Below are 56657 nucleotides of genomic sequence, written 5' to 3'. Positions count from 1 at the left end.
GATGCGGGACAAGAAGCCCGCCCCGGTTTCGACCGACGAGAACGTCCCTGTCACGGCCTGACGCGCGCTATGAAAGGTCCTTTCCTTGCAAATTTTGCAAGGAAAGGACCTTTCATAGCATTGACTAGTTGCTGAGCAGGGCCTCGACGAACGCGCCCGGCTCGAACGGCGCCAGGTCGTCCGGCCCTTCGCCGAGGCCGACCAGCTTGACCGGCACGCCGAGTTCGCGCTGCACCTGGAAGACGATGCCGCCCTTCGCCGTGCCGTCCAGCTTGGTGAGCACGATGCCGGTGACGTCGATGACCTCCGAGAACACACGGGCCTGCATCAGCCCGTTCTGCCCGGTGGTGGCGTCGAGCACCAGCAGCACCTCGTCGACCTTCGCCTGCTTCTCGACGACTCGCTTGACCTTGCCCAGCTCGTCCATCAGGCCGGTCTTGGTGTGCAGACGGCCGGCGGTGTCGACCAGGACCGCGTCCACACCCGCTTCGATGCCGCGTTTGACGGCGTCGAACGCGACCGCCGCCGGGTCCGCGCCTTCCTTACCGCGGACGACCTCCGCGCCGACGCGCTCGGCCCACGTCTGCAACTGGTCCGCCGCGGCGGCACGGAAGGTGTCGGCCGCGCCGAGCACCACGGTGCTCCCCTGCGCGACGAGCACGCGGGCGAGCTTGCCGGTGGTGGTGGTCTTGCCGGTGCCGTTGACGCCGGCGACCAGCACGACGGCGGGCTGCTTCACGCCGTCGACGGTGTGCGGCAGCGCGCGGACGGCCCGGACCGCGTCGGTCGACAGGGCTGCGGTCAGCACCTCCTGCAACACCGTGCGCGCTTCCTCGGAGGTCCGCACGGCGCGGCGCTTCAGCTCCTCACGGAGACGCTCGACGATCTCGGTGGTCGTCGCGGCACCCAGGTCCGCCATGAGCAGTGTGTCTTCGACGTCCTGCCAGGAGTCCTCGTCGAGGTCACCGGCGCCCAGCAGGCCGAGCAGGCTCTGCCCGAACATCGAACGGGACTTGCCGAGCCTGCCGCGCAGCCGCTCCAGCCGTCCGGTGGCCGGGGCGATCTCGTCGGCGGGGGCGGGAGCGGGCGCCGCTTCCTCGGCCGGTTCGGGAAGTTCGATGTCGCGCACCGTGCGCTGCGCGGAATCCCTCGGCACCGACGCGTCGTCCCCGACAGCGGGCTGGCCGTCGGTCTCCGGGCGATCCTCGACGGGGTGCTCGGGTTCCTCGGCTTCTTCGGTCTTCTCGCCGCCGGGGGCGAGCGCGATCCCGCCTGTCGCGGTATAGCCGCCGCCCTTCGGCTTCTCGACGACATCGGCAGCCTTGGACTCGTCCAGGCTGATCCGGCGGCGGCGCGCGATGAACAGCCCGGCCACCAGAACGGCGACCAGGACCACGACGGCAACGACAACGATCCAGAACCAGGGGGTACTCGACACGGCGCCATCCTCGCATCCGCATACCGTCACGTTCAGACGCCCCACGGGAAGCGAGCCGATCTTGTCAAGCACCCACTGGATAGGACTCATTTCGGACAAGAAGAAACGGTGTCGCTTGCGCGGCCTCCGGATCGAGGGCTAGACCACTCCGAATGACGGTTTTCTCCGGCTCTGGGGTCCGGGTGATCGGACTCATCTCCGGCACGTCGATCGACGGGATCGACGTGGCGGCCGCCGAACTGCGCGCCGACGGGGACACTGTGGTGCTCTCCCCGCTCGGCAGGCTCGAAGTCCCGTATCCCGAAACGCTCCGCGACGCCTTGCTCGACGCTCTGCCGCCGAATCCCTGCAGCGCCGAACAGCTCACGAAACTCGACACCCTGGTGGGCCAGGCCTTCGGTGAGGCGGCCGCCCGCGGCGTCGAGGAACTGGCAGGTGGCACCGCGGACGTCGTCGCCGCGCTGGGCCAGACGGTGTTCCACTGGGTCGAGGACGGCACTGCCCGCGGCACGCTGCAACTGGGGAATCCGGCGTGGATCGCCGAGCGCACCGGACTGCCGGTGGTGGCCGACCTGCGCGTCCGCGACGTCGCCGCCGGCGGGCACGGCGCGCCGCTCGCCAGCACGCTGGACGCGCTGTGGTTACGGGAAATGGCCGCCTCCGGCCCGGTCGCGGCGCTGAACATCGGCGGGATCGCGAATATCACCGTGGTGCCTGCGGACGGTGCCGTGCTGGCCTACGACACCGGACCCGGCAACGCGCTGATGGACATCGCCGCGCACCGCGTCACGGGGCTGCGTGCCGACATCGACGGAGCGCTCGCCCTGCGCGGGAACGTCCGGCCCGACCTGCTGGCGAAGCTCCTGCTCGACCCGTACTACGCGGCCGCGCCGCCGAAGTCCACCGGCAAGGAGCTGTTCCACGGCGCGTATCTCGACGCGGCGCTCGACGGGCTTCCGCCGGTCGACGCGGAAGACCTCCTGGCGACGCTGACCGAACTGACCGCGGTGACGATCGCCGCGGAATGCCGTCGCCACTCCATCGCCACGGTGATCGTCTCCGGCGGCGGCGCCGACAACCCGGCGCTGATGGCCTCGCTCACCAGGAACCTGCCGGGTGCGGCGCTGAAGACCAGCGACGACCACGGGCTGCCACGCGCGGGCAAAGAGGCATACCTGACCATTCTGCTGGGCTGGCTGACCTGGTCCGGTGTGCCAGGGAACCTCCCGTCGGCGACCGGTGCCCGCGGCGACCGGCTGCTCGGCAGCATCACCCCGGGCGCGGGGCCCCTGCGACTCCCCGCCCCGCACAGCTCAACCGTGACCCGGCTACGGGTAGCGGCGACGACCGGCGAGCGATAGGAGATACGGATGCGCGCACTTGACCTCGCGATCATCGGGCTTTTTCTGGTCGGCATGCCCTTGCTGGGCGTCTGGATCGGCGGCAAACAGAAATCCGGCTCCGACTACTTCGTCGGCGAAGGCAAGATCTCCTGGTGGGTGGCCTGCCTCTCGGTGGTCTCCGCGGAGACGTCCACCCTCACCGTGCTCTCCGTGCCGACGGTGGCCTACATCGCCACCCCCGGTGACGGCGGGATGACCTACCTGGCACTGGCGATCGGGTACATCGCCGGCCGGATCGTGGTGTCGATGGTGCTGTTGCCGCGCTACGTGGCGGGCAACCTGGTCACCGCCTACGCCTTCCTCGGCAAACGCTTCGGCGGCGGGTTGCAGGGCACCGCGTCGGTGACGTTCCTGCTCACCCGCACGCTGGCCGACGGCATCCGGTTGTTCGCCACCGCGATCCCGATCAAGGTGGTGATGGCGGCCTACGGCCTGAACGTCTCGTACTGGACCATCGTGATCGGCCTCGGCATCGCGATGGTGCTCTACAGCTTCTTCGGCGGGGTCCGCGCGGTCGTCTGGGTCGACGCGATCCAGATGCTCTGGTACGTCCTCGGCGCGGTCGTGGTGATCTGGGCGATCTCCAGCAGGCTGCCGGACGGCTGGTTCGACAAGGCCGTCGACGCCAACAAGTTCCAGATCTTCGACTTCTCCTCGAACATGCTCACCGGGCAGTACGCGTTCTTCACCGCGTTGATCGGTGGCGCCGTGCTCTCGATGGCTTCGCACGGCTCGGACCAGTTGATCGTGCAGCGCCTCCAGTCCACCAACGATCTGCGTGCGGCGCGGAAGGCCTTGGTCGCCAGCGGTTTCGTCGTGTTCATCCAGTTCGCGCTGTTCCTGTTCATCGGCGTGCTGCTGTGGGCGCTCTACAACGGCCTGGCCCCGACGAAGCCGAAGCCGGAAGGCCTCGGGCTGGCCAACAAGGACGAACTGTTCGCGAACTTCATCGTGAACGACCTGCCGAGCGGCCTTTCCGGCTTCGTGATCGCCGGAATCCTCGCCGCCGCACTGAGTTCCTCACTCGGCGCGCTGGCCTCCTCGACAGTGACCGATGTCTACGAACGGGTGATCGGCAGGCAGCTGCCGGAAGCCGACCGGCTGAAGCACGGCCGGATCTGGACGATCGTCTGGGCGGGCGCGCTGATCCTGTGCGCGGGCTTCTTCGCCTCCTCCAACAAGACCTCGGCCGACCCGATCGTGGTGCAGGCGCTCGGCATCACCGGCTACACCTACGGAGCGCTCCTCGGCGCTTTCCTGCTGGGCCTGCTGTTCAAGCGGGCGAGGCAGGCGGACGCGATCGTGGCGTTCGTGTCGACGGTGATCGTGATGGCGTTCCTCATCCTCGGGGTCAAATTCAACAAACCGGACGGCAGCCTGATCGGCGTCGACTTCAGCAAGTCTTCGGGGAACACGGTGGCGCTGGCTTGGCCCTGGTACACGCTGTGCGGTGTGGTGATCACGCTCGTGGTGGGCGGGTTGCTGTCGCTGCGGCACGGGAGTGTCGACCCGCTGGCAGAGCCGGACGTGAAGGAGTCGACGCCGGTTTAGCCCCTCCCCCGAACGCTATGAAAGGTCCTTTCCTTGCAAAATTTGCAAGGAAAGGACCTTTCATAGCGCGCGCTAAGCGGAAACCGGCTCGTCTTCGGCGGTACGCAGCCGCTGCGAGATCACCTTCGTGATGCCGTCGCCCTGCATCGAAACGCCGTACAGCGCGTCGGCGATCTCCATGGTCGGCTTCTGGTGGGTGATGATGATCAGCTGCGAAGAGTCCCGCAGCTGCTCCAGCAGCCCGATCAGCCGTCGCATGTTGGTGTCGTCGAGCGCGGCCTCGACCTCGTCCATGACGTAGAAGGGCGAAGGCCGGGCGCGGAAGATCGCCACCAGCATGCCGACGGCGACGAGCGACTTCTCGCCACCGGAGAGCAGTGAGAGCCGCTTGACCTTCTTGCCCGGCGGCCGCGCTTCGACGTCGACGCCGGTGGAAAGCAGGTCGTTGGGCTGCGTGAGCACCATGCGCCCCTCTCCGCCCGGGAACAGCACGCTGAACACGGTCTCGAACTCGCGCGCGACGTCCTCGTACGCCGACGCGAAGACCTCGAGGATCTTCTCGTCGACCTGCTTGATGACGGCTTCAAGGTCCTTGCGGGTGTCCTTGAGGTCTTCGAGCTGGGTCGAGAGGAACTTGTACCGCTCCTCCAGCGCCGCGAACTCCTCCAGCGCCAGCGGGTTGACCTTGCCCAGAAGGCTCAGGTCCTTCTCCGCGCGCTTCGCCCGGCGGGCCTGGGTGTCGCGGTCGAACGGTATGGGCGGCGGCGGGGTGACGTCCTCGCCGCGTTCCTTGGCGGCCTCGTACTCGGCCATCTCGCCCGCGCTCGGCGGCACGGGGACGTCCGGGCCGTACTCGGTGACGAGGTCCTCGAGGCCGATGCCGAAGTCCTCGGCGATCTTGGTTTCGAGCTGTTCCAGCCGCAACCGCTGCTCGGCGCGCAGCACCTCGTCGCGGTGGACGGCGTCGGTGAGCTTCTCCAGTTCGCCGGTCAGCTCGCGGACCTTGCTGCGGACCTGGGTCAGCGCGGTCTCCCGCGACTGCCGCTGCGCCTGCGCCTCGTCCCGTTCGTGGGCGGCGCGCTGCACGGAGACCTCGATGCGCTCCAACGCGATCTCGCCGCCGTTGACCACCGCGTTGGCGATCTCGGCGCCGCGTTTCCTTGCGGCCCTGGACTTTTCGGCGCGTTCGCGTGCCTGACGCTCGGCATGCGCGGCCCGGCGGAGCGATTCGGCCTTGCCCTGGATGCTCCGCGCGCGTTCCTCGGCGGTGCGCAGCGCGAGCCGGGATTCCATCTCCTCCTGGCGGACCGTGCCGAGGTCTTCGGCGGCCTGGTCGCGCTCGGCGGTGTCCGGATCCTCGTCGACTTCCTGGTCGGCGACGGCGGCCAGCCGCTCTTCGAGTTCGGCGAGTTGCCGCAGCGCCTCTTCGCGGCTCTGCTCGACCTTGGCGCGCTGGTTGCTCAGCCGGTCCATTTCGGCCTGGGCGGCACGCGCGGCCTGCTCCATCCGGTTCAAGCGCTCGGACGAGCGGGCCTTGCGGACCTTCGCGTCCCCGAGCGCTTCCTTTGCCCTGCCGACCTCTTCGCGCCGGGCGGCCTGCCCCGCGCGGGCGCCTTCGAGTTCCGCGGCGGTGCGTTCCAGCGCGCGCTCGGCGGCGTTCAGCCGATCGCCTGCCTCGTCGACCGCGGCCTGCACCTCGATGACGCTCTCGCTGCGCGCCGAACCGCCGACCGCCCAGCGGGCCCCGAAAACGTCGCCCTCCGGCGTGACCGTGCTGACCTCGGGATGGACCTCGACGAGACGGCGCGCGGATTCCAGACCGTCCACAATGGCCACCCGGTCGAGCGCGTGCTCGACGGCCGAGCGCAACGCGGGCGGCGCCGTGACGACTTCACGGGCCCAGCGCGCGCCCTCGGGCAGCGACGGCCACGAACTGGTGTCCACAGTGGACTCCAGGGCACCGAGCAGGATACCCGCGCGGCCGGAGTCGTTGTCCTTCAAGAACTTCAGCGCGGCGAGCGCGTCTTCGCCGCCGTTGACCGCGACCGCGTCGGCGACCGGGCCGAGCGCGGCGGCCAGCGCGACCTCGTGGCCCGCTTCGACGGTGAGCAGCGCGGCCACCGAACCGAGCAGGCCCGGCAGTTCGTGTTGCGCGCCGAGCAGCGCGCCGGCGCCGTCTTTGCGCCGCAAGCCCATCGAGAGCGCCTCGACGCGAGCCTTCTCCGACGCGATCTCGCGTTCGGCGGTCCGCTCGGCCTTGACCAGCTCCTCGACCCGCGCCTTGGCGGCGTTGTTGGCCTCCACCGCGCGGTCGTGATGGGCCTGGAGGTCGGAGTCGTCGGATTCCTCGACCCCGCCCGCGGCCTTGGCCTCTTCGAGTTCCTCGACGGCGATCTCCGCCCGCTCGGCGGCCTCTTCGAGTGACACGGTGAGCCGGTCGATCTCGTCGGAGGTCGCGCCGTTCTTGCTGCGCAACGCCTCGACCTGGCCGGAGAGCTTCGCGAGCCCCTCCCGGCGGTCGGCGATCGCGCGGACCGCAGCCATATGCGCCCGCTCGGCGGCCTGGACGAGATGTTCGAGCTGCTCACGCCGCTGGACGGTCTCCGAAAGCAGCATGCGAGCCTCGGCGACGGCCTCGTTGAGCTCCTGCTCCCGCTCGGCGACCTGCTCCGCCTCGGCGAGCAGCTCGTCGGGGTCGCGGCCGGTGCTCGCCTGCTGCACGTCGGACGACAGATGCCGCTGACGCTCCAGCGCGAGCCGCACGGTGCCGCGCAACCGCTCCGTCAACGCCGACAGTTTGTACCAAGTCTCCTGTGCGGCTGCCAGCTTCGGCGCGTCCTCGGCGAGCGACGCTTCGAGCTCGGCCTCCTCCGCGGCGACGATCTCCAGCGCCTGCTCGACCTCGGCGCGCCGCTGGCGGGCGACGCGCTCGTCGGCCTCTTCCTTGGCGATGCCTTCGCGCTGGGAGACCAGGTCGTGGGCGAACAACCGCAGCCGCGCGTCGCGCAGTTCGGACTGCACCCACTGTGCCTTGCGGGCGATCTCGGCCTGCTTGCCCAGCGGTTTGAGCTGGCGGCGGAGTTCGGTGGTGAGGTCGCCGAGGCGGTCGAGGTTGCCCTGCATGTTCGCGAGCTTGCGCAGGGTCTGTTCCTTGCGCTTGCGGTGCTTGAGGACGCCGGCGGCCTCTTCGATGAAGGCGCGGCGCTCCTCGGGTTTGGATTCGAGGATCGCCGAAAGCTGACCCTGCCCGACGATGACGTGCATCTCGCGGCCGATACCGGAGTCCGACAGCAGTTCCTGCACGTCCATCAGGCGGCAGCGGTCGCCGTTGATCTCGTATTCGCTCGCGCCGTCACGGAACATCCGCCGGGTGATCGACACCTCGGAGTATTCGATGGGCAGCGCGCCGTCGGCGTTGTCGATGGTCAGGGTGACCTCGGCGCGCCCGAGCGGGGCACGGCCGGCGGTCCCGGCGAAGATGACGTCCTCCATCTTGCCGCCGCGCAGATCCTTCGCGCCCTGGGTGCCCATGACCCAGCGGAGCGCGTCGAGGACGTTCGACTTGCCGGAGCCGTTCGGTCCGACCACACAGGTGATGCCCGGCTCGAAACGCAACGTCGTCGCCGAGGCGAAGGACTTGAAGCCCTTGAGCGTCAGGCTCTTCAGGTGCACGTCGTGCTGACCCCTCTGGCTGCGGGAACCGGTCTTTCAATCGACCCAGGCTACCTGTGTGCTCACGGTGATCGTGGGACGCGGGGCCTCAGCGCTCCACGAACCCGCGAAGCCCGCCCTTCGCGGGTGACCACCGCTCGACGACCTGATCCACACTTCCGGGTGATTCCCCGGAGCGCAAAGCCGTCAAAAGCCGCTCACAGTGTTCGCGAACACCCTCCGCTATCACCTCGACACGCCCGTCGGCCAGATTGGCCGCACTGCCTGCCAACCCCAGCTCAAGCGCTCTGCTGCGGGTCCACCAGCGGAAACCGACACCCTGCACGCGACCGTGCACCCACGCCGTCAGCCTGATGTGCGTTACTTCTTCACTCACGTTCCCCATCGTGCACCATGCGGATGAACGCGGAGGGTGAACACGACGTTCGCTGTGGTTCGCAGACGGTTGAGCAGCGGTGATAATCTCCGCGCCGGGTCCCCACTTGGGCTACCTCGCCCGGGTAGCCGCACTCCCCGAAGTCCCCCATCCGAGGAGCCAGCACATGCCCCGTCCCGACGGGTCTGATTCGAGCGCACGCGTGTCCGTGGCACCCCCGCGCGGCGCCACCGGCAAGCTCAACCGAGCCGGCTACGCCGTACTCGGCGTCAGCGGCCTCGTGGTGGCGACGGCCTTCGCCGCGATCGCCGAACTCGCGGGTCCCGGCGTCTCCACCACCGCGGGCGGCACCGGCGTCCCCGGCGGCGGACAGGGCATCGCCCCCGCCGGCGTGCAGGTGGTTCCTGGCAACGCCGTCCCCGGCGGCCCGATGACCGTCAGCGGCTCGCCGATCCCCGGCGCGCCCTCCAGCTCGACGGCGCCGCCGACCACGGTGACCTCGGTCGGCCCGGACGGCAAGGAGACGACGAGCGTCGTCACGCCGCCTCCGCCGGTCGTGCCGCCGAATCCGGGTGGTGGTGAGCCGACGCGTACGGTCCTGCCGCCGTCGTCGACCCCGAAGCCCACTCCGCCGACCACGACCACGCCGACGAAGACGACCCCTCCGACCACGACACCCCCGTCGGAGACCACGTCCACCACCACGGGTGGCGGCTCCAGCTCCAGCGGCGCCCCCAGCGAGTCGACTCCGGGCCGGTCCAGCACCTCCGGCACCGACACCTCCACGAGCAGCGCCCAGTAAGCCTTTGGTCCGTGAAGGCCTCCTTGCCTACCTTGATGGTAGGGAAGGAGGCCTTCACTACTTTGCGGTGTGTGCTGGGCGGCAGGCCTCAGCGAGGGTTGCGAAAGCCACTTTCGCAACACGCTTCCCTCCCCACGTGCCATGAAAGGTCCTTTCCTTGCAAATTTCGCAAGGAAAGGACCTTTCATGGCGTCCCGCGGGTTCGTGGCGGCCGAGTGCACCGGATGTCACACTTCGAAGCGGTATCCCATCCCCGGTTCCGTCAGCAGGTGCCGCGGCCGCGAGGGTTCCGGTTCCAGCTTCCGCCGCAGCTGCGCCAGGTACACCCGCAGGTAGTGCGACTCGGTCTCATACGTCGGTCCCCACACCTCGTGCAGCAGCTGTTTCTGCGCCACCAGACGGCCGCGGTTGCGCACCAGCAGTTCCAGCACGCCCCATTCGGTCTTGGTGAGGTGCACTTCCTTGCCGTCCCGGCGCACCTTCTTCGCCGCCAGGTCGATGCGGAAGGATCCCGTGTCCACCACCGCGTCCGCACCGTCCACACCGGACGACGCCGATCGGCGCACGGCGGCCCGGAGCCGCGCCAGCAGTTCGTCCATGCCGAAGGGTTTGGTGACGTAGTCGTCGGCGCCGGCGTCGAGGGCCTCGACCTTGTCGGCCGAGTCGCCGCGCGCGGACAGCACGATGATCGGCACGGTCGTCCAGCCGCGCAGGCCCGCGATCACCTCGGTGCCGTCGAGGTCGGGCAGGCCGAGGTCGAGGACGACGACGTCGGGTTTGGTCTCGGCGACGGCCTTCAGCGCGGCCGTCCCGTCGTGCGCGGTGATCACCTTGTAGCCGCGGGCGGACAGGTTGATCCGCAGGGCTCGCACGATCTGCGGTTCGTCGTCGACGACCAGGACGGTCGCCGACGCGGTGTCTGCGCTCATCGCACTCGCTCCTCCTCTTCGTTCTCCAGGCCCTCGTCGTCGAACGCGAGGAGGCTCTTTTCCGGATCCTGACCAACATAGGCGGGCAGCGAGATGACGACGGTGAGTCCGCCGCCGGGCGTGTCCTCCGCCCGGATCCGCCCGCCCATCGCCTCGGTGAACCCCTTGGCGACCGACAGTCCCAGTCCCACGCCGGGCACGGTGTCCCGGTCTCCCCCGAGCCGCTGGAACGGCGCGAACGCCGAGTCCGCGGTGCCTTTCTTCAGCCCGCGCCCGTGGTCGACGATGCGCAGTTCGACGTGTTCCGAATGCGTGCTGGCGCGGGCCGACACCGGCTCGCCCGAAGCACCGTGCCGCAGGGCGTTGTCGATCACGTTCGCCACGACCCGTTCCAGCAGGCCGGGATCGGCGCAGACCGACGGCAGCCGCGAGTCGATCGCGACGACGACCGAGGCCGAGTTGTCCACATTGGACAGGGCGTGCGAAACGACCTCGTCGTAGCCGACCGGGCGCAGGTGCGGGCGCACCGCGCCGGTCGCCAGCCGGGATGAGTCGAGCAGGTTGTCGATCAGCCCGGCCAGCCGGTCCGCCGATTCCTCGATCGCTTCGAGCAGTTCGTCGGTGTCCTCTTCGGACAGTGAGATGTCGGTCGCGCGCAGGCTTCCGCTGGCCGCTTTGATGGACGTCAGCGGGGTCCGGAGGTCGTGTCCCACGGCCGACAGGAGGGCCGTGCGCAGTTCGGTCGCCTCGGCCTTGCGTTCGGCCCGGATGGCCGCCTTCGCCGTCCGCTGCTGCCGCAGGGCGAGCAGTGCCTGCCCGGCGACTGCTTCCAGCACTCCCCGGTCCGACGCGGGCAGTGCGCGGCCCCGCAGCGTCAGGTGGACGTCGGCGGTCACCGCGATGTCGGCGTCGGCCTGATCAGGATCGGCACAGGGATCCGAACCCGCGCTCGCCACGCGCTTCCACTTCTTGTCCCGCTTCTCCAGCAGGGTCACCGAAGTCAGACCGAAGTTCTCTCGGACCTTCTCCAGCAGCCGCTCGATCGGGTTGGTGTGGGTGAGCACTGTCCGCGCGTACGAGGCGAGCAGCGCGGCCTCGGTCCGCGCTCGGGCGGCCTGTGTCGCGCGCCGGGCCGCCGTGTCGACGACCGCCGCGACGAGGACCGCCACCAGCACCATCGCGACCAGCGTGATCACGTTCCGCGGTTCGTGGACGGTCAGGGTGTACAGCGGCCGGGTGAAGAAGAAGTTCAGCAGACCGGCCGAGAACACCGCCGCGAGCAGCGCGGGCCCGAGCCCGCCCGCGAGCGCGACCAGTACCGTCGCCAGCATGTAGACGACCACGTCGGTCGAAAAATCGAGTTGCTCCTCCAGCACGACGCCGAGCAACGTCGCCAAGACGGGCAGGATGCCGGCGAGCACCCAGCCCGCCAGCCGCCGCGAGGAAGGAAGCGGGCTCCGGTTGAACCGGGCACGCAGCCGTCCGCCCGCTTCGTCGTGCGTGACCATGTGGACGTCGATCGGGCCGGACCGCTGGACCACGGCCGCACCGATGCCCTCGTCGAACAACCGCGCCACGCGTGACCGCCGCGAGGTCCCGACCACCAGCTGGGTCGCGTTCACCCCGCGCGCGAAGTCGAGCAGCGCCGTCGGCACGTCATCGCCGACGACGGTGTGGAAGGTCGCGCCGACCTCTTCGGCCAGCTTCCGGTACTTGCCGACCGCCGTCGGCCCCATCCCGGCGAGCCCGTCGCCGCGCAGGATGTGCAGCACCTGCAGTTCGGCGCCCGCCCGGTTCGCGATCCGGCTCGCGCGGCGGATCAGCGTCTCGCTCTCCGGTCCCCCGGTGATGGACACGACCACCCGTTCGCGTGCTTCCCACGTGTCGGTGATCTTCTGCTCGGCCCGGTACCGCTGCAGCGCCACGTCGACCTGGTCGGCGACCCACAGCAGCGCGAGCTCCCGCAGCGCGGTGAGGTTGCCGGGCCGGAAATAGTTGCCCAGCGCCGCGTCGATCCGCTCGGCCGGGTAGACGTTGCCGTGCGCCAGGCGCCGCCGCAACGCCTCGGGCGTGATGTCGACCAGCTCCAGCTGCTCGGCCCGCCGCACGACCTCGTCGGGCACCGTCTCCTGCTGGGTGACGCCGGTAATCCGCTCGACGACGTCGTTGAGGCTCTGCAGATGCTGCACGTTGACCGTGGAGAGCACGTCGATCCCGGCGGCGAGCAGTTCGTCGATGTCCTGCCAGCGCTTTTCGTTGCGCGATCCCGGCACGTTGGTGTGCGCGAGTTCGTCGACCACGGCGACCTCGGGGGCGCGGGCGAGCAGCGCGTCGAGGTCCATCTCCTCGAACTCGTGGTCCCGGTGCGCGGACCGGCGGCGCGGCACCGTCTCGAGCCCGTCGACGAGCTCCGCGGTCTTCTTCCGCCCGTGCGTCTCGACCAGGCCGATGACCACGTCGGTGCCCCGGTCGAGGCGGCGTCGCGCCTCGCCGAGCATCGCGAAGGTCTTCCCGACGCCAGGGGCCGCGCCGAGGTAGATCCTCAGCTCTCCCCGGCGCGGCTTGGTCGTGTTCTCGTCCACGTCTGTCAGTGTGCTCCTCCGGCCGCGTCGCGCACGGCCAAGTTGACCTTCAGCACATTGACGCCCGGCACACCGATCCCCGCACCGCTCGTGTTGTCGGCCACGAGCTGCCGGACCTTCTCCTCGGACAGGCCCGTGTTCCTGGCCACTCGCGGGATCTGGAGGTCGGCGTAGGCGACGCTGATCGCCGGATCCATCCCGGAGCTCGACGCCGTCACCGCGTCGGCGGGCACCCGCGACTCCTGGACACCCTCACGGGCGGCGATGAGCTTCTTGCGTTCGCCGATCACGGCGACCAGGTCCTCGTTGTGCGGGCCTTTGTTCGACGCGCCGGACGACGACGGGTCGCCGGGGCCGAGGGCGTCCTTCGAGCCCGCGGACGGGCGGTTGTGGAACCACGGATCCTTGGCCGGGTCGGCCGCGACCGGGTCGATGCCGATCAGCGAGGACCCGACGGCCTGCCCGTCCTGGGCGACGATCGAGCCTTCCGCGTTGCCTTCGAGGCCGGGGATCCTGGAGACCGCCCAGACACCGAGCGGGTAGACCACACCCAGCAGGACCGTGAAGACGAGCAGGACACGCAGCCCGGCGAGGGTCTGCTTCAGCAGTGCGTTCATGAGTTACCCGATTCCAGGGATGAGACGGACGAGCAGGTCGATCAGCCAGATCCCGAGGAACGGGCTGACGATGCCGCCGAGGCCGTAGACCAGCAGGTTCCGCCGCAGCAACGCCGAAGCCGACGACGGTTTGAACCGGACACCGCGCAGGGCGAGCGGGATCAGCCCGACGATGATCAGGGCGTTGAAGATGACCGCCGAGAGGATCGCCGACTTCGGTGTCGCCAGCTGCATGACGTTGAGCGCGCCGAGCTGGGCGAAGATGCCGGTGAACATCGCGGGCAGGATGGCGAAGTACTTCGCGAGGTCGTTGGCGACGCTGAAGGTGGTCAGCGCGCCGCGGGTGATCAGCAGCTGCTTGCCGATCTCGACGATCTCGATCAGCTTCGTCGGGTCGGAGTCGAGGTCCACCATGTTCCCCGCCTCCTTGGCGGCGGAGGTCCCGGTGTTCATCGCGACGCCGACGTCGGACTGCGCCAGCGCCGGGGCGTCGTTGGTGCCGTCGCCGGTCATCGCGACCAGCCGCCCGCCCTCCTGCTCCTTCTTGATCAGCGCCATCTTGTCTTCGGGTTTGGCTTCGGCGAGGTAGTCGTCGACGCCCGCGTCCTTGGCGATGGCCTTGGCGGTGAGCGGGTTGTCGCCGGTGATCATGACGGTCTTGATCCCCATCGCGCGGAGCTGGACGAACCGCTCCTTCATCCCCGGTTTGACCACATCGGACAGCCGGATCACGCCGCGTACGAACGCTTTCGCGCCGTCGTACTCCGCGACCACCAGCGGGGTCCCGCCCTGCTGGCTGATCTCGTCGACGACGCGTTCGGTCTCGTCCGGCATGTCGCCGCCGCGTTCGCGGACCCACTCCCGCACGGCGGCGGTGGCGCCCTTGCGGACCTGCCGTTCACCGACGTCGATGCCGCTCATCCGGGTCTGCGCGGTGAATTCGACGAAGTCCGCGAGTTTCTCGTCGTCGGACGCGGTCTCCGCGAGCCCGTGTTCCCGCGCGACGAGCTCGACGATGCTGCGACCTTCGGGCGTGCCGTCGGCGAGGCTCGACAACCGGGCGGCCTTGGCGATGTCGTCCATAGTGGACTGTCCGACCGGGATCAGCTCGGTGGCCTTGCGGTTGCCGAAGGTGATCGTGCCCGTCTTGTCCAGCAGCAGCGTCGAGACGTCGCCGGCGGCTTCCACCGCGCGACCGCTCGTCGCGAGGACGTTGCGCTGCACCAGCCGGTCCATCCCGGCGATGCCGATCGCGGACAGCAGCGCGCCGATCGTCGTCGGGATCAGGCAGACCAGCAGCGCGGTCAGCACGATCACGGACTGCTGGCTGCCGGAGTAGCCCGCCATCGGCTGCAGCGCCACGACGGCGAGCAGGAAGATGATCGTCAGCGTCGAGAGCAGGATCGTCAGCGCGATCTCGTTCGGCGTCTTCTGCCGGGAAGCGCCCTCCACCAAGGCGATCATGCGGTCCACAAAGGACTCGCCGGGTTTGGTGGTGATCTTCACGACGACGCGGTCCGAGAGCACCGTGGTGCCGCCGGTGACCGCGCACCGGTCGCCGCCCGATTCGCGGATGACCGGGGCCGACTCGCCGGTGATGGCCGATTCGTCGACGGTCGCGATGCCCTCGACGACGTCGCCGTCGCCCGGGATGACCTGTCCGGCCTCGACGACCACGAGGTCACCGACGCGCAGGTCGGCACCCGGCACGGCTTCCTCGTCACCGTCCTCGGTGAGGCGGCGGGCGACGGTCTCCTTCTTGCTGCGCCGCAGGGTTTCCGCCTGCGCCTTGCCCCGGCCCTCCGCGACGGCCTCGGCGAGGTTCGCGAACAGGACGGTGAACCACAGCCAGATCGCGATGAGGATGGTGAACACGCTCGGGTCGGTGATCGCGAAGACCGTGGTCAGCGCCGAGCCGATCCACACCACGAACATGACCGGGTTGGCGAGCTGGTGCTTGGGATTCAGCTTGCGCAGCGCCTCCGGCAGCGACGTCAGCAACTGACGGGGGCTGAAGATCCCGGCACCGACGCGGCCCGTGTTCTCCACGTGGTGCTGCGTTATCTCCTCGGGAGTGCGTTCTTGAGTCATGGTCATGCGAGTGCCTCTGCGATGGGCCCGAGCGCGAGCGCCGGGATGAAGGTGAGGGCCGCGACGAGCACGATCGTGCCCGCGAGCATCGTGCCGAAGAGCGGTCCGGTGGTGGGCAGCGTGCCGGCGGTCTCCGGGACCTTCCGTTGCGAGGCAAGGGATCCGGCCAGGCACAGGACAGCGAGGATCGGGATGAACCGGCCGAGCAGCATCGCCACGCCGAGGGAGGACTGGAACCAGTCGTTGGTGACGGTGATCCCGGCGAACGCGCTGCCGTTGTTGTTGCCCGCCGACGCGTAGGCGTAAAGCACCTCGGAAAGCCCATGGGCGCCCGGGTTGTTCAAGGCGGCCAGGTTGCCGGGGTTCATCAGCGCGATCCCGGAACCGAGCAAGACCACCGTCGGCATGGCGAGCATCGAGACCGCCGCGCAGGTGACCTCGCGTTTGCCGAGCTTCTTCCCCAGGTACTCCGGTGTCCGGCCGACCATCAGCCCGGCGAGGAACATCGCGATCACGGCCATCACGAGGATGCCGTAGAGACCGGTGCCCACCCCGCCCGGCGAGATCTCGCCCAGCAGCATGTTCAGCAGCACTCCGCCGCCGCCGAGGCCGCTGTAGCTGTCGTGCATGCTGTTGACCGCACCGGTGGACGTGCCGGTGGTGGCGTTGGCGAACAGCGAGCTCAGGCCGATGCCGAACCGCTGTTCCTTGCCCTCCATGTTCGCCCCGGCGGCCAGCGACGCCGGCCCGCTCGCGTGGGCTTCGGACAGCCAGGTCACCGTGAGCATCGCGGTGAAGAGCCCGGCCATCACCGAAAGCAGGACATAACCCTGCCGCGTGTTGCCGACGAGCTTGCCGAACGTCCTGGTGAGCGAGACCGGGATGACCAGGATCAGGAAGATCTCGATCAGGTTGGTCCAGGCGTTCGGGTTCTCGAACGGGTGGGAGGAGTTGGCGTTGAAGATGCCGCCTCCGTTGGTGCCGAGTTCCTTGATGGCTTCCTGGCTCGCGGCCGGCGCGAGCGCGATCTTGCTCGTGCTGCCGTCCGGGTTGAGGACGTCGACGCCGCTCTTGAGGCTCTGGACGACGCCGAGCGCGATCAGCGCGATCGCCGCCACGAACGCGATCGGCAGCAGGATCCGGATCGTGCCGCGCGTCAGGTCCACCCAGAAGTTGCCGAGACGGTCGGTCTTCGAGCGGACGAAGCCGCGGACCACCGCGACGGCGACCGCGATCCCGACGGCCGCGGACAGGAAGTTCTGCACGGTCAGGCCGGCCATCTGCACGAAGTGACCCATGGTCGCTTCGGGGCTGTAGGACTGCCAGTTCGTGTTGGTCACGAAGCTGACGGCGGTGTTGAAGGCGACCGCCGGCGAGACCGGTTCCTTGCCGAGGCTCCACGGCAGGATCGCCTGAAGCCGCTGAAGCAGGTACAGGAAAACGACGGAGACGAACGAGAAGCCGATCACTGCGGACGCGTAGGTCTTCCAGTGCTGTTCCGATCCGGGGTTCACCCGGAAGAGGCGGTACAGGCCGCGTTCGGCCTTGGTGTGCTTCTCGGTCGAGAAGACGCGCGCCATGTAGTCGCCCAGTGGCCGGTAGACCACGGCGAGCGCGACGAGTAAGAGGCCGGCCTGCAGGAGGCCGGCCGCGGTGTCTGACATCAGAATTTCTCCGGCCTGACCAGTGCGATGAACAAATAGACGATCAGCCCCAGCGCCAGCAGTCCGCCGACGACGTTGGCCACGGCTCCCGTGCCGGTCACAGCTTTTCCAGACCGCGCAGGGTCAGGGCGAGAACCACGAATACGCCGATCAGGAGCACGGCGTAGAGCAAGTCGGCCACTAGGCACCTCTCAGGACAGGTCACCCCATCGGTGACCAGGACCCCGCAACACTGCGCCCGGTACAGACCGACGCGACCCGTGCCTGACGGCCTCTTGATGCCCCGATCGGGTGCCTTTACGACTTCTTGATGCCTGGTGACGTGGCCCACAGACCGTGACGTGCTGCGGACGGAGCGTGCAATTCGGGCAGACAAGTCCGCCGAAGCGTGTTACACCGGTGTTACGGGTAGTTGTATGTGCTAACTAATCACCAGGAGGTAGCGATGTGCGGAATCGCCGGGTGGGTCTCCTTCGATACGGACCTCACCCAACGCCGCGAGGTCGTCGACGCGATGACCGCGACCATGGCGTGCCGCGGGCCGGACGACTCGGGCACCTGGGTCCGGCCGAACGTGGCGCTGGGTCACCGACGGCTCGCGATCATCGACCTGCCAGGCGGCAGGCAGCCGATGGCCGAAGCCGGGCTCGCCGCGATGGTCTACAGCGGTGAGGCGTACAACTTCACCGAACTGCGCGAGGAGCTTTCCAAGCGGGGCCACAAATTCGAGACCGACAGCGACACCGAGGTCGTGCTCCACGGCTACCTGGAGTGGGGCGACGAGGTCGTCGATCACCTCAACGGCATGTACGCCTTCGCGATCTGGGACGAACGCGACGAGAAGCTCGTGATGATCCGCGACCGCATGGGCATCAAGCCGTTCTACTACTACCCGACCCCGGACGGCGTCCTCTTCGGCTCCGAACCGAAAGCCATCCTCGCGAACCCGTTGGCACGCAAGGTGGTCGACACCGACGGCCTGCGCGAGCTGATGACCATGACCAAGACCCCCGGCTGGTCGCTGTGGAAGGGCATGCACGAGGTCGGACCGGGCACGATCGTCACCGTCGACCGCTCCGGGATCCGCACGCGGACGTACTGGAAGCTCGACGCGAAGCAGCACACGGACGACCAGGAGACCACGGTCGAGCGGGTGCGCGAGCTGATGACCGACATCGTGCACCGCCAGCTGATCGCCGACGTCCCCCGCTGCGTCCTGCTGTCCGGCGGCCTCGATTCCAGCGCCGTCACCGGTCTCGCCGCCGCGCGGCTGGCCGAACAGGGCGAGCGGTTGCGCACGTTCTCCGTCGACTTCCAGGGCCAGGAAGAGAACTTCCAGCCGGACGAGGTCCGGGACACCCCGGACTCGCCGTACATCCGCGATGTCGCGCGGCTGGTCGGCTCCGACCACAAGGACGTCGTCCTGAACCCGGCCGAGCTCAGCGACCCCGAGGTCCGCCGCAAGGTGCTGGCCGCACGGGACATCCCGGCCGGGCTCGGGGATATGGACACCTCGCTGTACCTGCTGTTCAAGGCGATCCGCGCCGAGTCGACGGTGGCGCTGTCCGGCGAGTCCGCCGACGAGGTCTTCGGCGGGTACCGCTGGTTCCACGACGAAGCCGCGGTGAACTCGGGGACGTTCCCCTGGCTCGCCTTCCGGATGGGGCTCACCAGCGAGCGGGGCGCGCTCCTGCGCGGCGAGGTCCAGGAGAAACTGGACCTGCCCGGCTACATCGCCGACCAGTACAGCACCGCCGTCGCCCAGGTCGAGCACCTCGACGGCGAGAGCGAGCAGGACCGCAGGATGCGCACGATCTGCAACCTGCACCTGACCCGGTTCGTGCGGATGCTGCTGGACCGCAAGGACCGGGCGTCGATGGCCGTCGGTCTCGAGGTGCGCGTGCCGTTCTGCGATCACCGCCTCGTCGAGTACGTCTACAACACGCCGTGGTCGCTGAAGACGTTCGACGGCAGGGAAAAGAGCCTACTGCGGCACGCGACCGAACACGTGCTGCCGACGTCGGTGCGGGACAGGGTCAAGAGCCCCTATCCGTCCACTCAGGACCCCGGCTACGCGGCGGCGTTGCAGCAGCAGGCCAAGGAGGCGCTGACCGAACGGGACAACCCGGTGTTCGAACTGGTCGACCGTGACTGGCTGCACCGGGTGTCCGAAGTGGACCCGGCCACGATGTCCTCGGCCCAGCGCTCCGGGATCGACCGGGCGCTGGACCTCTACCACTGGTTCGACCTGTACTCCCCCGAGCTCCAGCTCGACTGAAGTACCCGGTCCGCCGTCGTCTCAGCGACGGCGGCGGACCGTGCCCCCTACCGCGACTCCCCCGAGCACCGCGGTCGCGGCGAGCAGGATGCCCGCCTCGGTCCATTGGAACCGCCAGAACCGGTCGACGGGCTGGTAGACGGTGAAATCCTGATACCCCGCCGCCAAAGCGCACGCGCTCTTCCCTATCCCCACCGGGCAACCGGGCACGTTGTCCAGCGAACTCATCTCACGGCCGTCCGGCGTCACCCTGCCCAGCTTGACGATCAGCGCCCCTTTCGTGGCCGCATCCGGGCCGAGCGTGCGCACCGGCTCGGCGTAATGCGGCCTCAGCAGCAAGGCGATCGCTGCCGCGAGGAACACCGCGACCGTGATCGCGATGGCGGGCAAGGTCTTGCGCACCAGCACCCCGGCCGCCGTACCGAGGGTGAAGGCGAACAGCCACCAGGCTGCGGGCGCGACCCCGAGCGCGCCGAAGTAGGACGTCTCGGCGAAGCTCTCCGCCTTGCCAGGAAACATATCCAGCCACGCGCCGAACATCTGCCCCGAAGCGAGCCCGGCCAGCATCGCGCACCCGGCGAGGACACCGAACTTCACGGCCAGCCAGTGCCCGCGGCCGACCGACTGCGTCCACGCGAGCTGGTGGGTGTTGCGCTCGTACTCCCTGGCGAGCAGCGGCGCGCCCCAGAAGACGCCTGCCAGCAAGGGAATGAACGGCACCATCGCGACCAGCGGGTAGACCTTCTGATAGAGATCCTCAGTCCCGCGTCGTACTCACGGCACGGGACGCCGCCGCCGTGACAGTACAAGGAGGTCTCGCCGTTCGCGGCGCCGACGGCGACCTGCACGGAGAGGAGCAGGACGCCGCCGAGCACGACCAGGAATCCCAGGGTGACCAGCAGCTGGATACGGTGCTGCCGCCAGGTGAGCCAAAGCAAGAAGATGTGCCTTTCTAGGAACGACGCCGGATGGCGAAGGTCGCGGCGACGGCGAGCACGAGCGAGACACCCGCGAGGATCGCGGCTTCGGTCCATTGGAAACGCCAGTAGAAGTCCGCGGGCAGGACCTTGAGGGCGGTGACCTCGCCGGCCGCGTCCGTGACCATTTCGAGGACCCGGCCTCCGGGGCCTTGGTCGCCGAAGCCCATGGGAACGAGTTTCGGCTCCGCGTAGAGGTCACGGACATTGGCGATGCCGATCATCAGGCCGACGGTCACCGCGATGGTGACGGCGATGGCGGGCAGCATCTTGCGGATGAACGCTCCAGCGACGGTGCCGAGAACGAACCCGAAGAGCCACCACGCGCCGGGCGCGACGCCGGTCATCGCGAACAGGACCGGATTGTCGAAGCGGCTGGTGAAGGCGGTGTCGCCGCGATCGGTGGGGAAGACCTCCACCCAGCGCTGCATCATCGTGCCGAACGCGAGACCGCCGAGGGTGGCGAGCACGGCGAGGAAGCCCAGTTTCACGCCGAGCCAGCGGAATCGGGAGATCGACTGGGTCCAGGCGAGTTTCGTGGTGCCGCGTTCGTACTCCACCGCGACCAGCGGGGCACCCCAGAAGACCCCGATCGCCACCGGGACGACCTGCAACCAGGCGAGGTAGGTGTACAGATCCGCGAACAGCTTCGCCGGGTCCGCGCTGTCCGCCGCGGCGTTTCCGTTGACCAGCAACAGGATCCCGACGGCGACGAGCAGACCGGCGGTGATCAGCAACTGCATCCGGTGCTGACGGTAAGTGAGCCAGAGCATCGTTCCCCCTTACGCCGAAGCCAGTGTCGGACGAGGCAGGCTCGCGGATTCGGGTCGTCGCAGGTAGGCGAGCACCAGTTCCTCCAGTGTCGACGGCCGCTCGGTCCACTGTGGACCCAGCGGGACCGGTTCCGTGCGGGCGAACACGGTCGCCTGCCTGCCCGCCCTCGCCTCGTCCACGATCGCGACACGTTTGGCCAGCGCGTCGGCCTCGTCCACCGGCCCGGAAAGGATCCGGTGCCCGGCGACGAGTTCGTCGATGTCGCCGCTGACCTGCACCCGGCCGCCGTTGAGGACGATCAGCCAGTCGCAGGTGTTCTCCAGATCGGAGACGACGTGGGACGAGAGCAGGACGGTCATCCCGGTCTCGGCGACGGCCTCCATCAGGCCGCGCATGACCTCGTGACGGGCCAGCGGGTCGAGGTTCGCGAGCGGCTCGTCGAGCACCAGGAGGTCCGGGCGTTTGGCGAGCGCGAGAGTGAGCGCGACCTGCGCCCGCTGGCCGCCGGAGAGCTTGCCGACCTTGTGCTTCAAGGGAAGTCCGAGCGAATCGATGCGCTTGAGCGCGAACTCGTCGTCCCAGCCGGGGTTGAGGCGTCTGCCGAACTTGAGCATCTCGGCGATACTGAAACCCGGGTACAACGGCTTGTCCTGGGCGAGGAAGGCCGTGGTCCCCTGGATCGAGACCGAGCCCAGGGTGGCGTCCAGCAGCCCGACGGCCAGGTGCAGGAAGGTCGTCTTGCCCGCGCCGTTGGGCCCGACAAGGGCGACGACGCGCCCTTTCGGGACGGAGAGGGAGCAGTCGCGCAGCGCCCACTTGCGGCGGTAGCGCTTGCCGAGCCCGGTCGCCTCGATGACGGGTTTATCGGTCATGCCGTCCGCTCCCCTCGAAAGCCATCGACCACCACCGAGGTGAACAACGCCTCGACGTCTTCCTGATCCAGCCCCGATTCCCGCGCGTCGCGGACCCAGGTGCCGAGGCTCTTCCGCAAGCGCGTGCGCTCGGCGAACGAAGCGCCTCCGAGCGTCTTCTGGACGAAGGTGCCGAGGCCCGGCTTCCCCTCGACGAGGCCTTCGCGCTCCAGCTCGCGGTACGCCTTGAGGACGGTGTTGGGATTGATCGCCAGCTCGGCGACCACTTCCTTCGCCGTCGGCAGCCGGTCCCCCGGCTCCAGCAATCCCAGGCGCAGGGCGTTCTTGACCTGCTGGACGAGCTGGACGTACGTCGCGACGCCCGAGCCCTTGTCCAAGTGGAAGGTGACCACTGGCAACACCCTTTCACTAATTAAGTAGTGAAAGGGTGCAGGCAGAAGCCCGCCGCTGTCAAGTGATCAAGTGGTGGTCATGCCGAAAGCCGTGAAGGCCACCTTGAGGGACTCTGAGTCCCTCAAGGTGGCCTTCACGGAAAAACCCCAGCCCCAGTCAAGAAGAAGCGCCAGTCCGACGACACGGGGGGAAGACGTCGAGCTGGCACTACCCCCAACCCCCACCGCCACTGGAGAAGGCGGTGCCTGTGCAAGGTGTAGGTGCCCACCGTCGTACCGGAACCGAATGGGGGGTCCTGCCCGTCTTGTTGGTTGGGCACGGTTCCGGCGACGGGTCCTCGGTGGACACCCGGCAAGGATCACGCGGGCCGGATGCAGCGCGCTTGCACTACGCTTGCAGGCTCTGACGAGGGTGAGCGGAGGTGGCCGGGTGGAGTTCCGCGTCCTCGGCGCCGTCGAGGCGTGGGCCGGTGGCGATCCGGTCGATCTCGGCTCGCCCAAACAACGGCTCGTGCTGGCGGTTCTGCTGCTGGAGGCGGGCAAACCGGTACCGCGCGACCGGATCATCGACCTGCTCTGGCCCGAAGAACCGCCCGCCAGTGCACGAAACACCGTTCAAGCGCTGGTGTCCAGGCTGCGTGCGGTGTTCCGCGGCGCCGGCGGGCCGGAGATCGTCTCCGAGGGGACCCGGTACCTGCTCAAACTCGATCCGCGCCAGGTCGACCTGCACCGCTTCACCGAGCTGACCGCGCAGGCCCGCGACGCCGACGACGAAACCGCCGTGGAGCTCCTGGACGAGGCGCTCGGTCTGTGGCGCGGCGAGGCGTTGTCCGACGTGGTGAGCGGCGAGGTCGCCCAGCGGCTTCGCGGCGGCATCAACGAGGAACGCTGGACGGCGTTGGAGGATCGGGCCGAGGCGCAGCTGCGGCTCGGCCGCGGCAGGCAGGTCCTCGCGGAACTGACCGAACTGGTCGCCGCGCATCCCCTGCGGCAGCGGTTCGTCGGGCAGCTCATGCTCGCGCTGCACCGCGAAGGCCGCACCGACGACGCCCTCGAGGCTTTCCGCTCCTTGAGGGCCCGGCTCGGTACCGAACTGGGTCTCGATCCGTCCCCCGAACTGCGACGGCTGGAATCCGCGATCCTCGGCGCCGATCCCGCCCTCGAACCCGCGACCAGACCCGAACCGGTCCGCCCGGCGCAGCTGCCGCACGACGTCCGGGGGTTCGCCGGACGGGCGGGCGAGATGGAGCGCCTCGACGAGGCGACCCGCCACACGGCCGAGGGCACCGACATCTGGGTCATCAGCGGCACCGCCGGTGTCGGCAAGACCGCGCTCGCGGTCCGCTGGGCCCACCGCGTCCGCGACGCTTTCCCCGACGGCCAGCTGTACCTCGACCTGCGTGGTTTCGATCCGGACCACGAACCGCTCACCCCGGCCGTCGCGCTCACCCAGCTCCTGCAGGCACTCGGCACCGCGCCCAAGGCCATCCCGCCGGACACCGACACGCGGGCCGCGCTGCTCCGGTCGCTCCTCGCCGACAAGCGGGTCCTCCTCGTCCTCGACAACGTGCGCGACACCGGCCAGGTACTGCCGCTGCTGCCGCCGTCCGGCACCGTCCTGGTCACCAGCCGCCAGCGGCTCGGCGACCTCATCGCCCGCACCGGCGCCCGCGCGCTCCCGCTGTCCGTGCTGCCCGCCGAAGACGCGCGACATCTCCTGGAAGCCGTGCTCGGCAGCGAAACCGTCGCCGCCGAAGCCGTCGCGGCCGCGGAACTGGCGCGGCTGTGCGGGCATCTCCCGCTCGCGCTCCGGATCGCGGCGGCCAACCTCGGCGCGAGCGGCGAACCCGAGATCGCCGAACTCGCCCGCGAGCTCGCCGGTGGCGATCCGCTGGCGGAGCTGACCGTCGACGGTGCCGAGGAAAGTGCCGTGACCACGGCGTTCGGCGTCTCCTACCGGACGCTTCCCGAGGAGCATCGGGAACTGTTCCGCCGGCTCGCGCTCGTACCCGGCCAGACGTTCACCGCCCCCGCCGCGCAGGCGCTGACCGGCGTCCCGCATTCGAAGGCGAACCAGCAGCTCAAGGCGCTCGCGGCGGCGCATCTCGTCGAGCGCTACACCCCGGGGCGCTACCGATTCCACGACCTCCTCCGCAGTTTCGCGGCGGGCCGCACGCTGGCGGAGGACACGAAACCCGAACGCGACGCCGCGGCGAGGCGGCTCTTCGAGAGCTACCTGACCACCGCCGACACCGCGGGCCGCACCCTCATTCCGCACTTCCTGCGCCTGCCACGCGAGGAACCGGCGGACAAACCCTTCGCCGACACCGAAGAGGCACTGGCGTGGCTGGACGCCGAGTGGCCGAACCTCGCCGCCGCCGTCGAGCACAGCGCCGAACACGGCCCACCCGAGTTCTCCTGGCACCTCGCCGACGCGCTCCGCGCCTTCTTCCACCAGCGCGGTCATCACGCGGAATGGATCGACACCGCCTCGACCGCGCTCAAAGCCGCCCGCCGCAGCGGGGCCGGGCAGGCACAGGCGGCGATGCACCTGAGCATCGCGCTCGCCTGCGTCAACAGCGGCCGCTACGACGAAGCACGCGAGCACCTCACCAGCGCCCTGCGCGGAGACCTCCTCGACGGCTGGGACGCCGGCCGCGCGGCCGTGCTCAACAACCTGAGCGCGGTGCACCAGCGCCTCGGCGATCCGCAGGAGGCGATCCGCTGCGGGCTGGAATCCCTGCGGCTGTGCGAAGAACTGAACATGCCGGCCGTCTCGATGGCACTGGCGAACCTCGGTTTCCCGTACTGGCAGACAGGTCAGCTCGACGAGGCGCTCACCAACTTCACCCGCGCGCTGAAGGTCTCCGAACGGGACGGCGCCCGGTTCAGCGTCGCGGTACTGCTGGTCGACCTCGGCAACGTGCACCGCGACCTCGGCCTCCCCGACGACGCCTACGACTTCTACACCCGCGCGCTCGCGGCCAACCGCGAACTGGGCTACACCTACGGCGAGGCGACCGCGCTGTCCGGCAGGGCCGTACTCGAAAGCAGGCGGGACCCGAGCGAGCAGAACCGCACGGACGCGCTCGAAGCCGTCGAACTGACGCGCAAGATCGGCGACCGGGGCACCGAGGCCTGGACCCTCGTCGGACTCGGCGAGGTCTGCCTGCGGCTCGACTTGCCCGACGAGGCCGCCGAGCACTATCGGCTCGCGTTGTCGATCGCGCGGACGACCAGCTTCTTCTGGTGCGAGGCCGCCGCCCGGACCGGACTCGCGGAAACCCTGCTGCGACTGGGAAAACACCCGGAAGCCCGAACACAAGGCGAGCTGGCACAAGAGCTAGCGGCACGCTCCGGCTACCGGCTCGTCGAGGAACGCGCGAAACTGATCCTGGACGAGCTTTAGTTCTTGGTGTCGTACGACTTCACACTGGCGGCGATCGCCGCCGTGATCGCGGTCAGGACGGCGAGGATGATCGTCAGCGCCATTGCGGTGCTGTCACTGTCGTCGAAGCTGAAGAGCCACTTGACCTGCGCGCCGAAGGGCGTGCCCCACACCAGCGGCGTCCCCACGAAGACCGCCACCACGTAGAACACGCAAAGCCCGAACAGAGTCCACGCGCCGGGAATCCTGCGGGCGAACGTGAATCCCGCCGCGACCACCAGCACTACGGCCGAGATGACGCCGCTGGCCATGTTCTGCACCGTGATGCCCGACAAGCGGCCGTCCGCCTCTACGGCGACGACGACGTTGTAGAGCGCGAACCAGACGAGCATGCCGGCGGCGAGCAGCGCCAGGACGCCGGCGATCACCGCGGCCACGGTGTTCGCCCTCGGCTTGGGCGGCGCTGCGTCCCACTGCGCGGGTCCGCCGGATTGAGGGGAACCAGGCTGCGGTGGGTTCGGCTGCGGTGGGTTGGGCTGCATCCGCACTCCTCGCGCGTCCGGCGACACGAATCTGGCGCCTGTCGTGGTTCGCGGTCACCGTAGCGAACGGTGGCTCATGGTGTGCGGTCTTTGGCAGCAAGCTGCCTTCACCTCAGCCTGGTGGACTCTGGCCGCGGTCGGTCGCCGCCGGTCCGTGAAGGCCTCCTTACCTACCCTGAAGGTAGGGAAGGAGGCCCTCACTACCTCGGGTGGCGACACGTACGGCCAGACGCACCATCAGCCACGCCGGAAGCGCGTAAAGGGCTCCTTCCCCAAGTACATGAAGGACCCCTTCCTGTACCTAGGCGCAAGGATGGGGGCCTTCATGTACTCCCAAGGCCACCGGCGGCAAGCCACGTGAGTGGCGATTCGGGTTCTAACCCGAATCGCCACTCACAACCCCCTGGCCTCAGCCCGAGCCGAGGCAGACCCGTTCACCTGCCCCTTAGACCCAAAACACTCGCGCCCCGTCGCGGGAATGCCACTTCAGACGCGGACCTCGTCCACGCGGACCGGGCGGCGTTCGCGGCGGGAGAGCTCGCACGCCTCGGCGATGTAAAAAGCCTCCAGCGCGTCCGCCGCTCCACACGGGCTCGGCGCGCGACCGGCGGCGACGTCGAGGAATGCCTTCAACTCACTGGTGTACGCGGGCCGGAAGCGTTCCATGAACCCGGGGTAGGCCGGGCCGGGCAACGGCTGGACGCCGGGTTCGACCGAGGTCAGCGGCGCACGGTCGTCCAGGCCCACCACTGCGTTGCCCGCCGAGCCGAGTACTTCGAGCCGGACGTCGTAGCCCGCGCCGTTGTAGCGCGTCAACGAGACCACCGCCAGCGTTCCGTCGTCCAGCGTCAGGGTCGCGGCCGCGGTGTCGACGTCACCGGCGTCGGCGAAGAACCGCTCGCCCTTGTTCGTCCCGACGGCGTAGACCTCGACGACCTCGCGGCCGCTGACGAACCGGACGACGTCGAAGTCGTGCACTCCGCAGTCGCGGAACAGACCGCCGGAATGCGCGACGTACTCGGCGGGCGGCGGTGCCGGGTCGAGCGTGGTCGCGCGCAAGGTGTGCAGCCAGCCGAGCTCGCCCGAAGCCACCGCGGCCCGGGCGGCCGCGTAGCCCGCGTCGAACCTGCGTTGGAAGCCGATCTGCACCGGCACGTCCGAACCGGAGATCTTGTCGATCACCGCGAGCGTGCCGGGGATGTCGGCGGCGACCGGTTTCTCGCAGAACACGGGGATCCCCGCGTCGACGGCCCTGAGGATCAGTTCCGGATGGGCGTCCGTGGCCGCGGCGATCACGAGACCGTCCAAAGAGGACGCGAACAGCGAGGGGATGTCCGTCGCCGCTTCGACGCCGAGTTTGGCCGCGGCAGCCTGGGCGCGTGCGGCGTCCACGTCGGCGACGACCAGAGACGAGACCTCGTCGAAGCTCTTCAAGGTCTCGGCGTGCGAAGTGCCGATCCGGCCGGCGCCGGCGAGTCCCAACCTCATGTGGTTACCTTTCTGGAGCGGCGGTGGTCGAACGGACCACCAGCGACGGGTGCAGCAGATGCCGGACCGGTTCGGCACGTTCGCCCCGGACCCGTTCGAGCAGTGCCTCGACGGCCAGCCGCCCCATTTCGGTCCGCGGCTGGTCCACAGTGGTCAGTGAGAGATGGCGCAGCGCGGCGAGCGAGGTGTTGTCGTAGCCGACCACGGAAACGTCTTCGGGGACTCGCAGACCCGCATCCTCCAGCGCGGAGATCGCGCCGACGGCGTTGAAGTCGTTGCCCGCCACCAACGCTGTCGGCAGTCCACCCTGCGGCGGGTCGCCGAGCAGTTCGAGCACGGCCTTCTCCCCGGCGGTGTCGGTGTGCTCGCTGCGCACGATGATCGGATGCAGCCGGTGCCGCCGCATGGCCTGCTGGTAACCCCGGCGCCGGGCCGCCGCACCGGCGGCCAGGCCACCGTCCAGATGGGCGATCCTCCGGTGCCCCAAGGAAACCAGATGGTCGACGGCGAGCGCGGAACCCGCCTCGCCGTCATCGTTCACCGTATCCACGCCCGGCGCGCGCGAAGTGCGCGACACCAGGACGACGGGTCCTTGGGCGGCCGCTTCCTCGATCGCCGACGCGGGCACCACCGGCGACAGCAGGATCACCCCGGCCGGACGGAAGGACAACAGACTCTTCAACGCGGCCCGCTCGCGCGCGGGACTGCGGCCGCCGGTGTTGAGGATCAAATGGAATCCGGCCGCTTCGGCCGCCGCGTCGAGCCCCTCGACGACGTCGGCGAAGAACGCGTTGCGAAGGTCCGAGACCATCACGCCGAGGACGGTCGACGTCCGGCTCGCCAGCGACCTGGCCATCGCGTGCGGTTCGTACCCCAGTTCGTGCGCAGCGCACAGCACGCGCGTCCGCCGTTCGTCGGACACGTTCGGCGCGTTGCGCATCACCAGTGACACGAGCGCGCGGGACACCCCCGCTTTCGCGGCGACGTCCTCCATCGTCGGTCGCGCCATTTCCATCCTCCCCCTGCCCTTGACTTTACTGTGACGGACGCTACATGATTAGAGCGCTCTAATCAATAGAGCGCTCTAACCCGATCTCCCCGAAACCCCCGAACCTTCAGGAGGCCGCCGATGCCAGTGACGACATCCCGGATCCGCGTCGCCGCCGCCCCGATCTCCTGGGGCGTGTGCGAAGTCCCCGGCTGGGGCCGTGTGCTCGACGCGGGGACCGTACTGGGCGAAATGGCGGAGCTGGGAGTGCGCGCCACCGAGCTCGGCCCGCCCGGTTATCTGCCGCGCGACCCGGCCGAGCTGCGCGCGTTGCTCGCCGGATACGAGCTCGACCTGGTCGGCGGGTTCCTCGCCGTCGTACTGCACGAGTACCCCGAAGCCGCGTTGGCGGCGGCCGAGGAGTCGGCGGCGCTGTTCGCCGCCTGCGGTGGCGACGTGCTCGTGCTCGCCGCCGCCAGCGGTCTCGACGGCTACGACGACCGGCCGAAGCTGAGCGACACCGAATGGGCGACCCTCGTCGAAACCTCCGGCGCGATCGGGGAAATCGCCGCACGCCACGGACTTCGCACCGTGCTGCATCCGCACGTCGGGACGCACGCGGAAACCGAGGAAGAGGTCGAGCGCTTCCTCGCCGATTCCACTCTGCCGCTGTGCCTGGACACCGGGCATCTCCTCATCGGCGGGACCGATCCGGTGGCGCTGGCCGAGCGGTACCCCGAACGGGTCGGGCACCTGCACCTCAAGGACGTGCGCGGCGAACTCGCCGAAGATGTCCGCGCCGGGAGGCTTCCCTATACCGAAGCGGTGGGCAAAGGTCTGTATGTCCCGCTCGGTGACGGGGACGTCGACATCGAAACGATGGTCAGGTCCGTCCACGAGGCGGGCTACGACGGGTGGTACGTGCTCGAACAGGACACCGCGCTGAGCGAGGGGAGCCCGGAGGATCTGCCGAAGCGGGATGTGGCCAGGAGCCTGGTGCATCTCGACGGAATCGTCAGCCGGCTCCCGGCTGCCAGGTAACGGAAGAAGCGAGGAGAGACGACGATGTCCCATCGCTTGGGGAAATGGCGGAGCAACGGGGTGTACGGCGAGGAACCCGAACCGGAACCCGCTCCGCCGACGCGATTCCGGTCGCGGGTTCCCGGGAAGAGCCTGAGGAAGGCCCTGGTGGTCGTGGCGGGGCTGGTGCTCCTGTCCGCGTGCACCGGGCCGAAGGCCGAGGAGAAACCCGCCGAGGGCGCGGGCCCGGCCACGACGGCACAGCCCACCGGGCCCCTGCGGGTCGCGGTCATCTCGCATGGCACGGCGGGTGACGCGTTCTGGAACGTGGTCAAGAACGGCGCCGAGGAGGCGGGCAGGCAGCTCGACGTCCAGGTCGAGTACAACTCCGACGGGGACCCCGGCAACCAGGCCAAGCTGATCGACAACGCGGTCGCCCAGCGGGTCGGCGGGCTGGTGGTGTCGATGGCGAATCCGGAGGCGCTCAAGACCTCGATCGAGAACGCGGTCCGCGCGGGGATCCCGGTCATCACCATCAACTCCGGCGAGGACAAGAGCGCGGGCTACGGCGCGCTCACCCATGTCGGGCAGAACGAGACCATCGCCGGCGAGGAAGCCGGGAAGAAGTTCCGGGAGCTCGGCAAGAAGAAACTGCTCTGCGTGGTCCACGAGGCGGGCAACGTGGGGCAGGCGCAGCGGTGCGACGGCGCCAAGTCCGGTTTCGCGGGCGATGTGCAGACCCTGCAGGTCGACATCAGCAACCCCACCGACGCCGAATCCCGGATCAGGGGCGCGGTGCAGACCGACTCTTCGCTCGACGCCGTTCTGACGTTGAACTCGCAGGTCGCGGCCCGGGCGGTGAGCGCGATCAAGGCGGTGGGCTCGACGGCCCAGGTCGGCACCTTCGACCTGAACACCGACGTGGTCGGCGCGATCAAGGCGGGCGACGTGGTGTTCGCGGTCGATCAGCAGCAGTACGAGCAGGGCTATCTCCCGGTGCAGTTCCTCAAGCTCTACCGCGACAACGCGAACGTCGTCGGCGGCGGGAAGCCGGTGCTCACCGGACCCGACCTGGTCGACAAATCCACTGTGGACACGGTCGGCCAGTACGTGCAAAGGGGCACGCGATGACAACCACCATGCTCGACGAACGGATCGCGAAGCCCCGGCTGCTCGACCGGCTGGTCGTCCGCCCCGAGATCGGCGCGCTGCTCGGCGCCGTCGTCGTCTTCCTGTTCTTCACGCTCGTCACCGACCAGTTCTTCAGCGGCAGCGGCGTGGCGACCTGGCTGGACGACGCCTCGACGCTCGGCATCATGGCGGTCGCCGTTTCCCTGCTGATGATCGGCGGCGAGTTCGACCTCTCGGCCGGCGTGATGACCGCGTCCACCGCGCTCGTCACCGCGACACTGGCGACGGAGGCGGGCTGGAACGTCTGGCTCGCGCTGTTCGCGTCGCTGGTCTTCGCTCTCGCTGTCGGAGCGTTCAACGGCTGGTTGGTGATGCGCACGGGCCTGCCCAGTTTCATCGTCACCCTGGGCACGTTCCTGGCACTGCAAGGGCTCAACCTCGGCGTGACACGGCTGGTCACCGGCACCGTCCAGGTGTCGGGGATGCGGTCGACCGACGGCTACGAGTCCGCCGGTTTCGTCTTCGCGTCCACAGTGGACATCGGCGGGACGGCGTTTCAGATCTCCATCGTGTGGTGGATCGGGTTCGCCGTGCTGGCGGCCTGGCTGCTGGTCCGGACCCGGTTCGGCAACTGGATCTTCGCCGTCGGCGGTTCCGCGCAGAGCTCGCGCGCGGTCGGGGTCCCGGTGGTGCGCACCAAGATCATGCTGTTCATGACCACCGCGCTCGCCGCGTGGCTGGTCGGCTCGATCAACATCCTGCGGTTCGCGAGCGTCCAGGCGAACCAGGGCATCGGGCTGGAGTTCCAGTACATCATCGCGGCCGTGATCGGCGGCTGCCTGCTGACCGGCGGATTCGGTTCGGCGATCGGCGCCGCGATCGGCGCGCTGATCTTCGGGATGGCGAGGCAGGGCATCGTGTTCGCCCGCTGGGACAGCGACTGGTTCATGCTGTTCCTCGGGGTCATGCTGCTGTCCGCGGTCCTGGTCAACAACGCCTTCCGGCGGCGCGCGGAAAGGGTGCGGCGATGAGCCATCTTCTCGAGGTCAAGGAAGTCGGCAAGACCTACGGCAGCGTGATCGCGTTGCGCGACGTGTCCACGGTGGTCAACGCGGGCGAGGTGACCTGTGTGCTCGGCGACAACGGCGCCGGCAAGTCCACCCTGATCAAGATCCTGGCCGGGGTCCACCAGCACGACAGGGGCGAGTTCCTGGTCGAGGGCGAGCCGGTCAAGTTCGCTTCGCCGCGTGAGGCGCTCGATCGCGGCATCGCCACGGTGTACCAGGATCTGGCGGTCGTCCCGCTGATGAGCGTGTGGCGGAACTTCTTCCTCGGCTCCGAACCGACGGTCGGCTTCGGTCCGTTCCGCGCGCTCGACCGGAAGAAGGGCCGGGAGACGACCAAGAAGGCGTTGTCCGACATGGGCATCGACCTGCGCGACGTCGAACAGCCGGTCGGCACGCTGTCCGGCGGCGAGCGGCAGTGCGTGGCCATCGCGCGGGCCGTGTACTTCGGGGCGAAAGTGCTGATCCTCGACGAGCCGACGGCCGCGTTGGGTGTCAAGCAGGCCGGTGTCGTGCTCAAGTACGTCGCGCAGGCCCGTGACCGCGGGCTCGGCGTCGTGCTGATCACGCACAACCCGCACCACGCTTTCCCGGTGGCCGATCGCTTCCTGCTCCTCAAACGGGGCGTGTCCCTCGGCGCCTACGAGAAATCCGAGATCGACCTGGCCGAACTGACCCGGCAGATGGCGGGCGGCGCGGAACTGGAAGCCCTCGAACACGAATTGCGAGCTGTGGAGTCCCCTTCATGACCGCTCTCGAAGCATTGACCGTCGGCCGGGTCGGGGTGGACCTCTATCCCGAGCAGAGCGGCGTGCCGCTGGCCGGGGTCAGCACCTTCGCCAAATCGCTCGGCGGCACCGCGACCAACGTCGCGGTCGCCGCCGCGCGGCTCGGCCGCTCGACGTCGGTGCTGACGAAGGTCGGCCCGGACGGCTTCGGTGACTACGTGCGGCAGGCGTTGCGGGAGTTCGGCGTGTCCCCGGATCACGTGGGGACGTCGGCGGGGTTGCAGACGCCGGTGGTGTTCTGCGCGCTGGACCCGCCCGCGGATCCGCCGCTGCTGTTCTACCGGTCCCCCATCGCGCCGGATCTGACCCTCACCGAGACCGACGTGCCCTGGGACGTCGTGGAAACGGTGCCGCTGCTGTGGGTCACCGGAACCGGCGTCTCCGTCGAACCGGCGCGCGGCACCCAGCGCAAGATGCTCGAGCGGCGCGGACGCCGGTCGCACACCGTGCTGGACCTCGACTTCCGTCCGATGTTCTGGCCCGACACCGGGACAGCGCGCGAAGAGATCGGCTGGATGCTCGACCACGTCACGGTCGCCGTCGGCAACCGCACCGAGGCGGAGGTCGCCGTCGGCACGGCGGATCCCGACGAGGCCGCGTCCCGCATGCTGGCCAGGGGCGTCAAACTGGCGGTGATCAAGAAAGGCGCGGAGGGCGTGCTGGTGGCCACCGCCGAGGGCCGCTGGACCGTGCCACCCCAGCGGGTCGAGGTCGTGTGCGGGCTCGGCGCGGGTGACGGGTTCGGCGGCGCGCTGATCCACGGTCTGCTTTCCGGCTGGGATCCGGTGCGCATCGCCACGTACGCCAACGCGGCGGGCGCGCTCGTCGCCTCCCGGCTCGCCTGCGCCGACGCCATGCCCACCGCCGACGAGATCGAGGAGTTGCTGTGAGCAAGCTGCACCGTCCACTCGGGACGCTTTCGGACGAGCGGGATCCCGTCCGGCTCAGCCCGGATTCGGCGGGCTGGACGTACAGCGGCCTGCGGGTGCTCTCACTGGCCGCCGGTGAGACGAGGCTGGTGCGCACCGGCGAGTACGAAGCGTTCGTCCTGCCGCTGTCCGGCGGGTGCACCGTCCGGGTCGACGGACTGGTCTTCGAACTCGCGGGGCGGGATTCGGTGTTCACCCGCGTCACGGATTTCGCGTACGTACCACGCGATGCCGAAGTCGAGTTGTCGACACAGGAAGGGATCGAGGTCGCGCTGCCGATGACGCGCTGCACCCGTCGTCTCGAACCGCGCTACGGACCCGCCGAGAACGTGCCGGTGGAGGTGCGCGGCGCGGGGCAGGCGACGAGACAGGTCACCAATTTCGGAGTGCCCGGCGTCTGGGACCACGCGGACAAGCTGAACGCGTGCGAGCTGATCACCCCCGGCGGCAACTGGTCCTCGTACCCTCCGCACAAACACGACGAGGCGTCCGAATGCGAGGTCGTCAACGAGGAGATCTACTACTTCCGCATCGCGGGCCGCGACGGAGTGACACCTTCGCGCGAAGGGTTCGGTCTCCATCGGACGTACACAGCCGACGGTGAACTGGACGAGGACGTCGCGGTCCGGGACGGCGACGTCTTCTTGATCCCGCGCGGCTACCACGGTCCTTGCGTCGCCGCGCCGGGCTACCCGATGTATTACCTGAACGTCCTGGCCGGGCCGGCCGATGAGCGGTCGATGGCGTTCTGCGACGACCCCGCGCACGGTTGGATCCGCGAGACGTGGAACGACCAGGAACTCGACCCACGCTGCCCGGTCACGAGCCACGAAGGACGGGTGTCATGAAGCTGACCACGGCACAGGCCCTGGTGCGCTGGCTGCTCGCGCAGCGGTCGGAAACCCTGGACGGCCGGGAAGTCCCCTTGTTCCCGGGTGTTTTCGCGATCTTCGGGCACGGGAACGTCCTCGGTCTCGGCACCGCGCTGGAGGAGCACCGCGATGAGCTCCCTCTGTGGCGCGGGCAGACCGAGCAGGGCATGGCGCTCGCGGCGGTCGGCTACGCCAAGGCGACGCATCGGCGCCAGGTCGGCGTGGTGACGTCGTCGATCGGGCCCGGCGCGCTGAACATGGTCACCGCGGCCGGGGTCGCGCACGCGAACCGGCTGCCGATCCTGCTGCTCCCCGGTGACACCTTCACCAGCCGCGCGCCGGATCCAGTGCTGCAGCAGGTGGAGCATTTCGGCGACCCGACGGCCACGGTCAACGACGCGTTCCGCCCGGTGAGCCGGTATTTCGACCGGATCGTCCGGCCGGAGCAACTGCTCTCGACGCTACCCCAGGTCGCCAGGGTGCTGACCGATCCGGCGGACGCGGGGCCGGTGACACTGGCGCTCCCTCAGGACGTCCAGGCGGAGACGTACGACTTCCCGGACGCGCTCTTCGCGCCGGTGACCCACCGCCCGCCGCGTCCGCGGCCCGATCGCCGGGTGCTCACCGAAGCGGCCGGCGCGCTGCGGGCGTCCCGGAAACCGTTGCTGGTGCTGGGCGGCGGTGTCCGCTACTCCGGCGCCGGTGAACGTGCGCTGGCCTTCGCCGAGCGGCACGGCATCCCCATCACCGAAACCACGGCCGGGCGCACCCTGGTGCCGCACGGCCATCCGCTGCACGCCGGTCCGCTGGGCGTCACCGGTTCGACGTCGGCGAACGTCCTGGCCACCGAGGCCGATGTCGTACTCGCCGTCGGCACCCGCTTGCAGGACTTCACCACGGCGTCCTGGACGGTGTTCTCCCCCGACGTCCGGCTGATCACCCTGAACGCCGCCCGGTTCGACGGGGTCAAGCACGGTGCGCTGGCCGTCGTGAGCGACGCCGACGCGGGTCTCACGGATCTGGCCGCCCAGCTGGAAAGCTGGCAGGTCGATCCTTTGTGGACAGAGCGGGCGGCGGCGGAACGCGGCCGATGGGACGCGCGTATCGACACGCTGCGCGGTGCCGTCGGCGAAGTGCCGACCTACGCCCAGGTCGTCGGCGCGGTCAACGACCTCTCCGAGCCGCACGACTACGTGATGACCGCGTCCGGCGGGATGCCGGGAGAACTGATCGGCGGCTGGCGCGGATCGGGATCGATCAGCATGGACGTCGAGTACGGCTTCTCGTGCATGGGGTACGAGCTCGCGGGCGCGTGGGGCGCGGCGATGGCGCACACCGGTGGCCTCGTCACCACGATGCTCGGCGACGGTTCGTACCTGATGCTGAACTCGGAACTGTTCTCGGCGGCCTTCGCCGGACATCCTTTCGTGGTGGTGGTCTGCGACAACGACGGCTTCGCGGTCATCGCCCGGCTACAGGAGGGGCAGGGCGGCAAACCGTTCAACAACTTCCTCGCCGACTGCCGGAGCGCGCACGGCACTCCCCCGCGGGTCGACTTCGCGCGGCATGCGGAGTCACTGGGCTGCGCGGTGTTCACCGCGTCCTCTTTGGATGATGTGCGCGCTGCCTACGCGAAGGCGCGGGAAGCCGCGGTGGCCGAGAACCGTCCGGCGGTGGTCGTGGTGCGGACCCAGCCGAACTCCTGGACCGAGGCCGGTGCCTGGTGGGAGGTCGGCGTCCCGGAGCACCTCGCCGGAAGGGAGGGATTCGAAGCTGGAAAAGCGACGCAGGTGCGCTACGTGAACCGCAAGTAGGTGACTACTTGCGGTCGAAGGAGGCGAAGTAGCCGGCGGCCATGTCCTCGTCTCCGTGTCCGGCTTCGGACGCGCGGGCGAAGCGGGCTCGTCCGGCTTCGACGGCGTCCATCCGCACACCGGCGCGAGCCGCGGCTTCCAGCACCAGCCGAGCGTCCTTCTCGGCGTTGTCGACCGAGAACGCGGTGGTGTAGTCGTTCTTGAGGATCGCGGACGATTTCGCCTGGAAGTAGCCATTGTCCATCGGGCCGCCGGTGACGACGTCGACGAAGTGCCGCGGGTCGACACCGAGTCCTTCGGCCAGCGCCAGCGCCTCGCCGACGCCGTGGGTCAGCGCGATCACCCAGGTGTTCAGCACCAGTTTGAGCCTGCTCGCCGCGCCCGAGCGGCCGTCTTCGCCGACCCACAGCGTGCGCTTGCCGATCGCGTCGAACAGCGGCTGGACGGTCTCGCGCGCCTCGGCCGTGCCCGCCGCGAGCACGATCAGCTGGCCTTGTTCGGCGGGCTGGCGGGTGCCCTGCACCGGAGCGTCGACGAAGACGAGACCCTGCTCGTCGGCGTACGCGGCCAGTTCGTCGACCGCGTCGCCGACGGTGCCGAGCTGCACCCAGATCGTGCCGGCGGCGGGGCCGGCCGCGCGGATCGCCTCCAGCACCGCCGGGCCGTCGGTGAGGACCGTGATCACGACCGACGCGCCCTCGGCGGCGTCCGCGGCACTCGCGGCGACCTGGACTCCGTCCCCGGAGAGTGCTTCGGCCTTGGCCGCGGTGCGGTTCCAGGCCCGGACCGCGAACCCGGCCTTGCTCAGGTTCCGGGCGACCGGGGCGCCGATGATTCCGGTGCCGAGCACCGCGACGGTCTCCGTCATGACTGGTTTTCACTCCTCGAGGTAGTGGAATGGTCGTTAAATAACGAGAACGGCGGAAAACCGCGCGAGCGCGGGGTTCTGTCACGAAACCTGGAACATCACAACGCCTGGATGGTGGTTTCGACTACTTGGGTGAGCGCCTGCCGGTCCGCGGTCTTTCCCAGCACTCGCAGGCCGTACATCGCGGCGAGGGTGAACTGCGCCAGCGCCCGCGGATCCCGGCCCATGCCGATCTCGCCCTCCTGCCGCGCGGCGGCGAACTCGGCGTGGAACGCGTTCTCCACCCGCTCGAAGTTGTGACGGACGCGGGCGGTGACCTCGTCGTCGATCCCGCCGAGTTCGAGGGCGGCGTTGGCGGCGAGACAGCCGCGATGTCCGGCCGAGGAGTCCAGCTCGTCGTCGACAACGTCCATCAGGACGCGTCTGATCCGCGCGCGGATGGTCCCCGGCGCGGCCAGCATCTCCTCGACCCGGGTGGCGGACGTCTCCTCGTAGCGGCGCAGCGCCTCGCTGAACAGCTGCTGCTTGCCGGAAAACGTGTTGTACAGGCTTCCCCGCCCCAGGCCGGTGCCGTCGACGAGGTCCTGCGCCGACGTGGCCGCGTACCCCTTGCGCCAGAACGTACCGACCGCGGCGTCGAGCACCTCGGTGGTATCGAATCCCTTGGGACGGGGCATGGCGCCAGCATCCCACGTTCTGTAACGACCAGTCAAATACCGGTCGGTCAGTGCTCCGACAGCAGGGAGCCGAAGCCGCGCACACGGTCGGCGATGCCGTTCTGGCACAGGGCATGCCAGTACAGGGCGACGTTGTTCGAAAGGACCGGTTTGCCGAGCCAGAATCCGGCGGCCCGCCGGGCCGGCTCGGATCCTCGACGACGTCAGCGGCCGAGCAAGCGACGGATCTCGGTGACGGCCGCTCGCCCCGCCCGGTTCGCGCCGACGGTGCTGGCGGACGGGCCGTAGCCGACCAGATGCAGCCGCGGCTCGGCGACGACCCTGGTGCCGTCCATCCGGATCCCGCCGCCCGGCGCGCGCAGGCGCAACGGCGCGAGATGGTCGATCGCGGCACGGAATCCAGTGGCCCACAGGATGATGTCGGCGGGTTCGAAGGTGCCGTCCGCCCACTCCACCCCGTCCGGCGTGATCCGCTGGAACATCGGACGCCGGTCGAGGATGCCCGCGTCGATCCCCGCGCGTACCTCGGGCGTCACCGCCAGATCGGTCACGCTCACGACGCTTTTCGGCGGCAGGCCCTCCCGGACCCGCCGGTCGACCTTGGCGACGGCCTCCCGGCCCCAGTCCTCGCTGAACGGCTCGTCGCGCCAGACCGGCGGATGCCGCGTCACCCAGCGCGTCGAGCGAGTGAAGGGCGCCATCTCCAGCAGCAGCTGGACGGCCGACGCGCCACCGCCGACCACGACGACGCGTTTGCCGCGGAAGTCGCCGACGCCGGTGTAGTCCGCGGTGTGCAGCTGGCGGCCGCGGAAGGTCTCCTGCCCCGGGTAGTACGGCCAGAACGGGCGGTCCCAGGTGCCGGTCGCGTTGATCACCGCACGCGCGGCCCAGCTTTCGGCCGCGCTCGCGACCACCAGCCGATCGTCCTCGGCGCTCACCGACAGGACGTCGACGGGCCGATGGACCGGAAGGTCGTAGGTGCGCTCGAAACGGCCGAAGTATTCGGCGACGGCCTCGGCCGCGGGCTGTTTCGGATCCGGGGTGCCGAAGGACATACCCGGAAGGTCGTGGACGCCGTGGACCTTCTCCATCACCAGCGAAGGCCAGCGGTACTGCCAGGCGCCGCCGGGTCGTTTGCCGTGGTCGAGCACGACGAAACCACCGCCCGAGGCACTCTTTCCCGCCGAGGGCGCATTTGCGCTGGCGTTGGCGAATCCCGCGCGGCGCAGGTGATACGCCGCCGACAGACCGGCCTGACCGGCCCCGACCACCACCACGTCGACTTCGTGATCCGCCTTCATACCGGGTTCAACGGTGGCGGGCCCCGGCTATTTCCTTCTGTGTCACTGTGTCCGATGCGTCACAGCCCGCACGATCGCGACGATCAGGAGCACCCCGGCGAGGACCACCAGCACCGGTGCCGCGCGTTTGACCACGGATTCGCCCACGTACTCCATCAGGTCGATGGCTTCGCCCTCCGTCACCGGCTTGACCGCTTGCAACGGCGGGCGCTCCCGGGGTTTCTCGGGCTCGGGTGTGCCGAGTTTGCCGGACAGGCATTCCGCGAACGAGTCGAGGATCTTGCCGCCGACCTCGGAGATCATCCCGCGCCCGAACTGCGCGGGTTTACCGGTGACGGCCAGCTCGGTGGCGACCGCGCCATGGGTGACGCCGTCCTTCTCGGTCAGGGTGAGCGTCACCGTCGCCGACGCCGTGCCCGCCCCGCGGGCGTCCTTTCCGGCGGCCTTGATGACCACCTTCTTCGCGTCGGCGTCCTTCTCGACGAACTGACCGGTTCCCTTGTAGAGCAGGGAGATCGGCCCGAGCTTGACCTTCACCGTGCCTTTGAAGGCGTCCCCGTCGACTTCGGTGAGGGTGGCGCCGGGCATGCACGGCGCCACCCGTTCCGGGTCGATGACGGCCTTCCAGACCTCGTCGACCGGGGCGGGAACGGTGAATTCGTGGTCGAGCCGCACGGGCCGACCTCCCTTCTCTTGTCAGGCGCCTGCCGCGGCGAGAACCGCCCGTCCGGTCAGCACCCTGGCGAGGTGCTGCCGGTATTCGACATCGGAATTGCCGTCGGCCGTGGGGTTCGTACCCTCGGCCGCGCGTTCGGCCGCGCCGCGGATCGCCTCGGCGGTGGCCGCGCAGCCGACCAGTGCCTCCTCGACCCCGGCCGCCCGCACCGGTGTCGAGCCCATGTTGGTCAGCGCGACCCGCGCCTCCTCGATGGTGCCCGCTTCGGTGCGGACGCAGGCCGCGACCGCGACCATCGACCACGCCTGGGCGACCCGGTTGAACTTCTCGTAGTGGGCGCGCCAGCCGGTGTGCTTGGGCACGCGGACCTCGATCAGAAGCTCGTCCGCGGCGAGGGCGGTGGTGAACATGTCCTGGAAGAAGTCCGCCGCGTCGACCGTCCGCCGTCCGCCCGGCCCGGCGACGACGAGTTCGCAGCCGAGCGCGAGTACGGGGGCGAGCAGGTCACCGGCGGGATCGGCGTGCGCGATGGCGCCACCGAACGTGCCTCGATGGCGGATCTGCGGATCGGCGACCGTGTCGGTGGCGGCCTTGAGCAACGCGGCGTGCTCGGCGACCAGCGCGTCCCGCTGGACGTCGTAATGCGTGGTCATCGAGCCGATGACCAGCGCGTCACCGTCGTCGCGGACACCGCGCAGTTCGGCGACCTTCCCGAGGTCCACCAACGTGGTCGGTGTGGCGAGCCGCATCCGCAGCACCGGAAGCAGGCTTTGCCCGCCCGCCAGCACTTTGGCGTCCTCACCCGCTTCGGCGAGCGCACTGATCGCTTCGTCCACTGTGGACGGAGCGACGTAGTCGAACGGGGCCGGGATCACTGGGCACCTCCGGTGGCGTCGATCGAACCGAGACCGCCACCGGCTTCGGAGCCCAGCCCGCCCTCGGCGGCCGACCGGTGCTGGATGGCGTGCCAGACCCGCATCGGGGTCAACGGCATTTCGATGTCGTTCACCCCGAAGTGCCGGACGGCGTCGACCACGGCGTTGACCACCGCCGGGGTCGAGGCGATCGTGCCCGCCTCGCCGACTCCCTTGGCGCCCAGCGGGTTCGTCGTCGACGGCGTCTCGGTGCGGTCGGTGGTGAAGCTGGGCAGGTCCGCCGCCGACGGGAGCAGGTAGTCGGCGAACGTCCCGGTGGTCAGCGTGCCGCCTTCGTCGTGGACGGCCTCCTCGAACAACGCCTGCGCGATGCCCTGCGCGAGCCCGCCGTGCACCTGGCCTTCGACGATCAGCGGATTGACGGCCACGCCGACGTCGTCGACGCAGACATAGGAGCGCAACCGCACACGCCCGGTTTCGGTGTCGACCTCGGCCGCGCACAGATGCGTGCCGTGCGGGAAGGAGAAGTTCTCCGGATCGAACGTGTCCGACGAATCCAGCGAGGGTTCGACGCCGTCCGGCAGGTTGTGCGCCGAGAACACGGCCCACGCGATGTCCTGGATGGACGTCGAGGAATCCGTGCCCTTGACCGAGAACTTGCCCGCCGAGAATTCGAGGTCGTCCTCGGCGCACTCCATCAGATGTGCCGCGATCGGCTTGGCCTTGGCGAGCACCTTGTCCGCCGCGTTGACCACGGCGATGCCGCCGACCACCAGCGACCGCGAGCCGTAGGTGTCCATCCCCTTGTGCGAGGACTGGGTGTCGCCGTGGATGACCTCGATGTCCTCGAACGGGATGCCGAGTTTGTCGGCGACGATCTGGCTCCACGCCGTCTCGTGGCCCTGGCCGTGCGCGGAGGCGCCGGTGATGACCTCGATCTTGCCGGTCGGCAGCACCCGGATCTCCGCGTGCTCCCAGCCGCCTGCCGCGTAGTCCAGCGAACCGAGCACCCGTGACGGCGCGAGACCGCACATCTCGGTGAACGTCGAGATGCCGATGCCGAGCTGGACCGGGTCGCCCGATTCCCGCCGCTCCTTCTGTTCGCGGCGAAGGCCGTCGTAGTCGAAGAGCTGCTTGGCCTTGGCGGTCGCGGCCTCGTAGTTGCCCGAGTCGTAGGTCAGCCCGGCCACCGTGGTGAACGGGAATTCCTCGTGCTTGATCCAGTTCTTCTCGCGGATCTCCAGCGGGTCCATGCCCAGCTCGACGGCGAGTTCGTCCATCATCCGCTCGATGCCGAACGTGGCCTCCGGCCGACCGGCGCCGCGATACGCGTCGGTGAGCGTGGTGTTGGTGAACACGTTGGTGCAGGAGAAGTGGTACGCCGGGAACTTGTAGATGGCGTTGAACATGAACGCGCCGAGGATCGGCACGCCGGGGCCGACGAGGCCGAGGTACGCGCCCATGTCGGCGAGCAGTTCGACCTTGAGGCCGGTCACCGTGCCGTCGCGGTTCGCGGTGATGGTGAGATCCTGGATCTGGTCGCGGCCGTGGTGCGCGGCGACCATCGTCTCCGACCGGGACTCGGTCCACTTGACCGGTTTGCCGAGCCGCTTGGCGATGAGTGTCGACATCATCTCCTCGGGCAGCACGGCGATCTTGCCGCCGAACCCGCCGCCGACGTCGGGCGCGATCACCCGCACCTTGTGCTCGGGCAGGCCGAGCGTGGCCGCGGTCATCGTCTTGAGGATGTGCGGGACCTGGGTGGCCGACCACATGACCAGCTGGCTGCCCGTCGGGTCGACGACGCACGCCCGCGGTTCCATGAACGCCGGCACCAGCCGCTGCTGGCGGAAGCGCCGTTTGAGCACGACCTCGGAATTCGAGATCGCGTCCTCGACGCTGGAGCCGGTGCCCGCGTCTGCGGAGTCGAAGACCCAGACCGCGTTCTGGTTGGTGCCGAGGTCCTCGTGCACCAGCGGCGCACCCTCGGCGAGCGCGTTCTCGAGCCCGAGCACGACCGGCAGTTCGTCGTACTCGACGTCGATCGACTCGAGCGCGTCGTGCGCTTCGGCCGACGTCCGGGCGACGACCACCGCGACACCCTCACCGGCGAAGTTCACCGTGTCCGAAGCGAGGATGGGCCGCCTCGGCGACTTCATGTCCGGGGTGATCGGCCACGCGCACGGCATGCCGATGGCGCTCTCCGGGTCGAGGTCCTTCCCGGTGAACACCGCGACCACACCCGGCGCTGCCTTCGCCTCGGTGACGTCGATCGAGACGATCTTGGCGTGCGCGAACGGGCTGCGGAGCACCGCGAGATGCAGCATGCCGGGCAGGGTCAGGTTGTCGGTCCAGCGGGTCCTGCCGGTGATGAGGCGCTCGTCCTCCTTGCGGCGACGGGACTTGCCGACCTCCGGTTCGATCGTGGAGGTCATCACTCACCACCCGCGCCGACACGGGAAGCGGTGTCCGAGGCGAGCCGCTCGGCCTCGGGACCGGCACCGGGCCGCATCTGGTGGGCGGCGTCGCGGACCGCGCGGACGATGTTCTGATAGCCCGTGCACCGGCACAAGTTGCCTTCGAGACCTTCCCGGACGGCCTTCTCGTCCGGATCGGGATTGTCGGCGAGCAGGTCGATCGACTGCATGATCATGCCGGGCGTGCAGAAACCGCACTGGAGCGCGTGATTCTCGTGGAAGGCCTTCTGCACCGGATGCAGTTCGCCGTCGCGGGCGAGTCCCTCGATCGTGGTGACCTCGCAGCCGTCGGCCTGTACCGCGAGTACCGAACAGGATTTCACGCTGTGCCCGTCGAGGTGGACGGTGCAGGCCCCGCAGTTGCTGGTGTCGCAACCGACCACGGTGCCTACCTTCCCGACCCGTTCGCGCAGATGGTGCACGAGCAGGGTCCGGGGCTCGACGTCGTCTGTGTAGGTGGTTCCGTCGACGGTGACGGTAATGCGCATCAGGCCTCCAAAAGCAAGAGAAACCCCGCGCTGGTCCGGGGTCGTTCGGGAGCGGCCGGTCATTCGGTTGTCACGGACCGACCCCGGGGCGACCGTGATCGGACTCACAGTCGAGCGTGCTACTCAGGGCCGGTCAGGGCAACCCCCACCAGGGGGTGACTCCTCGGCGGTGGCGCAGATGCGTTCAAAAGGGAGGAATGTCGGCGCAGAAGCGGAGATACGGCCACTGTCCATTCGGTACAGGCTTTCGCAGCGGCGAGAGCCTTCCTCACCATTCCGGAGGCCAGACGGCGTTCGCCCCGGTGACCACGGTGGCGACCCGGTCGCCGGGGATGTCGTGCACGGTCAGCGCGGCCAGGCCGGCGGCCCCCGCGGGTTCCGGCAGGACGCCGAGGATTTCCGCGCCCAGCCGCATGGCCGCGCGCAGATCGTCGTCCTCGACCAGCACGAAGTCGTCCACGAGCGAGCGCAGGCGCCGGATGGATTCGGGTTCCGGGGTACGGATCGAGATGCCACCGGCGAACGAGTTCACCCGGTCGACGGTGACCGGCTCACCGGCCCGCCAGCTCGTCGCCATGGCTCGCGCCGACGTGGTCCCGACGCCGACAACTCGAATGTCCGGCGTGTGCGCCTTGAGCCAGAGCGCGACGCCGGCGATCAGCGCGCCGTCGCCGACCGGCAGCACGACCGTGTCGATCCCGCCCGCTTCCGCCAGTTCCAAGCCGATCGTGCCCGCCCCTTCGGAGATCGCCGGCTCACGGCCGTCGACCACGAAGACGCGGTCCGGGGCTTCGGCGGCGAAGATGGCCGCGGCGACCTTCGCCTCGCCGTCGACCCGGCGCACCCGCGCGCCCAAGGTCTTCATCCGCCGCAGTTTGACCGGGGAGATGTCGGCGGGGACGAACACCTCGGCCCGCAGACCGTGTTTGCGGGCGGCGTACGCGACGGCCTGCCCGAAGTTGCCGCTGGTGCCGCACACCATCGTGGTGCCCGGCTCCAGCCCGGCCGCGAAGTAGTCCGCGCCCCGGCCTTTGAAGCTGCGCAACGGATTCAGCGTCTCGATCTTCACCAGCACGTTTCTGCCGAGCCGATCGTTCAGCTGTTCGTCGCTGTACTGCGGGGAATTCAGGAAAACGGGATCGATCACCTTCGCCGCCTCGGCGACGTTGTCCAGCTTCAGGTCCATGACGCTCAAGCTAGGCCGGGAGCCGATCATGGCGATTGTAAATTTTCCCGCCCGCGTGCAAAAATCTTGCGTGCCTCTCGACGAGATCGACCACCTGCTGCTCGACCTCGTCCAGGCCGACGCGGCCCGTCCCCTGCACGACCTGGGTGATGCCGTCGGCCTCTCCCCCAGCGCGGTCCAGCGACGGCTGACCCGGCTGCGCGCCACGGGCGTGATCCGCGCCGAGGTCGCCGTGCTCGATCCGGACGAGCTCGGCGCGGGGATGACGTCGGTCGTCCTGGTCGCGCTGACCGACGACGACGAAAAGCACCACACGGCCTTCCGCAAGCGGATGCTGGCCGAACGTCGCGTCCAGCACTGCTACAGCATCGTCGGGCAGTGGGACTACGTCGTCGTCCTGCTCAGCCCGGACCTCAAGGCGAGCCGGTACCTGTCCAGGAAGCTGTTCGACCAGCACGTCAAACGGTTCGAGACGCTGCCCGCCTTCGAGGTGGTCAAGTCGAGCCAGTCGGTGCCGGTGCCCGGCGTCAGCCGTGGATCCGGCCGCTGAGTTCGGCGAGCCGCGAGCCCGAACCGCTCCACCGCAGCGCGATGATCTCCGCCGCGATCGACACCGCGGTCTCCTCGGGGGTCCGCGCGCCGAGGTCGAGGCCGATCGGCGAGGACAGCCGTTCGAGTTCCGCCTCGGTGACCCCGGCCTCGCGCAGCCGCGCGAACCGGTCGTCGTGGGTCTTGCGCGAACCCATCGCGCCGACGTAGCCGACGTCGAGGCGCAACGCGACCTCCAGCAACGGCACGTCGAACTTCGGGTCGTGGGTGAGCACGGCGATCGCGGTCCGGCCGTCGATCCGGCCCGCGTCGGCTTCGGCCTTGAGATAGCGATGCGGCCAGTCGACGACGACCTCGTGCGCGTCGGGGAACCGGCTCTTCGTCGCGAACACGGGCCGCGCGTCGCAGACCGTGACCTGGTAGCCGAGGTACGCGCCCATCTTCGCCATCGCGGCGGCGAAGTCGATCGCGCCGAAGACCAGCAGGCGCGCGGGCGGTTCGAAGGAGTTGACGAAGACCGTCATCCCTTCGCCGCGGCGCTGCCCGTCCGGCCCGTAGCGCAGGGTTCCGGTGCGGCCGCCGGCGAGCATGCCGCGCGCGTCGTCGACGACGGCGTCGTCCATCCGCGACGAACCGAGCGAACCGGCGACCCGGTCCGGCCAGACGATCAGATGCTCGCCGACCAGGCCCTCCCGTTCGTGCTCGGTCACCGTGACCACGGCGACCGGCTGTCCACTGTGGACCGATTCGACGACATCGCCGAGCTCCGGCATCGAGTCGCGGTCGATGTGCTGGACGTAGATGTCGATGATCCCGCCGCAGGTCAGCCCGACGGCGAACGCGTCGTCGTCGCTGACGCCGTAGCGCTGCAGCACGGGCGCGCGGTCGGCGACCACCTGCTGCGCGAGTTCGTAGACGGCGCCTTCGACGCAGCCGCCGGAGACACTGCCGGTGACCGTGCCGTCCGGGGCCACGAGCATCGCCGCCCCCGGGCTCCGCGGCGCCGACGAGAACGTCGCCACCACGGTGCCGACTCCCACCGTCTCGCCTGCCGCCCAGCGGCGGTGCAGTTCGTCCAGTACGTCACGCATCGGCGATCTCCACCAGCAGTCGTTCCAATGTGGCCAAGCTGTGCCCGGCGAGCAGCCGATCGAGGTACGGGAGCGCGGCCACGATGCCGGACTGCACGGGAGCGTAACCCGCCCGCCCCGCGTGCGGATTCACCCAGAATACGACGTGCGCGAGCCGCCGCAGCCTGGCGAGCTGCTCGCCGAGCAGGCCGGGGTCGCCCCGTTCCCAGCCGTCCGAGAACACGGTGACCACGGATCGCCTGGCCACGCCGCGTTGTCCCCAGCGGTCGAGGAACGCCCGCAGGGTCTCGCCGAGCCTGGTCCCGCCCGCGAAATCGGGGACCGCGGCGGCCGCGGCGAGCATGGCGTGCTCGGGATCGCGCAACCGGAGCTGGCGGGAGACCCTGGTGAGCCGGGTGCCCAGGGTGAACACCTCGACCCGGCTCGGAGAGCGCCGCGTCACGACGTGCGCGAACCGCAACAGGGAGTCGGCGTACGGCCCCATCGAGCCGGAGACGTCGATCAGGAAGACGACGCGGCGTGGTTTGACGCCCTTCCGCCGGAACGCCAGGCGCACGGGCTCGCCGCCGCCTGCCAGCATCGCCCGGAGCGTGCGCGACGGATCGAGAGTGCCCCGCCGGGCGGCGCGACGGCGGGGCGACGACCGCAGCGGGAGAGCCGGGCGCAGTTTCGCGAGCAGTTCCCGCAGGTGAGCGCGTTCGGCGACGCTCAGTTCGGCGAGGTCGCGATGGCGCAGGATCTCTTCGTCACTCGCGGCCACGCGGAGTTCGTCGGGGTCGGCGCCGGACTCGCCCTGTCCCGGCGCCTGCACGAGCGTGGCGATCCTGGCCCGCTTCGGGGCCGCTTCCCGGCCTCGCCGTCGTGGTCCGGCTTCCTTTTCGGTGAACCAGCCGTCGAACGCGGCGTCGTAGCGCGGGAGGTCGTCGGGGTCGGCGCACAAAGTCAGCCGTCCGGCCCAGTAGAGCTGCTCGGGATCGGCGAGGTCGATCGCGTCGACGGCCCCGAGGTACGCCTGCACTCGGTGTGCGTCGCACGGCAAACCAGCTTCGCGCAATGCCTCCGCGAAGCCGACGAAGCCCGCCAGTGGGTCGCTCACTCCTCCATTGTGCGCGCAATTCGGCACCTGGTTGCGGTACTTGCGCGTGCAAGTACCGCAACCAGGTGCCGAATTGCGAGGTCAGCGGCAGGCGAAGACCGGGGTTTTCTCGCGCAGGGGGCCGATGCCGCCCATGAAGGCCGCGAGTGCGGTGAGCTGCGGGAAACGGTCCGAAATCCGGAGGGGCAGGGGGATGGTCCGCTCGTTCAGCGTCCCGTCGAGGGCGGGCTCGATGAGCATCTTGTGCTCCCCCAGTTGCTGCATCTGGATGAGGGTGACGGCGAAGTTCCGGCGGCGCTGCACCCGGCCAAGGTCCCGCGCGGTCAGCGTGCCGCGCAACAGCGGGGTGGCGAGGATCCTCGCGGCCGCCACGGCGTCCTGTATCGCGACGTTGACGCCCATCCCGCCGGCGGGCGACATCGCGTGCGCGGCGTCGCCGATGCAGAGCACCCGCTCGGAGTACCAGTGCGGAAGCTTCGACATCCGGACCTTCAGCAGTTTGACGTCGTCCCAATCGCGGATCTCGGCGAGCTCGCGCTCTCCCCAGCCGAACAGGCCACCGATCCGTTCGCGGAACTTCTCGATGCCCTCGGCACGCAGCGCCTCGTCCTGTCCCTTCCTGATCAGGTATGACGTCTGGTAGTAATCGCCGCGGTCCATCGTCATCCCGGCGAGGCCGTTCGCGAAACAACCGAACACCTCGGCCGCCTCACCCGTCTCCTCGAATTTGGGCACGCGGACCCACCACACGTCCATCGGCACGTCGTATTCCTGCGGCACGAGCCCCGCTTCCGCGCGCACCAGGGAATCCCGGCCGTCGCAGCCGACCACGAGCGTCGCGGCCAAGTCCCGTTCCACGCCCTCGGAATCGCGGTAACGCACCCCGCCGCCCTCGCGCAGGCCGGTCACCTCCGCCCCCATCCGGAGGGTGAACGTCGGTTCGACGGCGGCCGCTTCGGCGAGCAGGTTCAGGAAATCCCATTGCGGGACCATGGCGATGTACTTGTGCGGCCCGGGAACGCGGCTGAAATCGGCGGCGACGATCGTCGTGTCGCCGAACACCATCCTCATCTTCTCGAGCCGTTTCGACGGCAGTTCCGCGAACCGCTCGCCGAGGCCGAGTTCGTCGAGCAGCATCAGCGTCGGCGGATGCACCGTGTCGCCGCGGAAATCGCGGAAGAAATCCTTGTGCTTTTCGAGAACGGTGACCTCGACCCCGGCTCGCGCCAACAGGAGTCCGAGCACCATCCCCGCCGGACCGCCCCCCACCACACAACACTGCGTACGTTCCATAATCGAGTTTTAGCCTGCCTCGTGGACCATTACCACGTATTCGGCTGCGAAGGGGACCTAGGTCCCAAGGCCCGCGATGAGGACACCGACCATTTTGCGCGCGTTGTAGCGCGGATCGCTTTCGGCGCCGATGCAGAGGTTCCCGACGCCGCGCATGACTTCGAGCGCCTGCAGATCGGAGCGGATCTCGCCCGCTTCCGCGGCGGCGTCGAGCAAGCGGGCGCACACCGGCAAGAGAGTGTCGAGGAAGTAGGCGTGCAGCGTCTCGAATCCGGTGTTGTCGGACTGCAGGACCGCCGCCAGGCCGTGTTTGGTGACCAGGAAATCGACGAAGAGGTCGATCCAGCGCCGCAACGCCTCGTACGGGGAATCGCTCGACGCCAGCAGTTCCGGCCCGGCTTCGGCGCACGCGTCGACCTGGTGCCGGTAGACGGCGATGATGAGGTCGGCCCTGGTCGGGAAGTGCCGGTAGATCGTGCCCATCCCGACGCCCGCCTTGGCCGCGATGTCGCGGACCGGCGCCTCGACACCCGAGGTGACGAAGACGGCGGCGGCCGCGTCGAGCAACGTCTTCTCGTTGCGCCGGGCATCCGCGCGTTTGGCCTTGGTGCCTTCTTGAGCCATCACGCCACTCCTCCACCGCCGAGCCGGGGTTGCCATACGGAACACTGCTCCGTATGGTTAGCGGAGCAAGGTTCCGCTTGCTCATCTTGCCATGGAGGCCATCGTCATGCAGTACCGCACCTTGGGCAGGACCGGTGTGCAGGTCAGCACCCTCGCGCTGGGCGCGATGAACTTCGGTGCGATCGGGCGCACCACCCAGGACGAGGCCACCGCCCTCGTCGACGCCGCGCTGGCGGCCGGGATCAACCTCATCGACACCGCCGACATGTACAGCGACGGCGAGTCGGAGAAGATGGTCGGGAAGGCCATCGCGGGCCGCCGCGAAGACGTCGTGCTGGCCACGAAGGCGAGCATGCCGATGGGCGACGAGCGCAACCATCAGGGCGCTTCACGCCGCTGGCTGGTCACCGAACTGGACAACAGCCTGCGCCGCCTCGATGTCGACCACGTCGATCTCTACCAGATCCACCGCTGGGATCCGAAGACCGGCGACGAGGAAACGCTCTCGGCGCTGACCGATCTGCAGCGCGCGGGGAAGATCCGCTACTTCGGTTCGTCGACGTTCCCGGCGTACCGCATCGTGCAGGCCCAGTGGGCCGCCCGCGAACACCGGCTGAGCCGGTACGTCACCGAGCAGCCGAGCTATTCGATACTGCAGCGCGGGATCGAAACCCATGTGCTGCCCGTGACCGAGGAATACGGGATGGGTGTGCTGGCGTGGAGCCCGCTGGCGTCCGGCTGGCTGTCCGGCGCCGTCCGGGAAGGCCGCGAGATCAGCACGAACCGTTCCGCGGTGCTGCCGCAGCGTTTCGATCTGACCCGGCCCGGCAACCGGGCCCGGCTGGAAGCCGTCGAGCGGCTGGCCAAGGTCGCCGACCAGGCCGGTTTGAGCCTCATCCAGCTCGCGCTCGGCTTCGTCGTCGCGCATCCGGGCGTGACGAGCGCGATCATCGGGCCCCGCACACTGGAGCACCTGGAGTCTCAGCTCGCCGCCGCGGACACGGTGCTTTCCGCCGACGTCCTCGACGCGATCGACGAGATCGTCGCCCCAGGCACCGATCTCGCCCCGGAGGAAAAGCACGACACCCCGCCTTCCCTGCTCGACGCTTCGCTGCGGCGCCGCTGACGCTCAGGCGAGCAGGTTGTCCAGCTTGGCCCGGACACGGGCGAGGTCTTCGCTGTACTTGAGCACCGAGCCGAGCGTCCGCGCGGCGGCCGCGGCGTCCAATTCGGACATTCCGAGGGCGAGGAGCGCCTGAGCCCAGTCGAGGGATTCCGCCACGCCGGGCGGCTTCAGCAACTCCATCGCCCGGAGCCGCTGTACCGCCGTCGCGACCTGCGCGGCGAGCGCTTCGCCGAGGCCCGGGATCTTGCGACGCAGGATCTCGATCTCACGGCCGAGGTCCGGATGTTCGAGCCAGTGATAGAGGCAGCGGCGCTTCAGCGCGTCGTGCACCTCCCGCGTCCGGTTGGAGGTGAGCACCACGAGCGGCGGATGTTCGGCACGCACCTCGCCGAACTCGGGGATCGTCACCGCGTTCTCGTCGAGGAGTTGCAGCAGGAAGGCTTCGAACTCGTCGTCCGCCCGGTCGATCTCGTCGACCAGCAGCACACACGGCGCGGTCTGCAGTGCCTTCAGCAGCGGCCGGGCGAGCAGGAAACGTTCGGTGTAGAGCGACTGTTCGGCGGCCTCGACGTCGAGGCCGCCGTCACCGGAGGCTTCCAGTGCCCGCAAATGCAGCAGCTGGCGGGGAAAGTCCCATTCGTACAGCGCCTGCGCCGCGTCGATCCCCTCGTGACACTGGAGCCGGATGAGCGGTATGCCGAGCGCTTCGGCCAGCCCCAAGGCGAGCGAGGTCTTGCCGGTACCCGGTTCGCCCTCGCAGAACAGCGGGCGGCCGAGTGCCACGGCGAGGAATCCGGCCGTGGCGACGCCGTCGTCGGCGAGATAGCCGACCGATTCGAGGGCTTCGGCCAGTTTCTCGGGCGATTCGACGGTCACTTGCCGATCGTAAGCCTCGGCGGGCCGGAGATCAGCCTGGAAGATCCTCGCGGTGCGGCCCCGACGCTGGCCGAAGTCACCCGCTAACGCCGTCTCGACGGTGTCGCGAAAGCCACTTTCAGGACGCCAGGTGTCGCGAAAGTGGCTTTCGCGACACCGTCGAAATCGGCGCCTGGCCGAGAACGTGAACTCGCCGCGCCGCTACCCGGTTCAGCCTGGAAGATCCTCGCGGCGGTCCACGTCGTGGCCGGTGCCGAGGTCGCCGCATTCGACGAGCCGCAGGTCCTGGCGTCCCTTCAGCCACTCTCGGGCGCCCTTGTCCCCGGAAGCACTCGCGATAATCTCCGGCCACCAGCGGCGGCCGAGCACGACAGGATGACCGGGAACGCCTTCGTAGGCGGCACGCGCGACGGTGTCCTCGCCGGCCCCGGCGGCGACCCGGCGGACCACTTCGGCGCCGACCCCGGGCAGATCCACGAGATGCACGACAGCGGCTTCGGCGTCGGTTTCGGTGAGCGCGCTCAGGCCCGCCCGCAGTGACGCGCCCATTCCGGACTCCCAGTCCTCGGCCACAACGGCGGCTTCGGGAGCGGGCAGGAGCGCGCGGACTTCCGCGGCCGAGGCACCCAGCACCACCCGGACCGGCGCGCAGCCCGCGTCGGTGAGCACCCGCAGCGCCCGGACGACGAACGGCTCGCCGTCGAGGACGGCCAGCGCCTTCGGCCCGCCGAAGCGGCGCCCGGCGCCGGCCGCGAGCAGCAGCCCTGCGGGCTCAGTGTCTGATGGTGAACCCGCGTCCGCGATCGCGTCGGCAGGGCGAGGCCTGGTCTGACCCCTCACCTTCGCCGACAAGGGCGCCCCGCCACCGCGATAGCGGGGCCTTCGGCCGGGCGGGTTCACGCGGTGGGTCCGTTTCCCGAGTTCATCCTCAGCTCCGCCGAATAGGCTCAACCATGCCGGGCTTTGGTCGGCGGCGCCGACGCCAGATCGGTCTCGATGGCGCGCGCCGCCGCGAGCAGGGGCGGCAGCAGTTCCTGTTCGACAGACTCGCGTGTAGTGCGGCTGGCGTGAGTGGAGAGGTTGACCGCGGCCACGGCCTTGCCGTTCCGGTCACGGATCGGCGCGGCGATCGAGCGGAGGCCCTCTTCGAGTTCCTGGTCGACCATCGCGTAGCCCTGCTCGTGGACCCTGATCAGTTCGGCGAGCAGTTCCTCCGGCCGGCTTTTGGTGCGCGCGGTGAGCTTGTCGAGCCTCGCCCCGGCGAGGTAGTTCCGCAGGTCGGCGTCCTCGAGGCCGGCCAGCAGTACGTGTCCCATCGAGGTCGCGTGAGCCGGGAAGCGGGTGCCGACGTTGATGCTCACGGTCATGATCCGCGAAACGGCTACGCGTGCGACGTAGACGATGTCCATGCCTTCGAGCACGGAGACCGAACTCGACTCGTGTACCTCGGAGGAGAGCCGTTCCAGATGCGGCTGGGCGACCTCCGGCAGCGACAGGCTCGACAGATACGAGTAGCCGAGTTCGAGGACCCGCGCGGTCAGCGAGAAGTACTTGCCGTCGGTGCGCACGTACCCGAGGTCGACGAGGGTGAGCAGGAACCGGCGGGCGGCCGCCCTGGTCAGCCCGGTGGACCGGGCGACGTCGCTCAGCGTGAGTTCCGCCGCGTCCGCGTTGAACGCCTTGATCACCGCCAGCCCGCGCTCGAGCGACTGGACATGATGCGCTCCGCGCTCGGTGACCTCGCCTTCGTCCATATGAGAACCCTAAGGCGTGTCTGGTAAGTCTGTTCGATGGGCTTCGTGATCCAGGTGGTTCCTGGCGGCGCGGGCGGATCGCCCTCGTACCGGGTCGTACTCGGGCGCATCCGCCCCGTGCCGTCAGGGGCCGCCTGGGCACGGAGACCGCGAACAGACTTGCCGGACACGCCTTAGCCGCCACCTTCTTCCTGGGCGGCAGGCTCACCGAGTTCGGCCAGTACCCGCTGGGCGACGGCGAACGCGGTGTTGGCGGCCGGGGCGCCCGTGTAGACGGCGGTGTGGAGCAGGACCTCGGAGATCTCCTGCGCGGTGAGTCCATTGTGGACAGCGGCGCGGACGTGCATCGCGAGCTCGTCGTGGGCGTGCAGCGCGGTGAGCGCGGCCAGGGTGACGCAGCTGCGGGTCTTGCGGTCGAGCCCGTCACGCGACCAGACCGATCCCCAGGCACCCTTGGTGATGTAGTCCTGGAACGGGCGGCTGAACTCGGTGGTGCGGGCGACCGCCCGATCGACGTGCGCGTCTCCGAGGACTTCGCGGCGCACCTTCATGCCGTTCTCGTAGCTGTCGTCGGTCATCGGGCGGCCTCCAGGTGTTCGAGGATCAACGCGGTGAACCGCTCCGGCTGTTCGAAACTCCCCAGATGCGCGGCGCCTTCGACGACCTCCAGCCGCGCGTCCGGGATGCCGTCCGCGATCACCTCGGCGTGCTCGACCGGGGTGGCCGGATCCTCGGCCCCGGCGATGACCAGGGTCCGCGCCGCGATCTTGGGCAGTTCGTCGACGAGGTCCATCCGTTCGATGGCCTCACAGGACGCCGCGTACCCCTCGGCGGGAACGCCCGCGATCATCTCGCGCAGGTATTCAGCCTGCTCCGGGTGGGCGGCGGCGTGACCGGCGGTCAGCCAGCGGCCGACCCCGGCCTCGGCGATCGCGGCGGTGCCGTTCTCCCGGACCGTCTTCGCCCTGTCCGCCCACATGCTCGGCGGCCCGAGCTTCGCGGACGTGCAACACAGTACGAGGCTCCGGATCCGGTCCGGCGCGTTCACGCCCAGCCATATCCCGGTCATCCCGCCGAGTGAGAGGCCGACGACGTGGGCGCGCTCGACATCGTGCTCGTTGAGCAGTGCGAGCAGATCACCGCCGAGATCCGCGAGTGTGTACGGCCCCGGCGGGACCGGGGAGGCTCCGTGCCCGCGGGTGTCGAACCGGATCACCCGGAAACCCTGCTCCACCAAGGGTTTCACCTGCGGGTCCCACATGCGGTGGTCGCTGCCGAGTGATCCGCTGAACACCACGACAGGGCCGTCCGCGGGCCCTTCCGCGACGCTGTGCACTTTCACCGAACTGTGCACTTTCACCGGCTCAGACATCGAAGAACACCGTCTCCCCCTCGCCCTGCAACCGGATGTCGAACCGGTAGCCGTCGCCGGCCCTGGTGGCGACCAAGGTGCTCTGGCGGGCTTCCGGGACGGAGGCCAGCACCGGATCCCCGGAGTTGTCGTTGTCCTCGAAGTAGATCCGGGTGACCACCCGGTGCAGGAGTCCTCGTGCGAGCACCGAGACGTCGATGTGCGGCGCCTGCGTGCTGCCCGCCGGACCGGGCAGCGGACCGGGCATGATCGTCCGGATCTCGTAGTTGCCATCAGGATCGGTGGGACAGCGGCCGAAGCCCCGGAACCCGCTCGCGACCGCTCCGCGCGGGTCGTCGGGGTGGTCGAACCGGCCGTCGGCGTCGGCCTGCCACGTCTCGATCATCGCGTCCGGGACCGGTTCGCCCGCACCGTCGAGGACACGGCCGTGGACGCGGATCGCGGCCGGTTCGTCTGCGGGGACGACGTCCGGCCCGTCCGGCCAGGGCAGGCCGATGGACAGGTACGGGCCGACGGTCTGGGAAGGCGTCGTCTCCGGCATCAGTGCTCGTCCTCCTCGTCTTCGAAGACCGAAGCCTCGCGGCCGCGCACGACGATGTCGAACTGGAAGGCCAGTGCCCACTCGGCTTCCGTGCGGTCGAGGTCGAACCGGGCGATCATCCGCTGCCGCGCCTTCTCGTCCGGGATGGAGTTGAAGATCGGATCCTGCGAGAACAGCGGGTCTTCCGGGAAGTACATCTGGGTGACCAGCCGCTGGGTGAACGCGGTGCCGAACACGGAGAAGTGGATGTGCGCCGGCCGCCAGGCGTTGTCGTGGTTCTTCCACGGGTACGCGCCCGGTTTGATGGTGGTGAAGGTGTAGCGCCCTTCGGAGTCGGTGAGCGTCCGGCCCGCGCCGTCGAAGTTCGGGTCGAGCGGCGACGGCCAGCGGTCGCCGGTGTGCCGGTACCGGCCGCCCGCGTTCGCCTGCCAGATCTCCACGAGCGAATCCCGGATCGGCCGTCCGTCACCGTCGAGCAGCCGCCCGGTGACGATGATGCGCTGACCCTGCGGCTCCCCCGCGTGGCCCTTGGTGAGGTCGTTGTCGAACTCGCCGATCCGCCCAGGCCCCAGCGCCGGCCCGGTGACCTCGGTCAGCAGATGCGGGAGCACGATCAGCGGTTGCTTGGGGTGCCGCAACGCCGTCGACCGGTAACCGGCGTAGTCGAGCGGCGGATGCGTGCCCTCCGGATCGCGCCGGTAGCGCGGGAGCCTCAGTTCTGCGGGTGCGGACATAGCTGTTCCCTCCAGCGCGGGTCAGTGGATCACTGGGCTTCGAGGACGACGGCCAGCCCCTGGCCGACGCCGATGCAGATGGCCGCCAGCCCCCACCGGCCACCGGTGCGACGCAGGTGATGGGCCAGGGTGCCGAGGATGCGGCCGCCAGAGGCGCCCAGCGGATGCCCGATCGCGATCGCGCCGCCGTTCACGTTGACGATCTCCGGGTCGAGCTTCGACCAGTCCCGCAGGCAGGCCAGCGACTGCGCGGCGAAGGCCTCGTTCAGTTCGACGGCCGCCAGGTCTTCCCAGCCGATCCCGGCCCGTTCCAGTGCGATCTCGGCCGCGCGCACCGGGCCGATGCCGAAGACGTCGGGGTCGACGCCCGCCGCGCCACGGCCGGCGATCCGGGCCAGCGGCGCCTTGCCGAGCCGTTTCCCGGCCGCCTCGTCACCGAGCAGCAGCGCGGAGGCGCCGTCGTTCAACGGCGACGCGTTCGCGGCCGTGACCGTCCCTTGTGGACGGAAGACGGGCTTGAGCTTGGCGAGCTTCTCCGGGCTGGACTCCGGCCGGATGCCTTCGTCGCGAGTGAGTTCGACACCCTCGACGGGGACGACGTGGTCGTCGTA

At 69.3% G+C, this 56657-nt stretch carries 52 protein-coding genes (2 of these 52 running past the window's edge); 15 read left to right on the top strand and 37 right to left on the bottom strand.

The window, feature by feature from the left end:
• A protein-coding gene (locus tag ACLJO0_RS20675) for an MFS transporter (protein WP_410580104.1) crosses the window boundary here: on the top strand, window positions 1–61 show its end. 1439 nt of this gene lie to the left of the window's left edge; the window shows 61 of its 1500 coding nt (coding positions 1440–1500); the start codon falls outside the window, past its left edge; it ends in the stop codon at window positions 59–61.
• A 63-nt stretch (window positions 62–124) separates the two neighbouring features.
• Here the strand turns inward: ACLJO0_RS20675 and ftsY are convergent, their stop codons facing one another.
• Window positions 125–1438, bottom strand: a complete 1314-nt coding sequence (ftsY, locus tag ACLJO0_RS20670; RefSeq protein ID WP_410580103.1) for a signal recognition particle-docking protein FtsY — start codon at window positions 1436–1438, stop codon at window positions 125–127.
• 152 nt (window positions 1439–1590) lie between these two features.
• On the opposite strand from ftsY, the gene ACLJO0_RS20665 reads away from it, so the two are divergent.
• Together ACLJO0_RS20665 and ACLJO0_RS20660 are read left to right on the top strand one after the other, a co-directional pair.
• Window positions 1591–2799, top strand: a complete 1209-nt coding sequence (locus ACLJO0_RS20665) for an anhydro-N-acetylmuramic acid kinase (RefSeq protein WP_410580102.1) — start codon at window positions 1591–1593, stop codon at window positions 2797–2799.
• A gap of 9 nt (window positions 2800–2808) precedes the next feature.
• On the top strand, window positions 2809–4392 hold the full coding sequence (locus ACLJO0_RS20660; protein WP_396566860.1) for a sodium:solute symporter: 1584 nt from the start codon (window positions 2809–2811) through the stop codon (window positions 4390–4392).
• A gap of 72 nt (window positions 4393–4464) precedes the next feature.
• Here the strand turns inward: ACLJO0_RS20660 and smc are convergent, their stop codons facing one another.
• From smc to kdpF, 9 genes are all read right to left on the bottom strand, one after another.
• Window positions 4465–8064, bottom strand: coding sequence for a chromosome segregation protein SMC (gene smc, locus ACLJO0_RS20655; RefSeq protein WP_410580101.1), 3600 nt, complete (start codon window positions 8062–8064; stop codon window positions 4465–4467).
• An 88-nt stretch (window positions 8065–8152) separates the two neighbouring features.
• Window positions 8153–8449: an acylphosphatase gene (locus ACLJO0_RS20650; protein WP_410580100.1), complete on the bottom strand. Its 297-nt coding sequence runs from the start codon at window positions 8447–8449 to the stop codon at window positions 8153–8155.
• Window positions 8450–8692: 243 nt separating this feature from the next.
• The gene (locus ACLJO0_RS20645; protein WP_410580099.1) at window positions 8693–9214 is read right to left on the bottom strand and encodes a hypothetical protein; all 522 of its coding nucleotides are present in this window, start codon (window positions 9212–9214) and stop codon (window positions 8693–8695) included.
• A 255-nt stretch (window positions 9215–9469) separates the two neighbouring features.
• Window positions 9470–10171 carry a response regulator gene (locus tag ACLJO0_RS20640; RefSeq protein WP_410580098.1) on the bottom strand — a complete coding sequence of 234 codons (702 nt, stop codon included), beginning with the start codon at window positions 10169–10171 and terminating at the stop codon, window positions 9470–9472.
• The gene (locus ACLJO0_RS20635) at window positions 10168–12753 is read right to left on the bottom strand and encodes a DUF4118 domain-containing protein (protein WP_410580097.1); all 2586 of its coding nucleotides are present in this window, start codon (window positions 12751–12753) and stop codon (window positions 10168–10170) included. The genes ACLJO0_RS20640 and ACLJO0_RS20635 overlap by 4 nt, the downstream gene beginning before the upstream one ends.
• A 5-nt stretch (window positions 12754–12758) precedes the next feature.
• Entirely contained in the window at window positions 12759–13370 is a 612-nt protein-coding gene (locus ACLJO0_RS20630) for a potassium-transporting ATPase subunit C (protein WP_410580096.1), read from the bottom strand.
• Window positions 13371–13373: 3 nt separating this feature from the next.
• Window positions 13374–15467, bottom strand: coding sequence for a potassium-transporting ATPase subunit KdpB (kdpB, locus tag ACLJO0_RS20625; RefSeq protein ID WP_410580095.1), 2094 nt, complete (start codon window positions 15465–15467; stop codon window positions 13374–13376).
• A complete protein-coding gene (gene kdpA, locus ACLJO0_RS20620; protein WP_410580094.1) occupies window positions 15464–17125 on the bottom strand; it encodes a potassium-transporting ATPase subunit KdpA in 1662 nt (553 codons plus the stop codon). The genes kdpB and kdpA overlap by 4 nt, the downstream gene beginning before the upstream one ends.
• Window positions 17125–17226, bottom strand: coding sequence for a K(+)-transporting ATPase subunit F (kdpF, locus tag ACLJO0_RS20615; protein WP_007031325.1), 102 nt, complete (start codon window positions 17224–17226; stop codon window positions 17125–17127). The genes kdpA and kdpF overlap by 1 nt, the downstream gene beginning before the upstream one ends.
• 344 nt (window positions 17227–17570) lie before the next feature.
• On the opposite strand from kdpF, the gene asnB reads away from it, so the two are divergent.
• Complete coding sequence (gene asnB / locus ACLJO0_RS20610) at window positions 17571–19403, top strand: asparagine synthase (glutamine-hydrolyzing) (RefSeq protein ID WP_410580093.1); 1833 nt, start codon at window positions 17571–17573, stop codon at window positions 19401–19403.
• A gap of 21 nt (window positions 19404–19424) precedes the next feature.
• On the opposite strand, the gene ACLJO0_RS20605 is transcribed toward asnB, so the two are convergent.
• Window positions 19425–20126 (bottom strand): ABC transporter permease, encoded by a 702-nt coding sequence (locus ACLJO0_RS20605; protein WP_410580092.1) that lies wholly within the window; start codon window positions 20124–20126, stop codon window positions 19425–19427.
• Between the two features lie 74 nt (window positions 20127–20200).
• Here ACLJO0_RS20605 and ACLJO0_RS20600 point away from each other — a divergent pair, with 74 nt between their 5' ends.
• Window positions 20201–20359, top strand: a complete 159-nt coding sequence (locus ACLJO0_RS20600) for a hypothetical protein (protein ID WP_410580091.1) — start codon at window positions 20201–20203, stop codon at window positions 20357–20359.
• Here the strand turns inward: ACLJO0_RS20600 and ACLJO0_RS20595 are convergent.
• The 3 genes from ACLJO0_RS20595 to ACLJO0_RS20585 are packed head-to-tail and all read right to left on the bottom strand — an operon-like array spanning window position 20356 to window position 22418.
• Complete coding sequence (locus ACLJO0_RS20595) at window positions 20356–21153, bottom strand: ABC transporter permease (RefSeq protein ID WP_410580090.1); 798 nt, start codon at window positions 21151–21153, stop codon at window positions 20356–20358. The genes ACLJO0_RS20600 and ACLJO0_RS20595 overlap by 4 nt on opposite strands.
• A 9-nt stretch (window positions 21154–21162) precedes the next feature.
• On the bottom strand, window positions 21163–22026 hold the full coding sequence (locus ACLJO0_RS20590) for an ABC transporter ATP-binding protein (RefSeq protein WP_410580089.1): 864 nt from the start codon (window positions 22024–22026) through the stop codon (window positions 21163–21165).
• On the bottom strand, window positions 22023–22418 hold the full coding sequence (locus tag ACLJO0_RS20585; RefSeq protein WP_396566836.1) for a GntR family transcriptional regulator: 396 nt from the start codon (window positions 22416–22418) through the stop codon (window positions 22023–22025). The genes ACLJO0_RS20590 and ACLJO0_RS20585 overlap by 4 nt, the downstream gene beginning before the upstream one ends.
• A gap of 430 nt (window positions 22419–22848) precedes the next feature.
• Here ACLJO0_RS20585 and ACLJO0_RS20580 point away from each other — a divergent pair, with 430 nt between their 5' ends.
• A complete protein-coding gene (locus ACLJO0_RS20580; RefSeq protein WP_410580088.1) occupies window positions 22849–25827 on the top strand; it encodes a BTAD domain-containing putative transcriptional regulator in 2979 nt (992 codons plus the stop codon).
• Here ACLJO0_RS20580 and ACLJO0_RS20575 read toward each other — a convergent pair.
• From ACLJO0_RS20575 to ACLJO0_RS20565, 3 genes are all read right to left on the bottom strand, one after another.
• Window positions 25824–26243, bottom strand: a complete 420-nt coding sequence (locus ACLJO0_RS20575) for a hypothetical protein (RefSeq protein WP_410580087.1) — start codon at window positions 26241–26243, stop codon at window positions 25824–25826. The genes ACLJO0_RS20580 and ACLJO0_RS20575 overlap by 4 nt on opposite strands.
• Before the next feature lie 591 nt (window positions 26244–26834).
• Window positions 26835–27836 (bottom strand): Gfo/Idh/MocA family oxidoreductase, encoded by a 1002-nt coding sequence (locus tag ACLJO0_RS20570; RefSeq protein WP_410580086.1) that lies wholly within the window; start codon window positions 27834–27836, stop codon window positions 26835–26837.
• 4 nt (window positions 27837–27840) lie between these two features.
• Entirely contained in the window at window positions 27841–28845 is a 1005-nt protein-coding gene (locus ACLJO0_RS20565; protein WP_125792673.1) for a LacI family DNA-binding transcriptional regulator, read from the bottom strand.
• 120 nt (window positions 28846–28965) lie between these two features.
• Between ACLJO0_RS20565 and ACLJO0_RS20560 the strand changes: the two genes are divergently transcribed.
• From ACLJO0_RS20560 to iolD, 7 genes are all read left to right on the top strand, one after another.
• Window positions 28966–29865: a sugar phosphate isomerase/epimerase family protein gene (locus ACLJO0_RS20560; RefSeq protein ID WP_410580085.1), complete on the top strand. Its 900-nt coding sequence runs from the start codon at window positions 28966–28968 to the stop codon at window positions 29863–29865.
• A gap of 147 nt (window positions 29866–30012) precedes the next feature.
• Complete coding sequence (locus tag ACLJO0_RS20555) at window positions 30013–30975, top strand: sugar ABC transporter substrate-binding protein (protein ID WP_410580324.1); 963 nt, start codon at window positions 30013–30015, stop codon at window positions 30973–30975.
• The gene (locus tag ACLJO0_RS20550) at window positions 30972–32006 is read left to right on the top strand and encodes an ABC transporter permease (RefSeq protein WP_410580084.1); all 1035 of its coding nucleotides are present in this window, start codon (window positions 30972–30974) and stop codon (window positions 32004–32006) included. Before ACLJO0_RS20555 ends, ACLJO0_RS20550 begins: the two co-directional genes overlap by 4 nt.
• Window positions 32003–32788, top strand: coding sequence for an ATP-binding cassette domain-containing protein (locus ACLJO0_RS20545; RefSeq protein ID WP_125786573.1), 786 nt, complete (start codon window positions 32003–32005; stop codon window positions 32786–32788). The genes ACLJO0_RS20550 and ACLJO0_RS20545 overlap by 4 nt, the downstream gene beginning before the upstream one ends.
• Entirely contained in the window at window positions 32785–33717 is a 933-nt protein-coding gene (gene iolC, locus ACLJO0_RS20540) for a 5-dehydro-2-deoxygluconokinase (RefSeq protein ID WP_410580083.1), read from the top strand. Before ACLJO0_RS20545 ends, iolC begins: the two co-directional genes overlap by 4 nt.
• The gene (gene iolB, locus ACLJO0_RS20535) at window positions 33714–34604 is read left to right on the top strand and encodes a 5-deoxy-glucuronate isomerase (protein ID WP_410580082.1); all 891 of its coding nucleotides are present in this window, start codon (window positions 33714–33716) and stop codon (window positions 34602–34604) included. Before iolC ends, iolB begins: the two co-directional genes overlap by 4 nt.
• On the top strand, window positions 34601–36442 hold the full coding sequence (iolD, locus tag ACLJO0_RS20530; RefSeq protein WP_410580081.1) for a 3D-(3,5/4)-trihydroxycyclohexane-1,2-dione acylhydrolase (decyclizing): 1842 nt from the start codon (window positions 34601–34603) through the stop codon (window positions 36440–36442). The genes iolB and iolD overlap by 4 nt, the downstream gene beginning before the upstream one ends.
• A 4-nt stretch (window positions 36443–36446) precedes the next feature.
• Here iolD and ACLJO0_RS20525 read toward each other — a convergent pair whose 3' ends face one another.
• The 8 genes from ACLJO0_RS20525 to ACLJO0_RS20490 all read right to left on the bottom strand — a co-directional run bounded on the left by ACLJO0_RS20525 (window position 36447) and on the right by ACLJO0_RS20490 (window position 44990).
• Window positions 36447–37310 carry an NAD(P)-dependent oxidoreductase gene (locus tag ACLJO0_RS20525; RefSeq protein WP_410580080.1) on the bottom strand — a complete coding sequence of 288 codons (864 nt, stop codon included), beginning with the start codon at window positions 37308–37310 and terminating at the stop codon, window positions 36447–36449.
• 98 nt (window positions 37311–37408) lie between these two features.
• A complete protein-coding gene (locus ACLJO0_RS20520) occupies window positions 37409–37987 on the bottom strand; it encodes a TetR/AcrR family transcriptional regulator (RefSeq protein WP_410580079.1) in 579 nt (192 codons plus the stop codon).
• 203 nt (window positions 37988–38190) lie between these two features.
• The gene (locus tag ACLJO0_RS20515; protein ID WP_410580078.1) at window positions 38191–39288 is read right to left on the bottom strand and encodes an NAD(P)-binding domain-containing protein; all 1098 of its coding nucleotides are present in this window, start codon (window positions 39286–39288) and stop codon (window positions 38191–38193) included.
• A 42-nt stretch (window positions 39289–39330) separates the two neighbouring features.
• The gene (locus ACLJO0_RS20510) at window positions 39331–39963 is read right to left on the bottom strand and encodes an SRPBCC family protein (RefSeq protein ID WP_410580077.1); all 633 of its coding nucleotides are present in this window, start codon (window positions 39961–39963) and stop codon (window positions 39331–39333) included.
• A 21-nt stretch (window positions 39964–39984) separates the two neighbouring features.
• A complete protein-coding gene (locus ACLJO0_RS20505; RefSeq protein ID WP_410580076.1) occupies window positions 39985–40839 on the bottom strand; it encodes an FAD binding domain-containing protein in 855 nt (284 codons plus the stop codon).
• On the bottom strand, window positions 40836–43274 hold the full coding sequence (locus ACLJO0_RS20500; protein ID WP_410580075.1) for a xanthine dehydrogenase family protein molybdopterin-binding subunit: 2439 nt from the start codon (window positions 43272–43274) through the stop codon (window positions 40836–40838). The genes ACLJO0_RS20505 and ACLJO0_RS20500 overlap by 4 nt, the downstream gene beginning before the upstream one ends.
• On the bottom strand, window positions 43274–43804 hold the full coding sequence (locus ACLJO0_RS20495) for a (2Fe-2S)-binding protein (protein ID WP_125786585.1): 531 nt from the start codon (window positions 43802–43804) through the stop codon (window positions 43274–43276). Before ACLJO0_RS20495 ends, ACLJO0_RS20500 begins: the two co-directional genes overlap by 1 nt.
• Window positions 43805–44072: 268 nt before the next feature.
• On the bottom strand, window positions 44073–44990 hold the full coding sequence (locus tag ACLJO0_RS20490; RefSeq protein WP_410580074.1) for a threonine/serine dehydratase: 918 nt from the start codon (window positions 44988–44990) through the stop codon (window positions 44073–44075).
• Window positions 44991–45060: 70 nt separating this feature from the next.
• Between ACLJO0_RS20490 and ACLJO0_RS20485 the strand changes: the two genes are divergently transcribed.
• Entirely contained in the window at window positions 45061–45540 is a 480-nt protein-coding gene (locus tag ACLJO0_RS20485; RefSeq protein WP_410580073.1) for an Lrp/AsnC family transcriptional regulator, read from the top strand.
• Here ACLJO0_RS20485 and ACLJO0_RS20480 read toward each other — a convergent pair.
• The 4 genes from ACLJO0_RS20480 to ACLJO0_RS20465 all read right to left on the bottom strand — a co-directional run bounded on the left by ACLJO0_RS20480 (window position 45518) and on the right by ACLJO0_RS20465 (window position 49643).
• Complete coding sequence (locus ACLJO0_RS20480; protein WP_410580072.1) at window positions 45518–46630, bottom strand: XdhC family protein; 1113 nt, start codon at window positions 46628–46630, stop codon at window positions 45518–45520. The genes ACLJO0_RS20485 and ACLJO0_RS20480 overlap by 23 nt on opposite strands.
• Window positions 46623–47726, bottom strand: a complete 1104-nt coding sequence (locus ACLJO0_RS20475; RefSeq protein WP_410580071.1) for a vWA domain-containing protein — start codon at window positions 47724–47726, stop codon at window positions 46623–46625. The genes ACLJO0_RS20480 and ACLJO0_RS20475 overlap by 8 nt, the downstream gene beginning before the upstream one ends.
• Window positions 47727–47807: 81 nt before the next feature.
• Window positions 47808–49019: an FAD-dependent oxidoreductase gene (locus ACLJO0_RS20470; protein WP_410580070.1), complete on the bottom strand. Its 1212-nt coding sequence runs from the start codon at window positions 49017–49019 to the stop codon at window positions 47808–47810.
• 57 nt (window positions 49020–49076) lie between these two features.
• Window positions 49077–49643: a TetR/AcrR family transcriptional regulator gene (locus ACLJO0_RS20465; protein WP_410580069.1), complete on the bottom strand. Its 567-nt coding sequence runs from the start codon at window positions 49641–49643 to the stop codon at window positions 49077–49079.
• A 106-nt stretch (window positions 49644–49749) separates the two neighbouring features.
• On the opposite strand from ACLJO0_RS20465, the gene ACLJO0_RS20460 reads away from it, so the two are divergent.
• Window positions 49750–50769, top strand: a complete 1020-nt coding sequence (locus ACLJO0_RS20460; protein WP_410580323.1) for an aldo/keto reductase — start codon at window positions 49750–49752, stop codon at window positions 50767–50769.
• Window positions 50770–50772: 3 nt separating this feature from the next.
• Here the strand turns inward: ACLJO0_RS20460 and ACLJO0_RS20455 are convergent, their stop codons facing one another.
• The 8 genes from ACLJO0_RS20455 to ACLJO0_RS20420 form a co-directional block, all read right to left on the bottom strand.
• Window positions 50773–51645, bottom strand: coding sequence for an AAA family ATPase (locus ACLJO0_RS20455; protein ID WP_125792650.1), 873 nt, complete (start codon window positions 51643–51645; stop codon window positions 50773–50775).
• Between the two features lie 210 nt (window positions 51646–51855).
• The gene (locus ACLJO0_RS20450; protein WP_410580322.1) at window positions 51856–52449 is read right to left on the bottom strand and encodes an NTP transferase domain-containing protein; all 594 of its coding nucleotides are present in this window, start codon (window positions 52447–52449) and stop codon (window positions 51856–51858) included.
• Between the two features lie 143 nt (window positions 52450–52592).
• Window positions 52593–53399, bottom strand: coding sequence for an IclR family transcriptional regulator C-terminal domain-containing protein (locus tag ACLJO0_RS20445; RefSeq protein WP_410580068.1), 807 nt, complete (start codon window positions 53397–53399; stop codon window positions 52593–52595).
• Window positions 53400–53572: 173 nt separating this feature from the next.
• A complete protein-coding gene (gene pcaC, locus ACLJO0_RS20440) occupies window positions 53573–53977 on the bottom strand; it encodes a 4-carboxymuconolactone decarboxylase (protein ID WP_410580067.1) in 405 nt (134 codons plus the stop codon).
• Complete coding sequence (pcaD, locus tag ACLJO0_RS20435; protein ID WP_410580066.1) at window positions 53974–54771, bottom strand: 3-oxoadipate enol-lactonase; 798 nt, start codon at window positions 54769–54771, stop codon at window positions 53974–53976. The genes pcaC and pcaD overlap by 4 nt, the downstream gene beginning before the upstream one ends.
• A complete protein-coding gene (gene pcaG, locus ACLJO0_RS20430; protein WP_410580065.1) occupies window positions 54764–55312 on the bottom strand; it encodes a protocatechuate 3,4-dioxygenase subunit alpha in 549 nt (182 codons plus the stop codon). The genes pcaD and pcaG overlap by 8 nt, the downstream gene beginning before the upstream one ends.
• Window positions 55312–56046, bottom strand: a complete 735-nt coding sequence (pcaH, locus tag ACLJO0_RS20425; protein ID WP_410580064.1) for a protocatechuate 3,4-dioxygenase subunit beta — start codon at window positions 56044–56046, stop codon at window positions 55312–55314. Before pcaH ends, pcaG begins: the two co-directional genes overlap by 1 nt.
• Before the next feature lie 29 nt (window positions 56047–56075).
• A protein-coding gene (locus ACLJO0_RS20420; protein WP_410580063.1) for a thiolase family protein crosses the window boundary here: on the bottom strand, window positions 56076–56657 show its 3' portion. The gene runs 597 nt beyond the window's last position; 582 of the gene's 1179 nt are visible here — the last part of the coding sequence; its start codon lies off the right edge, out of view; its stop codon occupies window positions 56076–56078.

This window comes from Amycolatopsis sp. lyj-108, assembly GCF_046549005.1.
Taxonomy (GTDB): Bacteria; Actinomycetota; Actinomycetes; order Mycobacteriales; family Pseudonocardiaceae; genus Amycolatopsis.
Note: the sequence above shows the minus strand (reverse complement) of the source record. Positions and strands in the feature narration are given on the sequence as shown.

What these genes read in the sequence shown, in the direction of transcription:
- ACLJO0_RS20665 (WP_410580102.1), top strand. Translation starts at nt 1,591, where the DNA reads ATGACGGTTTTCTCCGGCTCTGGGGTCCGGGTGATCGGACTCATCTCC.
- ACLJO0_RS20660 (WP_396566860.1), top strand. Translation starts at nt 2,809, where the DNA reads ATGCGCGCACTTGACCTCGCGATCATCGGGCTTTTTCTGGTCGGCATG.
- ACLJO0_RS20650 (WP_410580100.1), bottom strand. Translation starts at nt 8,449, where the DNA reads ATGGGGAACGTGAGTGAAGAAGTAACGCACATCAGGCTGACGGCGTGG.
- ACLJO0_RS20640 (WP_410580098.1), bottom strand. Translation starts at nt 10,171, where the DNA reads ATGAGCGCAGACACCGCGTCGGCGACCGTCCTGGTCGTCGACGACGAA.
- ACLJO0_RS20630 (WP_410580096.1), bottom strand. Translation starts at nt 13,370, where the DNA reads ATGAACGCACTGCTGAAGCAGACCCTCGCCGGGCTGCGTGTCCTGCTC.
- kdpB (WP_410580095.1), bottom strand. Translation starts at nt 15,467, where the DNA reads ATGACCATGACTCAAGAACGCACTCCCGAGGAGATAACGCAGCACCAC.
- kdpA (WP_410580094.1), bottom strand. Translation starts at nt 17,125, where the DNA reads ATGTCAGACACCGCGGCCGGCCTCCTGCAGGCCGGCCTCTTACTCGTC.
- asnB (WP_410580093.1), top strand. Translation starts at nt 17,571, where the DNA reads ATGTGCGGAATCGCCGGGTGGGTCTCCTTCGATACGGACCTCACCCAA.
- ACLJO0_RS20605 (WP_410580092.1), bottom strand. Translation starts at nt 20,126, where the DNA reads ATGGTGCCGTTCATTCCCTTGCTGGCAGGCGTCTTCTGGGGCGCGCCG.
- ACLJO0_RS20595 (WP_410580090.1), bottom strand. Translation starts at nt 21,153, where the DNA reads ATGCTCTGGCTCACTTACCGTCAGCACCGGATGCAGTTGCTGATCACC.
- ACLJO0_RS20590 (WP_410580089.1), bottom strand. Translation starts at nt 22,026, where the DNA reads ATGACCGATAAACCCGTCATCGAGGCGACCGGGCTCGGCAAGCGCTAC.
- ACLJO0_RS20570 (WP_410580086.1), bottom strand. Translation starts at nt 27,836, where the DNA reads ATGAGGTTGGGACTCGCCGGCGCCGGCCGGATCGGCACTTCGCACGCC.
- ACLJO0_RS20565 (WP_125792673.1), bottom strand. Translation starts at nt 28,845, where the DNA reads ATGGCGCGACCGACGATGGAGGACGTCGCCGCGAAAGCGGGGGTGTCC.
- ACLJO0_RS20560 (WP_410580085.1), top strand. Translation starts at nt 28,966, where the DNA reads ATGCCAGTGACGACATCCCGGATCCGCGTCGCCGCCGCCCCGATCTCC.
- ACLJO0_RS20550 (WP_410580084.1), top strand. Translation starts at nt 30,972, where the DNA reads ATGACAACCACCATGCTCGACGAACGGATCGCGAAGCCCCGGCTGCTC.
- ACLJO0_RS20545 (WP_125786573.1), top strand. Translation starts at nt 32,003, where the DNA reads ATGAGCCATCTTCTCGAGGTCAAGGAAGTCGGCAAGACCTACGGCAGC.
- iolC (WP_410580083.1), top strand. Translation starts at nt 32,785, where the DNA reads ATGACCGCTCTCGAAGCATTGACCGTCGGCCGGGTCGGGGTGGACCTC.
- iolD (WP_410580081.1), top strand. Translation starts at nt 34,601, where the DNA reads ATGAAGCTGACCACGGCACAGGCCCTGGTGCGCTGGCTGCTCGCGCAG.
- ACLJO0_RS20525 (WP_410580080.1), bottom strand. Translation starts at nt 37,310, where the DNA reads ATGACGGAGACCGTCGCGGTGCTCGGCACCGGAATCATCGGCGCCCCG.
- ACLJO0_RS20520 (WP_410580079.1), bottom strand. Translation starts at nt 37,987, where the DNA reads ATGCCCCGTCCCAAGGGATTCGATACCACCGAGGTGCTCGACGCCGCG.
- ACLJO0_RS20515 (WP_410580078.1), bottom strand. Translation starts at nt 39,288, where the DNA reads ATGAAGGCGGATCACGAAGTCGACGTGGTGGTGGTCGGGGCCGGTCAG.
- ACLJO0_RS20500 (WP_410580075.1), bottom strand. Translation starts at nt 43,274, where the DNA reads ATGACCTCCACGATCGAACCGGAGGTCGGCAAGTCCCGTCGCCGCAAG.
- ACLJO0_RS20495 (WP_125786585.1), bottom strand. Translation starts at nt 43,804, where the DNA reads ATGCGCATTACCGTCACCGTCGACGGAACCACCTACACAGACGACGTC.
- ACLJO0_RS20490 (WP_410580074.1), bottom strand. Translation starts at nt 44,990, where the DNA reads ATGGACCTGAAGCTGGACAACGTCGCCGAGGCGGCGAAGGTGATCGAT.
- ACLJO0_RS20480 (WP_410580072.1), bottom strand. Translation starts at nt 46,630, where the DNA reads ATGCGTGACGTACTGGACGAACTGCACCGCCGCTGGGCGGCAGGCGAG.
- ACLJO0_RS20470 (WP_410580070.1), bottom strand. Translation starts at nt 49,019, where the DNA reads ATGGAACGTACGCAGTGTTGTGTGGTGGGGGGCGGTCCGGCGGGGATG.
- ACLJO0_RS20465 (WP_410580069.1), bottom strand. Translation starts at nt 49,643, where the DNA reads ATGGCTCAAGAAGGCACCAAGGCCAAACGCGCGGATGCCCGGCGCAAC.
- ACLJO0_RS20460 (WP_410580323.1), top strand. Translation starts at nt 49,750, where the DNA reads ATGCAGTACCGCACCTTGGGCAGGACCGGTGTGCAGGTCAGCACCCTC.
- ACLJO0_RS20445 (WP_410580068.1), bottom strand. Translation starts at nt 53,399, where the DNA reads ATGGACGAAGGCGAGGTCACCGAGCGCGGAGCGCATCATGTCCAGTCG.
- pcaC (WP_410580067.1), bottom strand. Translation starts at nt 53,977, where the DNA reads ATGACCGACGACAGCTACGAGAACGGCATGAAGGTGCGCCGCGAAGTC.
- pcaD (WP_410580066.1), bottom strand. Translation starts at nt 54,771, where the DNA reads ATGTCTGAGCCGGTGAAAGTGCACAGTTCGGTGAAAGTGCACAGCGTC.
- pcaG (WP_410580065.1), bottom strand. Translation starts at nt 55,312, where the DNA reads ATGCCGGAGACGACGCCTTCCCAGACCGTCGGCCCGTACCTGTCCATC.
- pcaH (WP_410580064.1), bottom strand. Translation starts at nt 56,046, where the DNA reads ATGTCCGCACCCGCAGAACTGAGGCTCCCGCGCTACCGGCGCGATCCG.